56 protein-coding genes and 3 pseudogenes (1 of these 59 cut by a window edge) are annotated in these 56,172 nt (G+C 55.1%); 42 read left to right on the forward strand and 17 right to left on the reverse strand.

What is annotated here, in order from left to right; translation table 11 throughout:
- Positions 1-1,238 carry the 5' portion of a protein adenylyltransferase SelO gene (locus QFZ34_RS01875; protein ID WP_307278824.1) on the reverse strand. The gene continues 265 nt to the left of window position 1, outside the view, so only the first 1,238 of its 1,503 coding nucleotides appear in the window; the start codon lies at positions 1,236-1,238; its stop codon lies off the left edge, out of view.
- A 188-nt stretch (positions 1,239-1,426) separates the two neighbouring features.
- Here QFZ34_RS01875 and QFZ34_RS01880 point away from each other — a divergent pair.
- Positions 1,427-1,573, forward strand: a pseudogene (locus QFZ34_RS01880) (PAS domain S-box protein); the annotation flags it as partial.
- A gap of 269 nt (positions 1,574-1,842) precedes the next feature.
- On the opposite strand, the gene QFZ34_RS01885 reads toward QFZ34_RS01880, so the two are convergent.
- Positions 1,843-2,427, reverse strand: a complete 585-nt coding sequence (locus QFZ34_RS01885) for a DUF1349 domain-containing protein (RefSeq protein WP_307276157.1) — start codon at positions 2,425-2,427, stop codon at positions 1,843-1,845.
- A 98-nt stretch (positions 2,428-2,525) separates the two neighbouring features.
- Here QFZ34_RS01885 and QFZ34_RS01890 point away from each other — a divergent pair.
- The 3 genes and pseudogenes from QFZ34_RS01890 to QFZ34_RS01900 form a co-directional block, all read left to right on the forward strand.
- Positions 2,526-2,704 (forward strand): annotated as a pseudogene (locus QFZ34_RS01890) (alpha/beta fold hydrolase); the annotation flags it as partial.
- A 987-nt stretch (positions 2,705-3,691) separates the two neighbouring features.
- A complete protein-coding gene (locus tag QFZ34_RS01895; RefSeq protein ID WP_307276160.1) occupies positions 3,692-4,075 on the forward strand; it encodes a DMT family transporter in 384 nt (127 codons plus the stop codon).
- Positions 4,076-4,388: 313 nt separating this feature from the next.
- A pseudogene (locus QFZ34_RS01900) lies at positions 4,389-4,457 on the forward strand (type II toxin-antitoxin system ParD family antitoxin); the annotation flags it as partial.
- A gap of 278 nt (positions 4,458-4,735) precedes the next feature.
- Here the strand turns inward: QFZ34_RS01900 and QFZ34_RS01905 are convergent.
- On the reverse strand, positions 4,736-5,725 hold the full coding sequence (locus QFZ34_RS01905) for a substrate-binding domain-containing protein (protein WP_307276163.1): 990 nt from the start codon (positions 5,723-5,725) through the stop codon (positions 4,736-4,738).
- Positions 5,726-6,148: 423 nt separating this feature from the next.
- Here QFZ34_RS01905 and QFZ34_RS01910 point away from each other — a divergent pair, with 423 nt between their 5' ends.
- The 3 genes from QFZ34_RS01910 to QFZ34_RS01920 are packed head-to-tail and all read left to right on the forward strand — an operon-like array spanning position 6,149 to position 8,842.
- A complete protein-coding gene (locus tag QFZ34_RS01910) occupies positions 6,149-6,892 on the forward strand; it encodes an ATP-binding cassette domain-containing protein (protein ID WP_307276166.1) in 744 nt (247 codons plus the stop codon).
- A 36-nt stretch (positions 6,893-6,928) separates the two neighbouring features.
- Complete coding sequence (locus QFZ34_RS01915) at positions 6,929-7,927, forward strand: ABC transporter permease (RefSeq protein ID WP_307276169.1); 999 nt, start codon at positions 6,929-6,931, stop codon at positions 7,925-7,927.
- 12 nt (positions 7,928-7,939) lie between these two features.
- The gene (locus QFZ34_RS01920) at positions 7,940-8,842 is read left to right on the forward strand and encodes an NAD-dependent epimerase/dehydratase family protein (protein ID WP_307276172.1); all 903 of its coding nucleotides are present in this window, start codon (positions 7,940-7,942) and stop codon (positions 8,840-8,842) included.
- A gap of 375 nt (positions 8,843-9,217) precedes the next feature.
- Here the strand turns inward: QFZ34_RS01920 and QFZ34_RS01925 are convergent, their stop codons facing one another.
- Positions 9,218-9,739 carry a cupin domain-containing protein gene (locus tag QFZ34_RS01925; protein WP_307276175.1) on the reverse strand — a complete coding sequence of 174 codons (522 nt, stop codon included), beginning with the start codon at positions 9,737-9,739 and terminating at the stop codon, positions 9,218-9,220.
- A gap of 638 nt (positions 9,740-10,377) precedes the next feature.
- Between QFZ34_RS01925 and QFZ34_RS01930 the strand changes: the two genes are divergently transcribed.
- Complete coding sequence (locus QFZ34_RS01930) at positions 10,378-11,142, forward strand: SDR family oxidoreductase (RefSeq protein ID WP_307276178.1); 765 nt, start codon at positions 10,378-10,380, stop codon at positions 11,140-11,142.
- A 400-nt stretch (positions 11,143-11,542) separates the two neighbouring features.
- Here QFZ34_RS01930 and QFZ34_RS01935 read toward each other — a convergent pair whose 3' ends face one another.
- A complete protein-coding gene (locus QFZ34_RS01935) occupies positions 11,543-12,349 on the reverse strand; it encodes a GNAT family N-acetyltransferase (protein WP_307276182.1) in 807 nt (268 codons plus the stop codon).
- Positions 12,350-12,484: 135 nt separating this feature from the next.
- On the opposite strand from QFZ34_RS01935, the gene QFZ34_RS01940 reads away from it, so the two are divergent.
- Positions 12,485-15,397 (forward strand): ATP-binding protein, encoded by a 2,913-nt coding sequence (locus QFZ34_RS01940; RefSeq protein WP_307276185.1) that lies wholly within the window; start codon positions 12,485-12,487, stop codon positions 15,395-15,397.
- A 28-nt stretch (positions 15,398-15,425) separates the two neighbouring features.
- Here the strand turns inward: QFZ34_RS01940 and QFZ34_RS01945 are convergent, their stop codons facing one another.
- The 5 genes from QFZ34_RS01945 to QFZ34_RS01965 all read right to left on the reverse strand — a co-directional run bounded on the left by QFZ34_RS01945 (position 15,426) and on the right by QFZ34_RS01965 (position 19,464).
- Positions 15,426-16,055: a pyridoxamine 5'-phosphate oxidase family protein gene (locus QFZ34_RS01945; RefSeq protein WP_307276188.1), complete on the reverse strand. Its 630-nt coding sequence runs from the start codon at positions 16,053-16,055 to the stop codon at positions 15,426-15,428.
- 53 nt (positions 16,056-16,108) lie between these two features.
- On the reverse strand, positions 16,109-16,786 hold the full coding sequence (locus QFZ34_RS01950) for an isochorismatase family protein (RefSeq protein ID WP_307276191.1): 678 nt from the start codon (positions 16,784-16,786) through the stop codon (positions 16,109-16,111).
- A 26-nt stretch (positions 16,787-16,812) separates the two neighbouring features.
- Entirely contained in the window at positions 16,813-17,685 is an 873-nt protein-coding gene (locus QFZ34_RS01955; RefSeq protein WP_307276194.1) for an alpha/beta fold hydrolase, read from the reverse strand.
- Entirely contained in the window at positions 17,682-18,428 is a 747-nt protein-coding gene (locus tag QFZ34_RS01960; RefSeq protein WP_307276197.1) for an alpha/beta hydrolase, read from the reverse strand. Before QFZ34_RS01960 ends, QFZ34_RS01955 begins: the two co-directional genes overlap by 4 nt.
- A gap of 64 nt (positions 18,429-18,492) precedes the next feature.
- Positions 18,493-19,464: an alpha/beta fold hydrolase gene (locus tag QFZ34_RS01965; protein WP_307276201.1), complete on the reverse strand. Its 972-nt coding sequence runs from the start codon at positions 19,462-19,464 to the stop codon at positions 18,493-18,495.
- A 681-nt stretch (positions 19,465-20,145) separates the two neighbouring features.
- On the opposite strand from QFZ34_RS01965, the gene QFZ34_RS01970 reads away from it, so the two are divergent.
- On the forward strand, positions 20,146-20,562 hold the full coding sequence (locus QFZ34_RS01970; RefSeq protein ID WP_307276203.1) for a hypothetical protein: 417 nt from the start codon (positions 20,146-20,148) through the stop codon (positions 20,560-20,562).
- 118 nt (positions 20,563-20,680) lie between these two features.
- Here QFZ34_RS01970 and QFZ34_RS01975 read toward each other — a convergent pair whose 3' ends face one another.
- Complete coding sequence (locus QFZ34_RS01975) at positions 20,681-20,929, reverse strand: hypothetical protein (protein ID WP_307276206.1); 249 nt, start codon at positions 20,927-20,929, stop codon at positions 20,681-20,683.
- Positions 20,930-20,990: 61 nt separating this feature from the next.
- Positions 20,991-21,371, reverse strand: a complete 381-nt coding sequence (locus QFZ34_RS01980; RefSeq protein WP_307276209.1) for a LysR substrate-binding domain-containing protein — start codon at positions 21,369-21,371, stop codon at positions 20,991-20,993.
- Between the two features lie 386 nt (positions 21,372-21,757).
- Here QFZ34_RS01980 and QFZ34_RS01985 point away from each other — a divergent pair, with 386 nt between their 5' ends.
- The 3 genes from QFZ34_RS01985 (at position 21,758) to QFZ34_RS01995 (ending at position 23,367) form a co-directional block, all read left to right on the forward strand.
- Positions 21,758-22,816: a Fic family protein gene (locus QFZ34_RS01985; protein ID WP_307276212.1), complete on the forward strand. Its 1,059-nt coding sequence runs from the start codon at positions 21,758-21,760 to the stop codon at positions 22,814-22,816.
- 8 nt (positions 22,817-22,824) lie between these two features.
- The gene (locus tag QFZ34_RS01990; protein WP_307276214.1) at positions 22,825-23,064 is read left to right on the forward strand and encodes a hypothetical protein; all 240 of its coding nucleotides are present in this window, start codon (positions 22,825-22,827) and stop codon (positions 23,062-23,064) included.
- A gap of 168 nt (positions 23,065-23,232) precedes the next feature.
- Positions 23,233-23,367, forward strand: a complete 135-nt coding sequence (locus QFZ34_RS01995) for a hypothetical protein (protein WP_307276217.1) — start codon at positions 23,233-23,235, stop codon at positions 23,365-23,367.
- An 11-nt stretch (positions 23,368-23,378) separates the two neighbouring features.
- Here the strand turns inward: QFZ34_RS01995 and QFZ34_RS02000 are convergent, their stop codons facing one another.
- On the reverse strand, positions 23,379-24,275 hold the full coding sequence (locus tag QFZ34_RS02000; RefSeq protein WP_307276220.1) for a LysR family transcriptional regulator: 897 nt from the start codon (positions 24,273-24,275) through the stop codon (positions 23,379-23,381).
- 139 nt (positions 24,276-24,414) lie between these two features.
- Here QFZ34_RS02000 and QFZ34_RS02005 point away from each other — a divergent pair, with 139 nt between their 5' ends.
- Positions 24,415-24,744 (forward strand): nuclear transport factor 2 family protein, encoded by a 330-nt coding sequence (locus QFZ34_RS02005; protein WP_307276223.1) that lies wholly within the window; start codon positions 24,415-24,417, stop codon positions 24,742-24,744.
- On the forward strand, positions 24,741-25,520 hold the full coding sequence (locus QFZ34_RS02010) for an SDR family oxidoreductase (RefSeq protein ID WP_307276226.1): 780 nt from the start codon (positions 24,741-24,743) through the stop codon (positions 25,518-25,520). The genes QFZ34_RS02005 and QFZ34_RS02010 overlap by 4 nt, the downstream gene beginning before the upstream one ends.
- Positions 25,521-25,548: 28 nt before the next feature.
- Here QFZ34_RS02010 and QFZ34_RS02015 read toward each other — a convergent pair whose 3' ends face one another.
- The gene (locus QFZ34_RS02015; protein WP_307276228.1) at positions 25,549-26,016 is read right to left on the reverse strand and encodes a MarR family winged helix-turn-helix transcriptional regulator; all 468 of its coding nucleotides are present in this window, start codon (positions 26,014-26,016) and stop codon (positions 25,549-25,551) included.
- 144 nt (positions 26,017-26,160) lie between these two features.
- Between QFZ34_RS02015 and QFZ34_RS02020 the strand changes: the two genes are divergently transcribed.
- The 8 genes from QFZ34_RS02020 to QFZ34_RS02055 all read left to right on the forward strand — a co-directional run bounded on the left by QFZ34_RS02020 (position 26,161) and on the right by QFZ34_RS02055 (position 35,161).
- On the forward strand, positions 26,161-26,958 hold the full coding sequence (locus QFZ34_RS02020) for an alpha/beta fold hydrolase (protein ID WP_307276231.1): 798 nt from the start codon (positions 26,161-26,163) through the stop codon (positions 26,956-26,958).
- 191 nt (positions 26,959-27,149) lie between these two features.
- On the forward strand, positions 27,150-28,757 hold the full coding sequence (locus tag QFZ34_RS02025) for a GMC family oxidoreductase (RefSeq protein WP_307276234.1): 1,608 nt from the start codon (positions 27,150-27,152) through the stop codon (positions 28,755-28,757).
- A gap of 493 nt (positions 28,758-29,250) precedes the next feature.
- Entirely contained in the window at positions 29,251-30,606 is a 1,356-nt protein-coding gene (locus tag QFZ34_RS02030; protein ID WP_307276236.1) for an LLM class flavin-dependent oxidoreductase, read from the forward strand.
- 18 nt (positions 30,607-30,624) lie between these two features.
- Entirely contained in the window at positions 30,625-31,515 is an 891-nt protein-coding gene (locus tag QFZ34_RS02035) for an ABC transporter ATP-binding protein (RefSeq protein WP_307276239.1), read from the forward strand.
- Position 31,516: 1 nt separating this feature from the next.
- Complete coding sequence (locus QFZ34_RS02040) at positions 31,517-32,593, forward strand: ABC transporter substrate-binding protein (protein ID WP_307276241.1); 1,077 nt, start codon at positions 31,517-31,519, stop codon at positions 32,591-32,593.
- Between the two features lie 27 nt (positions 32,594-32,620).
- The gene (locus tag QFZ34_RS02045; protein ID WP_307276244.1) at positions 32,621-33,469 is read left to right on the forward strand and encodes an ABC transporter permease; all 849 of its coding nucleotides are present in this window, start codon (positions 32,621-32,623) and stop codon (positions 33,467-33,469) included.
- Entirely contained in the window at positions 33,469-34,257 is a 789-nt protein-coding gene (locus QFZ34_RS02050) for an ABC transporter permease (RefSeq protein WP_307276247.1), read from the forward strand. The genes QFZ34_RS02045 and QFZ34_RS02050 overlap by 1 nt, the downstream gene beginning before the upstream one ends.
- Before the next feature lie 34 nt (positions 34,258-34,291).
- On the forward strand, positions 34,292-35,161 hold the full coding sequence (locus tag QFZ34_RS02055; RefSeq protein ID WP_307276249.1) for an NADPH-dependent oxidoreductase: 870 nt from the start codon (positions 34,292-34,294) through the stop codon (positions 35,159-35,161).
- A 375-nt stretch (positions 35,162-35,536) separates the two neighbouring features.
- Here the strand turns inward: QFZ34_RS02055 and QFZ34_RS02060 are convergent, their stop codons facing one another.
- On the reverse strand, positions 35,537-36,493 hold the full coding sequence (locus QFZ34_RS02060; RefSeq protein WP_307276252.1) for a LysR family transcriptional regulator: 957 nt from the start codon (positions 36,491-36,493) through the stop codon (positions 35,537-35,539).
- 114 nt (positions 36,494-36,607) lie between these two features.
- Here QFZ34_RS02060 and QFZ34_RS02065 point away from each other — a divergent pair, with 114 nt between their 5' ends.
- Genes QFZ34_RS02065 through QFZ34_RS02105 form a run of 9 tightly spaced genes read left to right on the forward strand, consistent with a single transcriptional unit; the run spans position 36,608 to position 45,762 of the window.
- The gene (locus QFZ34_RS02065; RefSeq protein ID WP_307278827.1) at positions 36,608-37,657 is read left to right on the forward strand and encodes a class 1 fructose-bisphosphatase; all 1,050 of its coding nucleotides are present in this window, start codon (positions 36,608-36,610) and stop codon (positions 37,655-37,657) included.
- Between the two features lie 9 nt (positions 37,658-37,666).
- The gene (locus QFZ34_RS02070) at positions 37,667-38,539 is read left to right on the forward strand and encodes a phosphoribulokinase (protein ID WP_307276253.1); all 873 of its coding nucleotides are present in this window, start codon (positions 37,667-37,669) and stop codon (positions 38,537-38,539) included.
- Positions 38,540-38,550: 11 nt separating this feature from the next.
- Positions 38,551-40,563, forward strand: coding sequence for a transketolase (gene tkt, locus QFZ34_RS02075; RefSeq protein ID WP_307276255.1), 2,013 nt, complete (start codon positions 38,551-38,553; stop codon positions 40,561-40,563).
- 14 nt (positions 40,564-40,577) lie between these two features.
- On the forward strand, positions 40,578-41,657 hold the full coding sequence (gene fba / locus QFZ34_RS02080; protein WP_307276257.1) for a class II fructose-bisphosphate aldolase: 1,080 nt from the start codon (positions 40,578-40,580) through the stop codon (positions 41,655-41,657).
- A gap of 30 nt (positions 41,658-41,687) precedes the next feature.
- Positions 41,688-43,148 carry a form I ribulose bisphosphate carboxylase large subunit gene (locus QFZ34_RS02085; RefSeq protein WP_115053923.1) on the forward strand — a complete coding sequence of 487 codons (1,461 nt, stop codon included), beginning with the start codon at positions 41,688-41,690 and terminating at the stop codon, positions 43,146-43,148.
- 10 nt (positions 43,149-43,158) lie between these two features.
- On the forward strand, positions 43,159-43,578 hold the full coding sequence (locus tag QFZ34_RS02090; RefSeq protein WP_115053922.1) for a ribulose bisphosphate carboxylase small subunit: 420 nt from the start codon (positions 43,159-43,161) through the stop codon (positions 43,576-43,578).
- On the forward strand, positions 43,571-44,509 hold the full coding sequence (cbbX, locus tag QFZ34_RS02095) for a CbbX protein (RefSeq protein ID WP_307276267.1): 939 nt from the start codon (positions 43,571-43,573) through the stop codon (positions 44,507-44,509). Before QFZ34_RS02090 ends, cbbX begins: the two co-directional genes overlap by 8 nt.
- Complete coding sequence (gene rpe / locus QFZ34_RS02100) at positions 44,506-45,195, forward strand: ribulose-phosphate 3-epimerase (protein WP_307276271.1); 690 nt, start codon at positions 44,506-44,508, stop codon at positions 45,193-45,195. Before cbbX ends, rpe begins: the two co-directional genes overlap by 4 nt.
- 12 nt (positions 45,196-45,207) lie before the next feature.
- On the forward strand, positions 45,208-45,762 hold the full coding sequence (locus QFZ34_RS02105; RefSeq protein WP_307276274.1) for a thioredoxin family protein: 555 nt from the start codon (positions 45,208-45,210) through the stop codon (positions 45,760-45,762).
- 81 nt (positions 45,763-45,843) lie between these two features.
- Here the strand turns inward: QFZ34_RS02105 and QFZ34_RS02110 are convergent, their stop codons facing one another.
- Complete coding sequence (locus QFZ34_RS02110) at positions 45,844-46,230, reverse strand: c-type cytochrome (RefSeq protein ID WP_307276276.1); 387 nt, start codon at positions 46,228-46,230, stop codon at positions 45,844-45,846.
- Positions 46,231-46,916: 686 nt separating this feature from the next.
- On the opposite strand from QFZ34_RS02110, the gene QFZ34_RS02115 reads away from it, so the two are divergent.
- From QFZ34_RS02115 to QFZ34_RS02135, 5 genes are all read left to right on the forward strand, one after another.
- Positions 46,917-47,798: an ABC transporter substrate-binding protein gene (locus QFZ34_RS02115; RefSeq protein WP_307276281.1), complete on the forward strand. Its 882-nt coding sequence runs from the start codon at positions 46,917-46,919 to the stop codon at positions 47,796-47,798.
- A 75-nt stretch (positions 47,799-47,873) separates the two neighbouring features.
- Positions 47,874-48,608, forward strand: coding sequence for an ABC transporter permease (locus tag QFZ34_RS02120; protein WP_307276283.1), 735 nt, complete (start codon positions 47,874-47,876; stop codon positions 48,606-48,608).
- Positions 48,568-49,320 carry an ABC transporter ATP-binding protein gene (locus tag QFZ34_RS02125; protein WP_307276285.1) on the forward strand — a complete coding sequence of 251 codons (753 nt, stop codon included), beginning with the start codon at positions 48,568-48,570 and terminating at the stop codon, positions 49,318-49,320. The genes QFZ34_RS02120 and QFZ34_RS02125 overlap by 41 nt, the downstream gene beginning before the upstream one ends.
- A 1-nt stretch (position 49,321) precedes the next feature.
- Positions 49,322-50,281, forward strand: a complete 960-nt coding sequence (locus tag QFZ34_RS02130) for a quinoprotein relay system zinc metallohydrolase 2 (protein ID WP_307276287.1) — start codon at positions 49,322-49,324, stop codon at positions 50,279-50,281.
- Positions 50,282-50,369: 88 nt separating this feature from the next.
- Complete coding sequence (locus tag QFZ34_RS02135) at positions 50,370-51,221, forward strand: quinoprotein dehydrogenase-associated SoxYZ-like carrier (RefSeq protein ID WP_307276289.1); 852 nt, start codon at positions 50,370-50,372, stop codon at positions 51,219-51,221.
- Between the two features lie 9 nt (positions 51,222-51,230).
- Here the strand turns inward: QFZ34_RS02135 and QFZ34_RS02140 are convergent, their stop codons facing one another.
- Positions 51,231-51,587 (reverse strand): hypothetical protein, encoded by a 357-nt coding sequence (locus QFZ34_RS02140; protein ID WP_370878672.1) that lies wholly within the window; start codon positions 51,585-51,587, stop codon positions 51,231-51,233.
- Between the two features lie 495 nt (positions 51,588-52,082).
- Here QFZ34_RS02140 and xoxF5 point away from each other — a divergent pair, with 495 nt between their 5' ends.
- The 5 genes from xoxF5 to QFZ34_RS02165 all read left to right on the forward strand — a co-directional run bounded on the left by xoxF5 (position 52,083) and on the right by QFZ34_RS02165 (position 56,159).
- Positions 52,083-53,864, forward strand: a complete 1,782-nt coding sequence (gene xoxF5 / locus QFZ34_RS02145) for a lanthanide-dependent methanol dehydrogenase XoxF5 (protein ID WP_307278834.1) — start codon at positions 52,083-52,085, stop codon at positions 53,862-53,864.
- 162 nt (positions 53,865-54,026) lie between these two features.
- The gene (locus tag QFZ34_RS02150; RefSeq protein WP_307276292.1) at positions 54,027-54,551 is read left to right on the forward strand and encodes a c-type cytochrome, methanol metabolism-related; all 525 of its coding nucleotides are present in this window, start codon (positions 54,027-54,029) and stop codon (positions 54,549-54,551) included.
- Positions 54,552-54,558: 7 nt separating this feature from the next.
- A complete protein-coding gene (locus tag QFZ34_RS02155) occupies positions 54,559-55,416 on the forward strand; it encodes a substrate-binding domain-containing protein (protein WP_370878707.1) in 858 nt (285 codons plus the stop codon).
- The gene (locus tag QFZ34_RS02160) at positions 55,388-55,987 is read left to right on the forward strand and encodes a PQQ-dependent catabolism-associated CXXCW motif protein (RefSeq protein ID WP_307276295.1); all 600 of its coding nucleotides are present in this window, start codon (positions 55,388-55,390) and stop codon (positions 55,985-55,987) included. The genes QFZ34_RS02155 and QFZ34_RS02160 overlap by 29 nt, the downstream gene beginning before the upstream one ends.
- Before the next feature lie 76 nt (positions 55,988-56,063).
- Positions 56,064-56,159 carry a pyrroloquinoline quinone precursor peptide PqqA gene (locus tag QFZ34_RS02165; RefSeq protein WP_115053909.1) on the forward strand — a complete coding sequence of 32 codons (96 nt, stop codon included), beginning with the start codon at positions 56,064-56,066 and terminating at the stop codon, positions 56,157-56,159.
- Positions 56,160-56,172 lie beyond the last annotated feature (13 nt).

A 56,172-nucleotide genomic window follows, 5' to 3' on the forward strand; every position in this document is an offset into this window, starting at 1 on the left:
GCAAGCCAGGTGCCGCAGGCGTCCAGCTCGCGGAAACCCGCGGCAAATTCGGGCTCTGAAGCGTTATCGCCGGCAAGATCCGATAACCGCCGGAAGGTCAGGGTGAAATCGGCACCCTGCGTCTGCATCAGCGTCAGCAGCGCCTGCACCAGATCGAGATCGCCGTCCTCTTCGCCGGTAAGGCCGATCTTTTCGCGCATGCCGGACAGCCAATGCGCCTGGAACCGTTCACCGTAACTCTTGATCACTGCATTCGCCTTGTCGACCGCGCCGTCCGGCTCGGCGTCGATCAGCGGCAACAGCGTTTCGCCGAGCCTTGCGAGGTTCCATTGGCCGATGGCAGGCTGGTTGGCATAGGCGTAACGCCCTTGCTGGTCGATCGACGAGAAGACGGTCGCCGGATCGTAAGCGTCCATAAAGGCACAGGGGCCGAAATCGATCGTCTCGCCGGAGACGGTCATATTGTCGGTGTTCATCACGCCATGGATGAAGCCGACATGCAGCCAGCGGGCAATCAGCGCCGCCTGCCGTTCGCAGATCGCTTCGAATAGCGCGAGATAGGGGTTCTCGGCCTCTTTCAGCGCGAGATAATGCCGGCCGATCACATAGTCGGCCAGAGCCCGCACGCCGTCGGTGTCGCCCCTGGCTGCGAAGTATTGGAAGGTGCCGACGCGGATGTGACTTGCCGCGACGCGGGTGAAGACCGCGCCCGGCAGCACCTTTTCGCGATAGACCGGCTCGCCTGTCTTCACCGCCGCCAGCGCCCGCGTCGCCGGAATGCCGAGCGCAAACATCGCCTCGCTGATGATATATTCCCTGAGCACCGGGCCAAGTGGCGCCCGGCCATCGCCGCGACGCGAAAACGGGGTCGGCCCGGCGCCCTTCAGCTGAATATCGTAGCGTTTACCACTGCGGTCGACGATTTCGCCGAGCAGGATCGCCCGGCCGTCGCCGAGCTGCGGCGAGAAACCGCCGAACTGATGCCCCGCATAGGCCATCGCCAGCGGTGCGGCACCTTCGGGAACGAGATTGCCGGAGAAGATCGCCTCGCCGTCGCGGCGCAATGTCTCGACGTCGAGCCCGAGTTCGGCGGCGAGCGCTTCGTTGAGCTTGATCAGCCAGGGCTCAGCCACCGCGGTCGGCGCTTGCGCCACAAAAAAGCGTGGGGGCAAACCGACATAACTGTTGTCAAACGGAAAGGCCGCACCGGGCCGGTTTTTCTGCAGGGCGGAGCTCATAGTACATAGGGTAGGGCCGGGTTTGCCCCGGCGCAAGCCAGACCTTTCTCGGATGATGTAAATAATCACCGAGTATTGATTGTTTACACGGTGATTGACTTCACGAAATAACAGGCGGATCGGTTGATCATTCTCTTTTGCAGCTGTGATATCGCGGGCGATCTTATGATTACTGGCGAAGATCTCTTCTGGCCACTTCCCGTTTAGCAGCAATAGCCGATAGCTCATTTGATGCCATTATAAGCAAAGATTTGGATGGCAATATAGTGAGCTGGAATCGGGCTGCCGAACGGTTCTTCGGATATTCCGCCGAGGAAATCGTCTCAACAGAGATACAGCTATGCGATTGCTGCAAATGTCCAACGGCCTTGGAAAGCGGGATTGCGTCGCGGTTGGAGACCCTTTGAAACGTAGACGAAACAGGCATTTAATAGGAATTGTCGACATCTGCGCTACAACCGAAATCGGCGAAAATCCATGCGAGCCAGTCGCTTTGCGACTTCCCGAGCGGAAACTCCTGCTAGCGATGACAATCTCGTCACCACAGCCGATGGCCGCAAGATAAAGAGAATATCGGCGTTCAGAGTCGGATCGCCGGAAAACCTCAGCTCAGATTGTGGAGATCGGTAGTTATCGCCGGACCGATCGAAAACTCGGAGAAGTTGACGGTCAGACCGCTACGCTCCGGTGTGCAGGCTGTCGGTCCCACCTGATATTGTGTCGCGATCGGGAATGGTGCCAGCCGCAGCAGCGGCCAGAATTTGCTGTCTCGCGAGGCCTGGATGCGCATTGCGCCATTGATGACGGTGACGCGGATGTGGAAATCCTCAAGTTCCTTGAACGGCTCCGATACGGACCAGTCCGATTTGCCGTCGGTGATGACTGTCGAAAGGAAAGGCTCTCCGTCAGTAAACTCGACACCACTTTTGACCCACTTCGTGTCGTCGATCCGAACCATCAGACCGGCCTGATCGTAAAGCGTGTGATATTCACCGCGAATACGGATCGTGGCGGTGAAGCTGTCGCCAGCGGTAAAGCCGAGGAAATGACCGCTGTCGCGTGTGAAACCGTAATAGGTCTCGCGCCAGAAATCTGTCTTGGCGTCCGTCGTTATGGTCAAGCCACTTTCGTCGGCTTTCCAGGATCGCGGTTCGTTCAGCCAGATACCACTATTGAAATCGATGCTCATCAGTGTATTCCCGTTTTCCGGCCGCCCAATCTATAGGCGGCGATGGCGTTGAGGTGATAGAAGCGCTCAGCAATACGAGGATTGGTCTCGGCTAGCCTCCAGTGCTTGTGATGCACGGCGACGATGATCAGATCGTACCCTACGCCGATTCAGCGCCGTTGTCGGCACAGCTTTTGCAGAACGGGACACTGAAAACCTACGAAGGCTTCCACACGGGATGCCAACGACTCATGCTGAGATCATCAACTCGGACCTTCTTGCTTTTTTCCGGACGTGAGCGGGACTGGACGGCGGCAAGGACGGAATTGGCAAAGGAAAGTAAGTTATCGACGCTTTGGTGTTGGTAAAGGCGATTGAGTCCGGCGATCAGTTGTCCCGCCAATTTTTGAGCCCCGTTGTCCCTTGGCACGGGAGTTGGGATCACCTCTTTCAGGAACGCTTTCTTGCGCGACCTTTAAGTCATGCCGGGAAATGACCTCGCGAAGGTGATGGGCAAGGCGCCTGTAATGATCGGCCGTTCGTAGCGAAATATCTTCCTTGTCACCGGTACGCGACTTCCGGAACGCTTTTCAGTCCCTGTTTCCAGTCGGAGTATGCGTTCTTCGTGCTCCTGCACAGACCGGCGTAGCCTTTCGATAAACTCGCTGTAAAGCGTTCCCATTCGTCGACGCCTTCTTTAAACAAGCGGGCACGATAAAGAATGTTTAAAACACCTTCAACACTATGTCCGGCAATAGACTGCGCGTTTTCAAACAGAACTTCAAAGCATTGCGAGACCTGTGGATGGATTCATCGCATAACAGTGCTGAAAAATCTTGGCCATAGCTGCTCATTGCCGCTAGACGATTGCAATCCCTGCGAGTGACATCCGCCTGTGCTGCGGTTCGCTTGCATGTCTTCCAGAAAGGCGGATGGGGCATTTCCCGCGGCGCGAGGGCGAAAGATCCCGCAGTGACGACTCGTAAATCGAGCATACTAGCTGCAACCGAGGCGCCTTCAGCCGCGTCGTTCGGGTTCCAATATCGCGATAGACGAGCAATCGGGCTAGGGGAGGTCTCCTCGCATTGCCCATCCCGAATGGAACGGCGCTGCCGGGTAGGTCAACCGGATGGGCTGGTGTCATCGGTAGAATTCATCTCTGACCGGATCAAGTCAGTCGAGGTAGCTTAGTGTTTTAGCTGAGCGTTTGTGAAAAACAAAAAAGGTGAGCCTCGGCTCACCAGTTTGGCTCGATATACCGCAGGAAACGGGGAACCTGCAGCGAGTGAATGAGAAAAAACAGTGCCCAACGCTCTTAGAGGGGGAAGCCGATGTGATTGCTGTCAGTTTCCTCATCAACATCCATAATCTGCAATATTACATCCGATTCATCAATCCAGGGCTGACAGGCTCGTGGTTCGCGACGTGGTGTTGGGTGGTTGCGTCCCGTCGCTTGCCGCTTGCACTCTGCGCTCAACTCATCGTTGCCGAAACAATTTTCGGCCTCGGCTACAGATTCATGTTTGAGGGCCGATTTCCATCTCTGGCCGAAGCAATGGGGGCGACTTTGCAATTCGCCGGCGTCTGCTCCGCCATCGCAGTTTTCGGTAGGCCACCCGCTCTCCCTGTCTTGCAACACAAGCAATCACGAGCCGAAGGACTTGAATGACCGAAAGGGGGGGCAGCCGACCGACTGCTTTCATACTCTGATCAGGGAAGTACTATTGAAAAAAGCGAGCCACAACAGGGTTTAAACGGATTGTAGGCCTCTACGCTACAATCGAAAATGCCTTAAATTCGTCTATTGTCGGCATTTTCAAAGGAAGGTTTCCTGACAGGTTTTGTAACTGTACAAATGCCGAATCCTCAGTAAGGATAGTCAAGTTCTACCTGTTGGGAGGTGGGTTCGATCCCGTTTGGGCCTATCACCTGGTTTACCGTTTTAATAATGGAGACCGGCGGGGCGTAAGGGTGCAGAATGAATGGCTACTATGAATGTGTCGCTACCGGACCCAACGAAAGATTGGGTCGAAGCCCGGGCAAAGACCGGGCACGCTAACCGCGACAACCGCCTGTTCTGAATTATTAGACGATTGATTTGCCACGTCCGTACTTTCCGCAGGAACAGGTGCCGAACCAGCGGTGATTATAAAGACTATCGGAAGTTCAATTTTCTATAGATCGGTGAATGCAAAGACCGAAAGCTCCCTCTTCAGACTGGAACCACTTGGTTCTGACGTGCGTCAGCTATAACGGTCGGAATAAGGGGGGCACTCCAGGAGCACCTCCCTCGTTCATTCAGCAACGATAAAGACTAGGAATTAAACCGTCATTTTTGAATACATGTTGAGACGGTGTCTTTTGTACACTCGTCGAGGCCCGTGAAGACCGGATCTTCAACGGGTTTTCCTTCTATAAGATCAATCATTACGGATGGTGCTTTGTAGCCCATCTCGAATGGACGCTGACCAACCAAAGCGGTTACCAAGCCCTCACCCGCAATAGCAACCTCATCTCCGATAGTATCTGCAGCCGATATGACGAAGTCGTTACTCGCAATCCTGTCTTTCAATGGCCGAACCAGGTCCCGGTAAGGTTGCGGCGCGCCGAACAACGGCCAGCCACCTTCAATCGCAAAAGCATCCAGATCCGGATTTGCGGCAAGGATGTCCGTCATTGCCTGAACACCTTTAGCTCCATCATCGTTGGTAAATACCGGGCAGCCAGCGACTTCAGTCCAGCCGCCTTGCCCCTTCAACTCTTTCGCGCCTTTTTCCCCGGTTAGAGCATCGCGGGTACCCTGGGCACGGCGCAAAATGTTGTCAGCGCCAGGATTACCCTCGATCAGGCATATTTTTCCCCCGTTTGGCTTCGCCTTCTTTATGTACTCACCGATCTTAAATCCCATAAGGTAGTTGTCTGTACCAAGATATGTCTTTCTCAAAGCGGAGTCTTCAGCAGCAAGATCTGCATCCAGGGTCATTATGGGTATTGTGGGGCTTGCCGTTTTCAGAGTCTGTGCGATCAGCTTGGCATTTGAAGGCGAAATTGCCATCGCCACGGTGTCAGATTTGCCAAGCATATCCTGTACAATCTGGGCTTCCCCCGCCTCATCAGAGGTAGACGCTGGCCCCGTGTAAAAACACTCGTATTCTGAATTGGCATTTTCACTATTCCATTTCTGGCAGCCCTGGTTGATTGCCTCGAAAAATGGGTTGTCCAAACCTTTTACGACGATCACCAGTTGTTTTTTTGCCAAAGCGGGCACGACGTTAAGGGCCAGTGCAGCCGCAGCAATAAGTAATAGCGATTTTTTCATTAGTTCCTCCCTTTAGTACGTTGAATGATCCACGATACTCTGTGTCGGAGTGGGCGAGCGGGCATGTGTTCGCACGATATTTTCTGGACTCGATCAAACCAGATACGTCTGTGTCAGAAGATAAAGCAGAGTGTTTTTTATATGCGAGAAATTGCCTGCGCTTGTCCAAGGCCGGCGCGAACTCCCACTCGGCCTGCCAAATTCTCCTCCCTCAGCCAGCTAATAACGATCTGAGTGAGCCGTCAATCTTTATTTATCGTATAAAATGACTTTTGAGCCATTCGTAGATTGACGCTTATCTCGTGGTTTGCATAGATGTCGTTGTTGGCTGTTCTCGGGAGGAGACCAGGCGGAACACCTGCGACTTGCGAAAACGATCCGTTTAATCGGGCCAGCGGTCGATAGGAAAGGGGAGGTGGAGCAGTGGCAGTTCTCGAACTTGCAAACGTCTCACGACATTTCGGTGCTATTCAAGCCGTCAACGATATATCTCTTACCATTGAACCGGGTGAGGTCGTCGGTCTCATGGGCGACAATGGGGCCGGCAAGTCGACTTTGGTGAAAATGATTGCGGGCAATTTTCGACCGAGCGAAGGAGTGATGCGGATGGATGGGCAGGAGCTCATTCTGAACCGCCCGGTAGACGCGCGTCGGCATGGTATTGAAATTGTCCATCAGGATCTGGCGCTTTGTGACAACCTTACAGCTGCTGCCAATGTATTCCTTGGTCGCGAGTTGCGCCGGGGCGTATGGCCTTTGCGTATACTGGACTATGCCGCGATGTACCGGCGTGCCGGACAAATATTTGCTGAACTGAAGTCGGAAACGCGGCCGCGGGATCTGGTCAAACAGATGTCCGGAGGACAAAGGCAGGCGGTAGCAATTGCTCGAACACGACTATCCGATGCCAGGCTCGTTCTCATGGATGAGCCAACGGCCGCGATTTCAGTTCGACAGGTCGCTGAAGTACTCAACTTGATCAGGCATTTACGAGATCAGGGCATAGCCGTGGTTCTCATCAGCCATCGCATGCCCGATGTATTCACCGTTGCCGACCGCGTAATCGTTATGCGGCGTGGTCGAAAAGTTGCGGACAAAGCAATAAAGGCGAGTTCGCCTGAAGAAGTAACGGGGCTCATCACCGGGGCAATTGAACAAGCTGCGTAAAGCGATGTTCATGTAGCTGAAGGAACGGACGTCATCATGGCTACCACGCTTGACCAAACGATTGAACAAAAACAGGAAAGTTGGCTTTCCGCGAAACTGGGCAGCCAGACCTTCTGGGTTCTCGCAGCAGTAGTGTTAGCCTGCATTTTTCTTTCATTTGCTACAGATTCCTTTGCAACATCAAAGAACCTCTACAATATCACGCGAAACGTGACGTTTGTGGCAATCATCGCACTCGGGATGACGCTCGTTATTATCACAGGCGGCATTGATCTATCTGTTGGATCTGTCCTTTGCCTTTGCAGCATGGTGCTGGGCGTGGTTATGCATGCTGGCTATAGCATTGAAGTGGGCATCATTGCGTCAATTGCAACCGCGCTCGTCATTGGTGCTTTCCATGGTGTTCTGATTGCGTACCTAGGGATGCCGCCGTTTGTTGTTACGCTTGGCATGCTATCGATCGCCCGCAGTCTGGCAATGGTCGCTTCAGGCAATACGGTGGTATTTGAATTCGGACCGGATCAGGCAAAACTCCTTTCCCTTGGCGGTGGGGCATGGTTTTTCGGCATTGCAAATCCGGTCTTGTACATGATTGTACTGGCATTGCTGACTGGTTTTATTTTGCGATGGACCCGGTTCGGCCGGCATATCTATGCCATTGGTGGAAATGAGCATGCCGCTACATTGACTGGCGTTCCCGTCCGCCCGATCAAGGTTGCGGTTTACATGATATCATCACTGTCAGCCGGCATTGCAGGTATTATTCAAACTGGATGGCTCGGCGCGATAACGACAAACATTGGTTCAGGCCTGGAGTTGCAGGTTATTGCAGCGGCAGTGATCGGTGGTGCAGCCCTGGCCGGAGGCGTTGGCACTGCCTTCGGCGCATTGGTGGGGGCAGCTTTGATTGAAATCATTCGCAACAGTCTCGGCTTGCTCGGTATCAACGCTTTTTGGCAGGGTTGTTTTATAGGGGGGGCAATCTTGGTGGCAGTGCTGTTCGACCGGCTGCGTAAGTTCCGGCAAAATCAATAAGGAAGTCAAAGTATGAGTAAACGGATTGTTTTCACAGGCGGTACAGGAAAGGCCGGTCGTCACGTCGTACAATATTTGGCTGACAAGGGCTACGACATCTTGAACGTGGATCTGACGCCGTTAGATCATCCCGGCGTGAACACACTGGTGGCGAACATCACTGACAGCGGGCAAATGTTCAATGCCTTGTCCAGCCATTTCGGATTCGATGGCTTTGAAAGTGGCAAAGGTCCGGCACCAGTCGATGCTGTGGTTCACTTTGCCGCTGTGCCACGGGTCCTGATCAGACCCGATAACGAGACCTTTCAGATCAACACTATGGGAACCTATAACGTTATCGAAGCAGCTGTTAAGCTTGGCATACGAAAGATCGTTATTGCGTCGAGCGAGACGACCTATGGTGTATGCTTCGCCGAAGGTGACAAGGATTTTCATCATTTTCCACTTGAGGAAGATTACGACGTTGATCCCATGGACAGTTATGGCCTGTCAAAACTCGTTAATGAAAACACGGCACGAGCATTCGCCGCACGATACGGTGCCGATATTTATGCACTCCGGATAGGCAACGTTATCGAACCTCACGAGTATAAATTGTTCCCGGATTTCTTGGCCAGGCCAATGTCGCGCAAACGAAACGCGTGGAGTTATATTGACGCTCGCGATCTTGGCCAGATTGTGGATTTGGCGATACGCAAAGACGGTTTGGGCTTTCAGGTTTTTAATGCCGTGAACGACACGATTACGGCTTTGCTTCCAACGCGTGAGTTTCTTCAGCGGTATTGCCCTGGCACAACGCTGCGCCGTGAACTGGGTGAGTTTGAGGCGCCTTTATCCAACCGGAAAACGCGGGAAGTCCTGGGTTTCAAAGAGAATTTTAACTGGCGAGACCTAGTGCCTGAATTGGAACTGTAGCTTGGGACGCCTGGTCGTCTTTTGTGCGATTAAGATTACCGCACGTTTTGTGCGGCCGGGTCGCATTGATTCACCCAAGCAATAAACTGGGTGGAGCGCCGCAGGGCAAAAAAATTACTGAGGGCCGTTGACACATTCAAAATTATTTCGAACTGTCGAACCCTTATTTTTTTTCCGACCCTTGCCTCATACAATAACCCGTAGCGGCGACGGTTCTTTCACGGCAACCGCTAACGGTTGCCGTGACAGTTTTAGGCCGGGATGGTCAGGATCGTTGATGCTGCTGGATCAAATCTTGAGGCGACCAACATGCTTGAGAGTGTCTGAATGTCTTTTGCACGGAATCGGCTGCGCCGCTCCGCACGAACGCCGTGCCTATCGATGAATGGGGTCCTTCCACAGGATGCCTTCCGGTTTTTCCACCGTTTCAATATCAAGATTGACGACAACGGGATCCTGGCCGGAGCGCACGAGCACGCATTCGAGTGTCTCGTCTTCACTCGCATTGATTTCCTGGTGCGGCACAAAGGGCGGAACATAGATGAAATCGCCAGGCCCGGCTTCCGCGGTAAACTCGAGATGGTTACCCCAGCGCATGCGAGCCTTGCCCTTGACGACATAAATGATGCTTTCAAGATCGCCGTGGTGATGGGCGCCGGTTTTGGCATTGGCATGGATTGTTACCGTTCCAGCCCAGATTTTCTCCGCACCAGCCCGCGCGTTGTTGATGGCCGTCGCGCGGTTCATGCCGGGCGTCTGGGCCGTATTGGGGTCCAACTGGTTGCCAGGAATGACCTTGACACCGTTGTCGCGCCAGTCAACCTCTTGATGGGGGTGTTTGTGACCGTGCGCATGGTCATGATGCTGGGAGTGATTGTGGTCCTTTGACAATGTCATTTTCTCGATCAAGATGGTTTAAGCGGCAGCAGATACGCAAAGTAGGTCCACGGTTTTGATGTCTTCAGGCTAGTCCGGACAAGCCAGACTTGACCGAAACTGGCAAGGCGGACCGAACCTGCCCGGTAGCTTATATTAGCATGAAATTCTAACGCAGGGGGTTCACCTTTCGCAACCGCAATTTCTGACCGCCGTAAAACCGGTTCGCTTGCCTGGACATGCGTGAGATCAGATCTCGCGTTGCAAGCCATCTGGGACTGACTGTGTTCGACGATGTATGGCTTCTGACGATATAGTGCGAAACCAAAACAGATTTCCGCAATCTACGTGTCGATCGCATTGAGAAAGCCGAGCCTATCGGACGGCGTTTTCGGCCGGAAGCAGGTATGCGTTTTGAGGGCTATCTAAAAATATTACCCTGACTCCAATCGAGTTTCATCATCGCACGCATCACAGTCATCTACCGTAGATCTGTGCCCCTTTGATGTTAAGGGGCCATCCTCTGTTCTTCGAGCATGAATCGGACTTCTTGAGACAGGGCACCTTAGATCACCGACACGACTTTTTTCCATGTAGGTTATAGTTATTTTCAGGCGAGCTATCGCCGAAGGCGGGATTCTGATGAAGGGAAGAGATCGATGGAATTGTTTGACCTTAAAGGACAAGTTGCGATGGTGACGGGTTCGGGCAGCGGCATCGGCCAGGCTATCGCGATTGGTTTGGCCGAGGCTGGGGCCGACATAGCATGCTTTGGCCATCTCTCAAACGGCGGTTTGGATGGAACGGCGGATAAAATTCGCGCTTTTGGCCGCCGAGCGTTAACGCTCGAAGGCACCGTAACCTCTGCCGCGGACCTGGAGGGGGCGGTCGATCTGATAGAGAACGAACTTGGCTGTTTGACGGTTGCCGTCAACAATGCGGGTATTGGTGCTGGCGGAGATGCCGAGACGCTTCCACTGGAGAACTGGCAACGGGTCTATGATGTAAATGTAACGGGTGTTTTTTTGTGCTGCCAGGCGCAAGCTCGCGTAATGCTTCCCCGAAAGAGGGGCTCCATCATTAACATTGCTTCAATGTCAGGCTCGATAGTCAATCGTGACTTGAAACAAGCCGACTACAACTCATCCAAGGCTGCGGTTATCCACCTGTCAAAGAGCTTGGCAATGGAATGGATTGACCGAGGTGTCCGGGTCAATTCGATTAGCCCTGGCTACACGCTGACACCGATGAATCGGCGGGCTGAAGTCGCTGATCAGATGAAAATATTCGAACGGGACACTCCCATGGGCCGCCTGGCAGCTCCCGAGGAAATGGTCGGTCCTGCCGTATTCCTTTCAAGCCGGGCTTCTTCATTCGTAACTGGCATCGATCTCGTCGTGGATGGCGGTTTTATGTGTTGGTAGCCGCGCGCAGAGCGACCGTCCGGTGGCCACACGAACTGTTCGTGCTAAGTCGAACGTTAGGTCTTGGGAACATGCCCGCACCAAAGTATCGTTCCGATATTGCGAACCAGTCAGCGTGATCTGACCCCGTAACGATCTGCTTAAGAGGCGCAGGACGTCCGAGATAATAGCCCTGCGCTTCGTCGCAGCCCTCGGTGTTCAGGAGTGTGAACAGACACCCTAAGCTTTAAAAGCATTAAACAGTTGAATACGGCATTAGAAGTTCGATTCCGCTCAAGACCAAGGCGTAACCTTACAGTGTACTGGCCCCATAAATATCCTTACAGTCAGTCACACTAAGCTGCCGAACCAAATCATATTGCTAATGCAGGACCTTGGCTCTCACTTGACAGAAAATCCGTCATAAAATGAAGTTGCTGCGATTATAGATATGCACGAAACCCATTTTCGCTAAATTGGCGTTCGAGATGTTGGCCTTTTCGGCCGATGGCACTTCGGTCTCGACCACGAAAGTCGACACGCCACGGTCTGCGCCTTCTTCTAGGCGAGCTTGAATCAAGGCTTTCTGCGCACCCCGGTTTCGAAAGCTCGGCACGGTCGTTCCACCGCCGAGCCACGCAAAGGATCCTGAAGCGAACATTGCTCCTGTTCCCACGGGCGTGTCTCCATCCAACGCGTAGAAACAAGACCATCCGTCGCGCCCAACGATCGCTGCCCATAGAGCGGTGAGGCTTTCCGGAAAGCCAAAACCGGCACACATCATGGCGCCGAATACCTCGGCTTCGTCGGGCTGAACTTTTCGTGTGTTCACGGCGCCTGACGATGGAAGAGAGACCGCGTCCGTGGATCGCCGCAGCTTCGCCCACCCAGGACCATAGGCAACCAACCCTTTCGTCTCGATCCACCGTGTCAGCTTGTCCGATGCAGTGTCGGTATTGACCTGTAAGAACCGGTTCCCCGTCCTTTCCCTCATCCAGTTGTAGGCTCCGTCGAAATCTTCATGTTTGGTGAGGTCAAGGATACGGTTGAGGCCGATCGCAGGCGCGCTCGGTAGTGAGATCGTACATCCGCCATTCATGGAAACGCATGCGAATCGCTCCTCGTCCGCCAATCGGCCGCGGGCGGCCTTATGCAGATCAATGAAAGCCTTGGCCTCAATGGCGTCCTCCTGCGTAAGGCAGGGCTGATCAGAAGAACAAGAATCCAAGAGAGTACTCCAAAGGCAGACACTTCGTCGAAAGCAGATAACAGAACTGTCGGATTAAAAATAGAACAATTCCATCGGCGAATCCTGCACGCCCGTCTGGGCGAGAAATGCCGTTGACGAGGATTTGCGCCGGCTTTGGCGTTGAGTGATTTTAAGCGAGCTAGACGATCTTCCAATACCATCGAAGATCTGCGAAGAAGCCTGGCAACCTTCATCTTGAGCCAGCCCGCGGTGCAACATGTCTCCATATGCCTTGAAAACTGGCCAGTGCGGTATATCGTTCAATTTATTATGAATTGTGAGAGCAGGATGTCACACCATCTCGGGTTCCAGACATTGTCGAAACAGACCGCTTTCCAGTTTGGAGATTTCCGTTTTCTCCCAGAAGCTCAATCCCTCCTGTACAAGGGGCAACCCGTCGGCCTCGGTGGGCGAGGTTTCGACATTCTGACCCTGCTCGTGGCGCGGGCGGGCGAGGTTGTCAGCAAAGCTGATCTGTTTGCGCATGTATGGCCAGATTATATCGTCCACGACCATAACCTGAAGGTCAATGTCGGCAACCTTCGACGCTCGCTGGCCGAACTTGATCCTTCCATGGAGTACATCGTAACCATTGCTGGGCGAGGTTACAAGTTCGTCGCCGCCTTGGAAAGCGATCGCCCGGCGCTAGCCCGGCAAGTGGTTGCCAGTGCAAGCCATCATATCGCGGCACCCCAGGTTAGGCCGCTCCTCGGCCGCGACGACGCGACCCGGCAGATCTCGGAAAAGCTCGATCAAGCGGGTTACGTCACCATCGTCGGGCCAGGCGGCGCGGGAAAAACCTCTCTTGCGGTCACGGTTGCTGAGCAATCCTGCGGGGCAAACGAAGCCATCGCCTTTGCGGATCTCTCGACGCTGAGCGACCCGCGATTTGTGGTGCCAGCGATCGCGTCTGCCCTCGGCGTGTCGCTGGGGTTTGACGATCCCATCGCAGGCGTGATCGACGTCCTTCGCCACAACCGGCTGCTTCTCATCATCGACAATTGCGAGCACGTTATCGCGATGGCCGCGACGATCGTTGAGCGGATATCCGCGGACGTTCCTTCGGCGCGGATCATTGCGACCAGCCGCGAGCCGTTACGGACGCGGCACGAGCAGATCCATTTTCTCTCAGGATTGGCTTATCCGCACCAGACGACGACACTGTCCATCAGCGACGCGCTACAGTTTCCGGCAATCCAGCTGTTCATTTCAAAGGCGTACGGTTCAGGCGATACAAAGCCTACTGATGAATATGTCCGCAGTGTTGTTTCGATCTGCTCACGGCTGGACGGCTTGGCACTCGCCATCGAACTGGCCGCCGGTACGGCCAGCGTTCTTGCACCCTCGGCGCTCGATGACCTCTTCAGGGATGGCTTTCATACGATGAACCGGGGAGCAAGGGATGCACCCTTGCGCCACCAATCCTTAGAAGCGACGCTCGACTGGAGCTATCGACTTCTTCCTGACCGTGAGGCGGTCTTGCTCGGTCTGCTCTCGGTATTTTCCGGCCGTTTCAACGCCGACGACGTGGAGGCGATGTATTCCGCCGGCGCCCTGGAGCCGATTACCGGGCGGGACGCACTGTCGCAGCTCGTGGCAAAGTCGCTGGTATCAGCGGAATACGACGGCGGGACTGTGCATTACAGACTTGCCGAAAGTACGGGTGCCTATGCCGCGCGTCGTCTGTCAGGTTCCCTCTACAGAGAGAAGGCAAGACGGCATTTCGCCGTTCGAACAAAGGACAAGCTGCAGATCGCCGAACGGGAATGGTCGTCGCAGACGTCTCGCGAATGGCTCGGCAAATATCGGAGGCAGATCGACGACGTTCGCGCGGCCATCGGCTGGGCGTTTGATCCCGCAGGCGATGCGGCTTTGGGTGTCGAACTGGTGGTCGCTGCCTTGCCGCTGTGGCAAGAACTATCGGCATTTAGGGAAATGCTGGAGGCCATCGACCTTGCCGGGTCAAACAGTGCTGCCCTCATGGCGCTCGCGCCACTGGGCCGAGCCAAGCTCTCGACGGCGCGGGCCTGGGCCATGACACTGGCGCGCCACATGCACCCGCAAACCGATGATGTTTGGCGCGAAAGCATCTTTCATGCGAACGGGTCGCGCGACGCGGAATTTCAAATACGATCGGTGTGCGGACAGGCCGTTTTTCTGGCCTATTCCGGCCGGCCCCGCACGGCATTGCGCAGCATGAACGAGTTTGCGGCAGCAAAGGCTCTGGACTGGACGACGGCGCCCGACGGCAAACGATTATTAGCGCATATCAAGATCTATGCAGGCGAGTTCAATTCGGCATCGACCCACCTGGAGGCGCTGATGGATGATTGGGGGCACCTGGAGGAGGGGCATGGCTTGTCCAGGTTCCAGGTCGATTTGCCTGCCGGTATTCGTTTCTCTCAGGCATTTCTGTCTTGGCTGCAGGGTGATTCTGATCGTGCCTCCCGGCTGGCCGGTCAGGCGATCGATCGTGCCGCCGATCTCGATCACATGATCTCCTTGGGCAATGCGATCTCGCTTGCGGCCCTTCCGATCGCTTTCGTGGAGGGTGATCTCGAAACTGCTTCGCGGCTTCAGCATCAACTGGCCGACGTCAGCCGGCGAGAAAGCGTCGGCATTTACGAGGGGACAGCCAAGTTTTTTGCGGGTGCTATCCAGTCCTCTCGAGGTGAGCAGGCAGGTTTTACCCTGATGCAAGACAGTATCAGCGGATTGCTTCGGGGGAACTGGCGTGCTCGCGTGCCCTTCTACCGGAGCCTGTTGGCGGAGGCATATCTTGCCGCAAGCGAACTGCAGCTTGCTGAGGATAGTCTGCGCGCCGTGCTTGCAGAAACTGGCATACGAGAAGAGCGTTGGTGGCATCCGGATCTTTGGCGCGTTGCGGGAATGATTGCAGCCGGAAACAGGCGGACCGACAAGGCGATGCGCTATTTCCAGACGTCATTGGATTGCGCCCGCGCAATGGGTGCAGGTGCCGCTACCAAACGGACCCAGCTTGCCATCGATGCCACGGACTTTGGTTGACCTTGCTGCATTCATCCTGGGTTCGTGCTCAATCTTTTCGTCGCAAATCGAGGCGCTCCCGCAGTGACGCATTTTCCTGCTCAAGCTGAGCGACCTTGTCCAGAAGATGTCGCGAGGCTGCCAAAAACTCGGCTTCGGTGTAACGCGGCACGATATGCTGCGGACAGTTCCAGTCGAACGCCTCGAGCTTCAACCTGAAAATACGTTCAGCCTTGGCTCCATAAGCACTATCGGTGATGGCCTCGGTAAGTACCGGATCGGCGTCAAGGGCCAGCTTCTCGGCACGGGCATAGATCTTCAGGCGGGCGCGCGCGGGGTAGTCGATCAGAAACAGGCATGTCCGATCGTTCTCTGCCAGATTGCCGGTGGTGATATATTGACGATTGCCGCGGTAATCGACGAAGGCGAGAGTGCGATCGTCGAGGACCTTGAGAAAGCCGGCAGGCCCGCCGCGATGCTGAACGTAAGGCCAGCCGGTTTCCGAAACGGAGGCCATGTAGAAGCTGTCGCGCTTTGCGATGAACGCGGTCTCCTGTGCCGTGAACCGGTCGAATTCGCGGTGTCCCTTGAAGTCGGACCAGAAATGATCCGCTCCCATTTCCGCTTGCGCCCTGCGAACTGAAGGCGTGATCGCGATATCCATAAAACCGTAACTCATATCGTATCTCCCTAAAGTGTGGTCAGTTCGCAGGGCGTTGGATGCACAAGGTACTAGATTGCCTCTCTAGCGGCCTGCTGCGCGCGGGCATAGCTCTCAGCCACGGCGGCATAGTTTGGTGCGGCAAGTCCGTAGAGCTTGCCAAGCTCGGCAGCCTCGGGACGCGCCCAGGTGCGGTGAAGTTCAGACAGCAATGCATTGGTCGATGTCGGCTTGACGCCGCCCTGCACGAAGCGGGCGAGTGAAATCCGCGAGGCCATTTCGCTCGGATCCCCCGAGGCATCGAGCACCGCATAGACGTCGTAGCCGGCAGCGCGGGCGTCGAGTGCCGGAAACATCACGCAGACACTGGTCCAGACGCCTGCCATGATGAGAGTTTTGCGGCCGGTTGCCCGAACTGTTGCGACGAAATCGTCATTGTCCCACGCGTTTACTTCCCCCTTGCGTGGCACATAGACGGCGTGCGGAGCCAATTCATGGATTTCGGGCATCAGCGGACCATTGGTGCCGGCAGGTTCCGAAGCGGTGGTGATCACCGGGATGTTCAGGAGAGTGGTGAGCCTGGCGATCATCTCCACATTCCGGCGCAGATCAGACACGGATATGTCCTTGACCGTCTGGAACAATCCCGACTGATGATCGAGAAGCAGGATCAGCGCGTCGGAGGGATCGATGAGGGCTGCGCCGCCGCCGGTCGGAAGGACGCTCGGCTTGGATTTGCTGTTGTACATGGTCATTATCCTCTTTTGGGTTTCAGTTAGCGGGTCAGGTTTCGGGCGAGGAAGTCGCGCATGACCGGGATCATTTCGTCCGCCTTGTCCTCAAGGGCGAAATGTCCGGTATCGAAAAAATAAAGCTCGGCTTTGGGCAGGTCCCGGAGGAAGGCGCGTGCGCCTTCCGGCAGGAAGATGGGATCATTTTCGCCCCACAGGATCAGGGCCGGCGGCCTATGCGCGCGGAAATAGGCGTGGAAGTCGGGGTAGAGCGCGACATTGGTCCTATAGTCGTACATGATGCCCAGCTGGATGTCCGTGCTGCCCGGGCGGTCGAGGAAGAGCTGATCGTATAACCATGCTGCCGGATCGATCCGCGTCTCATCTTTCGTGCCGGCGAGATATTGGAAACGTGTCCCGTCAAGCGATAGAAAAGGCCGCAGCGCGTCGCGGTTTACCGGGCCGTTGTCGGCCCAATAGGCCCGCGTCGACCCCCAGAAATCCCCCATGCCGTCTTCATAGGCATTGCCGTTCTGGACGATCAGGGCGGTCACTCGATCCGGATGCGCGACCGCCAGACGAAACCCGGTTGGCGCGCCATAATCCATGACATAGAGCGCGTAGCGTTCGGCGCCCAGCTGTTCGAGGAGACCGGCGATGACATCCGAGAAAGTGGCAAAGCTGTATTCGAATTCGCTGGAAGACGGCATTGCCGACAGACCGAACCCCGGAAGGTCGGGCGCGATCACATGATAGTGGTCGGAAAGCGCTGGGATGAGGTTGCGGTACATGTGCGAAGAGCTTGGAAAACCGTGCAGCAACACCACGACAGGGGCGCCTTTCTCTCCAGCCTCGCGGTAGAAAATTTCCACGCCTTCAACGCTGGTGGTTCGGTGATGGGTGACGGGCCGGGTCATTGTCCGGCACCTTCGGTCGGCGTTGCGGCCGAGGCGGCGGCTGCGATGAATGCCGCGACGTCCTGCGGGTGCGACAGCATCGCGGCGTGACTGCTGTCGATCTCGGTGATCGCAGCACTCGCACGTTTGGCCATCCGGCGCTGCGCGCTGGGCGGCACCATCCTGTCGGCGGACGCCACGAGATAGGAGCTGGGTTTGGTCTTCCAGGCTGCATGGGTGAGGGGTGCTATGACCGCTGCAAGGCCCCAGGGCAGTTGCGCCGCCGCCATGAAGCGTGTGGTCGCAAGGTCGACATCGGCGGCAAATGCTTCCGGAAAGCGGGCCGGGTCGACAACGAGGTAGCCGTCCTGCGGCGGCAGCAACGGTGCCTTCGTTTCGCCGGGCTCTTCAGGAGCTTCGTTCAGGGCCGCGACGGATTCGCCGGCATCCGGCACAAAAGCCGCGATGTAGGCCAAAGCCTGGACTTTTGGGTTGACGCCAGCCTCGGTGATGACGGCTCCACCGTAGCTGTGGCCCACCAGGAGAACCGGGTGGCGAGCCGCGGCAATAAGGCTCTCGGTCACGGCAACGTCGCCTTCAAGCGAGGTCGTCGGGTGTTGAGCGACGAGAACTTCAAAGCCGCGGTCGACAAGTTCGCCATGGACCTGTTGCCATCCGGAGCCATCGACAAACGCGCCGTGCACGAGGACGATCGAGAGGAACGGGGCACCAGCTGTCTGGGTGCCCGAAACAGGATTGGTCATGATCTTTTCCTTTGATTGGGGGAGTTGCGGGGCCGCTGGCCCCGCAGAACGGTTTGGCTATCGATCAGTTGCAAACCTTGCGGTCGAGGAAATCCCGGATGAGCGGCGCCATCACATGGAGCTTGTCTTCGAGGGCGAAATGGCCGCTGTCGAGAATGTGCATCTCGGCATTCGGGAGATCGCGAAGATAGGGGTGCGCGCCAGGTTCTGGAAAGATCTTGTCGCTCTTGCCCCAGACGATCAGCGTTGGCGGTTGGTTGTCGCGGAAGAAGGCCTGGAATCGCGGGTAAAGCGGTACATTGCTGCCGTAGTCGCCCAGGAGATCGAGCTGGATGTCCTTGTTGCCCGGCCGATCGAGCAAGGCCTGATCGACGACCCAGTTGTCGGGGCTGATATGTGAGACATCGCCCATTCCGTCGGTATACTGGAATTTCGTGGTTTCGAGCGTGACCAGACCGGCGAGCGCTTCCCGGCGTTCCGGCGTTTTCTCGGCCCAATAGGCCTTAATCGGATCCCAGAACGCGGCGAGGCCTTCGGTATAGGCGTTGCCATTCTGCACGATCAGGGTTTCAACCCGCTCGGGATGTTTGAGCGCGAGCCGGTATCCGATCGGTGCGCCGTAATCCATCACATACATGCTGTAGCGATCGGCGCCGACCTTTTCGGTCAGTTTTTCTACGATGTTGGTCAGGTTCTCGAACGTGTAGGAAAACTGGGTGTGGTCGGGTGCGTCACTCTGGCCATAGCCGGGATAGTCAGGCGCGATCACGCGGTAACGGTCTGCAAGCAGTGGAATGAGGTTGCGGAACATATGGGACGAGGTCGGGAATCCGTGCAGAAGCAGTAGCACCGGTGCGTCCTTGGGGCCGGCTTCACGATAAAAGATTTTTACGCCATCGATCGTCGTGTTTTTGTACTGAATAACGGGAACGGCTTTCGCGGCTATGACTGGGGTGTTCGGTACGCAGCGGGCTTCAGCCGCAACGGGAGAGATGGCCATGAGAAGTGCGACAGTGGCGAGCAGATGCTTTTTCATGATGCTTTCCTTTTTCCAAATTGGGTGCCGATCCACATCAGCGCCTCTGGAAAAAGGACTAGCATCGCCGGTCTTCGGACCTGGGATAAATAAGGGTAAAAAGTTGAACAGTTGGCCGTCGAAGGACTCACAATAAGCAGCGTGAATAGCTCGATCCAAACGAAAGCCGATCCGTTGAAGCAGCCTCATGGGAAGCTCTCCACGTCTGCGGTTCTTTGAACGACCGATAGCTATGACGATCAGAGAGAGTGTTTTTGCGGTAGAATCGGCGTGTTAGGTTCTTCGGTTTGCCGGTGCTGGGTTCGATTCCTGTCAAGGCTCTCATTGGAAATCACTCCCGATATGCTCTAAAGCGGGATTGTAGATCTCAGGGCACCAATCGGATTTGGTGGAAAATCGTCTATTATCGGCATTTTCAAAGGAAGGGTTGCTGACAACTTCCCTGTTTGTACGCGGCAGTAGTCTGTAGAACGTGGCGAACCCCAACAGCTGGGTCTTAAGGAAGCTTATCTGGTCAGCAGCGACGATCTGCCGGACGTTGTCTCGGTAGAAGTAGAAATGCGTGTTCAGGATACTGTTCGTACGGACTTTCGGTAAGCTAGTTGATGTATAGCCAAGCTAAGATGGCTATCGTAGGCTGCGAGCGAACCTTGCAGAAGATTGTTGGAGGTGTGTGAAGACATGAGCCTTAAGGCGAAATACGGGAACCTTACAATTGCAGCCTTCCTGATGTCATTCAGTCAGATCAATCAAAATTTTGCGGCAGATGCAAACGGATGCATACTTAAAACTGAAACAGAAAGTGATTGGCTTTTTGTAAACAACTGTAACCGCGACTTGGTTTTAGAGCTCTGCTTCGAGAAGACAATCGATTCAGCTGTTAACTGTTCGAGTGTCGCTCAAAATAATAGTGACCGACTGTATCCAGCGACGGTAGTCGAAGCGAATTCCATATTGCAGATTTTGAACATTGGCGATCGCTCTGAAATCAAGTGGGGAGCATGTTATCATAACGAAAAAGATGATCGGAATCCGGGGATACCAGAAGGCGAATGGAAGTTTACGTATCGCTGTAAAAATTCGAACGTCGACAATTAAGTCATACAAAGAAAACAACGCTCGACCCATAACGGTTCTGTCGCAAAAATTTCACTTCTGCTGAGCTATATCATCATCGGTGCGCATAATTGAGTGAGAGAAAGCAGTCACGATGCGTTCACATGACAGCAGCTTTTGACGATTTCCAGCGGGAACTCATTGTCGAAAATACCAGGGCTGGACTCGCCGCAGCAACAAACGCAGTCTCAGGGGCGGTTGACCGCGTGCACAGGATGACAAGAAAATCAAAAATGCCGAGGCGATGCTCAAAGACGCTGAAAATTATCCGTTCATTGGTGACATCATTGACCAGCTTCAGATAGGACGGACCGCCTTCTACCGATATTTTCCACCAGACCGTATCCATTAGCTCAGGAACGGAAAGGGTTAGAATCTCACGATCTTAAACCAAATATCGGCGTCAAGCTTTAGGTAGTGCACTCCCTCGCCACAAACCTGCGGAAGACTTTGGCCTTGCGTGGAAGATCCACCGCGCTTGAGTAATTCAAGTAGTAATCATAGCCGACATGGATGGAAGCCGGAAATGGCTGGACCGATCGCCCACAATTGAGATCGTCCGCAATGAGTGAGGAAAAGAAAAGGGCCGCGCCATGCCCGTCGAGCGCCATTCGGCGCAGCGCATGGGAGTCGCTTAACCGCAGGCTCCTTGCATCCGCAGGCATGGAAAGTCCGAACTTGTCAAACCAAAGTCTCCAGTGATTGAGATCGAACTCATAAAGCAAGGGAGAGTGCAACAGCCAGTCTGGGCCGCCGCCTTTTCCCATAGCCTTGAAGAAAGCAGGGCTCATGACAGGGGTAATCCTCCATAGATGGAGTGTATTGTCTTGCGTCGATTAGTCATGAACGATGAAAAATCTTGTTCGGGAAAGCACCCAAAGGTGTCAATCACGAAATCGGCGGGAAGGCGCGGCCGGATGTCCGACGACATGCCATGTCAGGCATCGGTCCAGAAAAGCGGTGACCGCTGAGACAAGGACCTCTCAAACAGATCGGCCGCCTATGTCATTCTTATAGCAGGAATGATCCCCGAAAACTGGGCATTGTGCGGGCCGCCAACGCTGCGCGAGTGATACTGCCACTCTTTCTGATCAGAATTGCAAAAATGCCTTTATTGGATGGGAATGGATGGATTAATGGATGCTGCCGTGCCATATCTGTTTTTGGATGGAAACGGATGGGTTATTGGATGCCAGCGCACGATCTCTCGAAATTGCGGATCACCCCCGAGGTTCTCTCGCTGATCGCCCAGATTGACGAATTCAAGGGAGCGTGGCGTGCCTTGGGTCGCATCGCTCCTGACCGTCTCTCCAGTTTGCGGCGGGTCGCCACGATCGAGAGCATCGGTTCGTCAACCCGTATCGAAGGCGCAAGACTGACCGACCGGGAAGTCGAAAGACTCCTTTCGAACCTGCGCATTAGTTCATTTACAAGCCGCGATGAGCAGGAGGTTGCAGGCTATGCGGAGGTGATGGAGACCATCTTTTCGGCCTTCGACACAATCCCGCTTGATGAAAATCACATCCGCCAGCTCCATCGAGACCTTCTGGCTCACTCGACCAAGGATGAGCGTCATCGGGGCAGCTGGAAGGCACTCTCCAACAATGTGGAGGCTTTCGATGAAGACGGTCGGAGCCTGGGCATCGTTTTTGAAACCTTCGAAACACCCGGCCGAATGGCCGATCTCGTAGCCTGGCATCAGGCTCAGGAGAAGGACGGTATTTTTCATCCTCTTCTCGTCATCGCGGTTTTCATCGTTGTTTTTCTGGAAATCCACCCATTTCAGGATGGCAATGGTCGCCTTTCACGGGCCCTGACCACGTTGCTGCTCCTGCGGGCGGGCTATGCTTATGTGCCCTACAGCTCTCTCGAAAGCGTCATCGAGCAGAACAAGGAGGTCTACTACCTGGCACTGCGCCGTACGCAAGGGACGATCCGCACCGATCAGCAGGATTGGAACCCCTGGGTTGAGTTCTTCCTGAGAAGCCTGCAGAAACAGAAACAACGGCTGGAGCGCAAGATCGAGCGCGAACGCATCCTGCTGGGCGACTTGCCGGAGCTTTCCGTTGCGATCCTCGAACTTGCACGTGAGCGTGGTCGTGTGACCGTGTTGGAGGCGGCCAATGCCACGGGCGCAAGCCGGAATACGGTGAAGGATCATCTGCGGGCGTTGACCGAGCAAGGAAGCCTGACCCTGCATGGCGCTGGTCGAGGTACCTGGTACGGCCTGAGCTGAACGGCAAAATGACCGGCGGATATCCGCTAACTATATCGGTGCAGACGGTAAATGCGTCACGAGGATGGGAGAAAAACTCCCAAGTGGACAGCCATGAGTCCGATTCCGCCGCGGTGGTCAATGGAGTCACCAATCCAGATATGCTCAAAAGAGTGATTGTAGAATTTAAAGAACCAATCGGATTCGCCGGAAAGTCGCCTATTATCGGCATTTTCAAAGGAAGGGTTTCCGGTACGTTCGGTAATTGAACAAAAGCCTAATCTTGAATCAGGATCTATTGGTTCAATTTTCTTCAAGGCAAAAGGGCTGGCGGCGCCGTCGATTGGCGGATGACAAGCGAGTAGTCTACCTCATAGGGGTTGGGCACGCGGTCGCCGTCGAGGAGTGCGAGTATACCCGATCAGGTAAAGCCAAACATGAGCGGTGTTTCTGGTTTGATCGTCGTCCCTGTCCGGATAACAGTCATTTTCCGGGCTGTTCTTCCCAGCAAGACGGATGACGTGAAAGTATGTTGGGTGCGTATTTTCGATGTCGAGAAGACATTGATTTAAGCACCGGTCGATTACCCCTTCGCAAAATCGCGGGCAGCTTGAATGAATGCGCTGAACGCAGCCGGCGGATTCTTCCTGCCCGGATAGTATAGGGCTAATGGCGCCAGTGGGGGAGTCCAGTCCTCGAGAACGCGCACTAGTCGCCCGGCCGCAATGTCATCGCGCACATCTGCCTCCATAACGTATCCCAGGCCCACTCCATTTTGCGCCGCTATCCTGACAAGGCTTGACTCGTCGAGAGTTATTGAGCCTTGCACATCGATCTGGACAGCGTTCCCATCCTTTTCAAATTTCCACCGAAACAAGGCGTTGTTGGGCAAGCGCGCGCGTATGCACTGAAACCGATATAGGTCGGCTGGCACCGTTGGACTGCCATGAGTGCGCAGGAAGTCTGGTGATGCGACAACGGCATTACTGCGCTTGGTACCGAGTGGCACAGCGATCATGTCGGTCGGCACCAGATCGGCCGGCCTCAAGCCCAGGTCGAACCCCGCCGCAACAATGTCAACGATCCGTCCCTCCGTGACCAGATCGATATGCACCTTAGGGTAGCGCTGCATGAACGACAATATGAGCGGTTCCATCACCTCGCGTGCTGCTGTCGCGAAGGCATTAATGCGCAATGTGCCCGTCGGAGTTTCCTGGAGCGATTGGACCGTGAGCATAGCATCGTGGATCTCAATCATTGCCGGTCCAACCCGCTCGGCAAAGGTTTTCCCCGCGTCGGTGAGCGAGACGCTACGCGTTGTACGGTTGAACAGGCGAACGCCGAGACGCTGCTCAAGCTTCGCAACGGCATTGCTTAATGCTGTGGTGGACATGCCGAGCTCGAGCGCGGCAGCCCTGAACGAGCCGAGGCGCGCGATGCTGAGAACGGCATCCAGGTCGGTAAGAACAGATCGCGCCATTGTCCCTCTTTTCGAAATTCCTCATCCTGCTTTGTCCCAGTTATCGTGTCAACCAGCTCATCCTAGATTACACCTATCGACCTCCTAGGGGGGCGGCGCCCTCAGCTGGCAGAGGCTGGAGTTAAAATTGGAGGAACCAATGACAATCAAACTTCCCAAGGCCATCGAAGCATATTTCGAGGCCGACCGGACAGGCAGCCCGCATGTGATCGCTTCTACATTCACCGAGAACGGCATCGTGAAAGATAAAGGCCTCACGTATCGAGGCCGGGATGCCATCCGCGCATGGATGGCTGATGAAGCTCAGCAATACAGCTATACGGTGGAACCGTTTTTCATTGCCACCGAAAACGGGAAAATCCAGGTGACGGCCCATGCCGTCGGCGACTTCCCGGGCAGCCCAATCGATCTGCGCTTCTTCTTCGTCCTCGCGAACGACAAGGTCACCGAACTGGAGATCACCGTATGACACAGTTTCTAACCTTGCAGGGCCGTCGTGCCCTGATCACCGGCGGGACCTCGGGCGCCGGCGCTGCAACCGTGGCGCTATTCAAGGAGCTCGGCGCCAACGTACTGACCACAGCTCGCAAGAAGCCCGCTGACTTCTCCGGAGCGGCGTTTGTCGAAGCCGATCTGACCACCAAGTCGGGGGTTAAAGCCGTCGTCGACGCGGTGCAGCGAGAACTCGGCGGCCTCGACATCCTCGTGAACGTGCTGGGCGGCTCTTCGGCCCCGTCAGGCGGCTTTGCCGTGCTCACCGACGTCGAATGGGATCAAGAGTTCAACCTCAACTTCTTCCCGGCAGTCAGACTGGATCGCGCTCTCATTCCCGGGATGATCGCTCAGGGAAGCGGTGTCGTCATCCACGTCACCTCGATCCAGAGAAGCCTTCCGCTACCCGAGGCGACGACCGCCTATGCTTCGGCCAAGGGGGCACTCAACACCTACAGCAAAAGCCTTTCCAAGGAAGTTTCTCCGAAGGGTGTACGGGTGGTGCGGGTTTCTCCCGGCTGGATCGCAAGCCCGGGATCCAATGGCCTGGCTCTGCGCATAGCCGAGCAAGCCGGTATCAGCTACGACGACGCGGTGCAGGTCATCATGAACTCGCTCGGTGGCATACCGCTCGGACGACCAGCCGCGCCGGAAGAGGTCGCCGATCTGATTGCATTCCTTGCATCGGATCGAGCAGCGTCGATTACCGGAACCGAGCACGTGATTGACGGCGGGACCGTGCCGACCGCTTGAGCATTTGGCCACCTCACGCTATTTCAGGTCAGGCGGGTGCGTCCCACCCGCCGATCTGGGAGTAGATCGCGTCACGCAAATGCCGCACGTCGCGGTTCAACGCAGCGAGTTCCGGTGGTGTCTGCGTCGAGGCTGCAAGCAAGGTATCGCTGAGGCAGCCTGCCTTATGCTGCAAGGCACGACCCTGATCTGTCAGCGCCACCAGAACCTGACGCTCGTTGCTAGCGTTGCGCGTCCGACGCACGAGCCCGGCGGCTTCCAGGCGTTTCAGAAGCGGTGTCAACGTGCTGGACTCAAGAGCTAGTCTATCGGCGATAGAAACCACGGTTTGTTCGTCTTCCGCCCAGAGAACGTTCAGGACGAGATACTGCGGATATGTCAGCCCAAGCTCGTCGAGAAGCGGCTTGTAAGCGCGCTGAACGGCGATGCCGGCGGTGTAGATCGCATAGCAAAGTTGGTCGCGCAGAGGCGGGGGATCGTTATGGCGTTTGGTCATTTTGAACTCCTGAAGACGTCCATATAATCGAACTTATCACGAAAACCAATATTGCGATAAGAATTATGTTGACGTGCAGATCAAGATGTGAAATCTAATAGATATCGCGATAAGAGTTATCGTAATTACCAAGAGGAGAAAGCCATGACACGCAAGTCCATCACCACCATTTCGGCAATCGCAACGGCAGCTTCACTGTCGGTTGCGATACCGCCAGCGAATGCTTCCGACATCATTCCAAAAGATCAATCCGTAAGAAACGTCGTTCTGGTTCACGGCGCGTTTGCGGACGGTTCCGGCTGGAAGGGTGTTTACGACAACCTGACCAAACGCGGCTATCGCGTCACCATCGTGCAGAACCCGTTGACGTCCCTTGCAGACGATGTCGCTGCAACCAAGCGGGCGCTCGAGCGACAAGATGGTCCGGTCATTCTCGTTGGTCATTCTTGGGGAGGCACGGTCATCACGGAAACTGGCATTGGTGAGAAGGTTGCGGGCCTCGTCTACGTCTCCGCTCTCTCCCCCGATGCCGGCGAGACGACGGCTCAGCAATACGAAGGATTTGCGCCCGCTTCTGAATTCGTCATCGAGACTACAAAGGATGGTTTTGGCTATGTCAGCCCAGAAAAGTTCAAAGCGGGGTTCGCACATGACGTTAGCGACGCCGATGTCGCCTTCATGAGAGACGCGCAGGTTCCGATCAACATGTCGGCGTTCGGCACCAAGCTCGAAAATGCCGCTTGGCGTACCAAGCCCAGCTGGGCCGTCATTGCTACTGAAGACAAGGCCTTCGATCAGGCGATGCTGATCCACATGGCTGAGCGCATCAATGCCAAGATCACCAAGGTATCGGCAAGCCACGCCCTGTTCATGACGCAGCCTGCGGTCATCGCCGAGACCATTGACCAGGCGGCCAAGGCTGCCTCGGCGAAAAAGCAGTGATCGACTTCGCGCCCTCGGGACGGTCGAGACCCTCCCGATGGCGTCGAGACAACCCCGTTAAACAGAACGGCAGGCCCGATGCGAAATAACGGTAGGACGTCGGATCTCTGACCGAGATCCGTAAACATTTCCTTGTCTTAGCGTCCAGGACTCCACCAAATTTACCTGAATCAATTCACGGAGGATCTCACGTGAAACGGCATACCCATGACAAAAATGCACCCGATACCACGTTTCACCCACATGGCGCGGTCGGTGACGTCTACGACTTCATCGTCTGCGGCGCCGGCTCTAGCGGCTCGGTTGTCGCAGCGCGGCTGGCGGAGGATGGAGACGCGACCGTTCTGCTGATTGAAGCGGGCGGAGATAATGAATCCGAGACCGTATCGAACCCTGCGCAATGGCCACTCAATCTTGGATCAAACCGGGACTGGGGCTTTGTCGGACAGCCAGCGGCTGGCCTGGATGGCCGCCGACTCCCTCTGAGCATGGGCAAAGGGCTTGGCGGCGGTTCGAGTATCAACGTCATGGTATGGGCCAGGGGACACAAGGAAGACTGGAACCACTTTGCGGCCGAGGCCCGGGATGACGCCTGGGGTTATCAATCGATCCTTGGCTACTATCGCCGGATAGAAAATTGGCAAGGCGTGCCGGACCCATCTCGTCGCGGAACCGGCGGGCCCGCCCATGTATCGCAGCCTGCGTCGCCGCAGCCAGTGGCGCAAGCGCTTTTGAGCGCTGCGTCAGCGATCGGCATTCCGGTCTTCGGTTCAACAAACGGCGAAATGATGGAGGCCGCTGGCGGCGCATCGATTGCTGAACTGCGTATCAAGGAGGGCAAGCGGGAATCGGTGTTTGAATCATACGTTCGTCCGCTGCTGTCGCGTTCAAATTTGACGGTGATAACGGAGGCACTGGTTACGCGTCTCATCTTCGATGGTAAGCGGGTGAGAGGAGTTGAAGCTCTGATCGATGGTCGGCGACGCCAGTTCATGGCGCATTGCGAAACGGTATTGTCGCTTGGAGCGATCAACACGCCGAAAGTTCTTATGCAGTCCGGTATCGGCCCGGAAGACGAACTGCATTCCCACGGCATTCCAATCGTGCAACACCTGCCGGGGGTTGGCCGCAATCATCAGGATCATCTCGCCTTCGGCTGCACCTGGGCCTACCGAAAACCGGAAGCCATCGGCGGGAGCGGTTGCGAGGCAAATCTCTACTGGAAGAGTGACGCAGGTCTGTCCCAGCCTGATATCCTCCAGTGCCAGTTGGAGTTCGCCGTTCCGTCGCCTCTTGAGGCCGGTCTTGAAACACCGGAGCACGGCTGGACGATGTTCAATGGTCTCGCACAGCCGAAAAGCCGCGGCCGTTTGAGGCTCTCTGGCCCCGACATAAACGATCCCGTCCTGATCGAACCGAACTCACTCAGTGAGCCGGAAGACATGGTAGCAGCGTTGGCCGCAGTCGAGTTGTGCCGCCAACTCGGAAACAGCGATGGCTTCAGACCTTTGGTGACAGGCGAAACCGCTCCCGGTCAGCGAAACAGATCAGGCATGATCGATTTTATCCGTCGCTCGGCCGTCACCTATTGGCATCAATCCTGCACCGCCAAGATGGGACGCGACGCCATGTCGGTGGTCGACAACGAGCTCAAGGTCTACGGCATCGAAAGCCTTCGCATCGCGGACTCCTCGATCATGCCGCGGATTACCACCGGCAACACGATGGCGCCGTGCGTGGTTATTGGAGAGAGGGCATCCGATTTGATCCGAAAGATGCATTTCCTAGGAAATTACTAGGTTTGCTCAATCTATCTCGCATCACCGATCGAAAACTCGGTGGCCTGACTGCGTCGGCCACCGAGTGATCGCCGATCGGCAAAGCGATCGTTCAAATTGGATGAGAGCTCAAAGCCCATCGTATAAGGGTGATCCCAGCAGCTACGCCGCTTTCACGTCGTGCATGGCCTTTGCCAGATGGCTCCTATGGAATGCCATGAGGAACATTTGCCGGTGCTCGCAATAATGTACGTGGTTATGCTATCACGCTCGCCAACGGGATCGGGGCGAATGGTTCACCATTCCGGCTGTTAGAGTTCCTTGATGAGCGGAATGTCGGGCGGAATCTTGAAGACCGGCACATGAGATCCCCGCCGCACAGTTCAAGTTCCTATGTAGGCGCGGCCCGGCTTAAACAAGAAAACCTGAATCGATGGAATTTAAAGAATACCATTCCTGTCGAGATTAAAATTTGGCGCTTAGGCTTTCCGAAATAGCACTCGGGAACCTGATTATGAGCAAGCGCATCGGCCAGTTGAAACTAGGCGCATTTCTGTACCCCACGGGGCATCATATTGCGGCATGGCGCCATCCGCAGGCTCAAGCAGACGCAGGATCGAATTTTGCTCATTACGCTGAGCTGGCGCGCATTGCCGAAGCAGCGAAATTCGATCTGATCTTCATGGCCGATGGCGTTGGTACGCGTGGCACCGATACCGAAGCGCTTAGTCGCACTGCTATCCGTTACGTGGCGCAGTTTGAACCGCTGACGCTTCTTTCGGCCCTTTCTGCCCTGACCGAGCGCGTGGGCTTTGTCGCTACGGCGTCGACGACCTACAACGAACCCTATCATATCGCTCGCAAGTTCGCTTCGCTCGATCATATAAGCGGAGGGCGCGCCGGCTGGAACCTGGTGACGTCAGCCAGTGAAGACGAGGCGCATAATTTCAACCGTGATCATCACGTTGCCCATGCGGAGCGTTACGAACGTGCCGAAGAATTCGCCGATGTCGTTCGCGGACTATGGGACACCTGGGAAGACGATGCGTTCCTGCGCGATAAGCCCAGCGGCATCTACTATGATCCGTCCAAACAGCATCTTCTCAATCATCGCGGCAAGCATTTCAAGGTGAAAGGTCCGCTCAACGTATCGCGATCACCCCAAGGTCATCCGGTGATCGTACAAGCCGGCTCATCGGAGCCGGGCAAGGATCTCGCAGCGCGAACCGCCGAAGTCATTTTTACAGCGCACCAGAATATCGAGGACGCCCGTGCATTCTACCGCGACGTGAAGGGCAGGCTTGCCCGCTTTGGGCGTTCGCCGGAGGATCTGAAGATAATGCCCGGCATTTTCCCCGTTATTGGCAAGACCCTGTCGGAGGCCCAGGAAAAATTTGAGCAGATTCAGGAGCTCATTCATCCGTCCGTCGGACTGTCCCTGCTCAATGGCATAGGCGGCGATGTCGACCTGTCGAAATATCCTCTGGACGGACCTCTGCCTGACGTCACCGAAACCAATGGCAGCAAGAGCCGCCAGAAACTGATGGTCGATCTGGCCCGCCGCGAGAATCTGACGATCCGCCAGCTTTACCTGCGTGTCGCCGGTGCGCGAGGCCATTGGCAGATCGTGGGTACCCCGACCCAAATCGTCGATCAGATGGAAGACTGGTTCACAACCGGTGCTGCCGATGGCTTTAACATCATGCCGCCGCATCTGCCTGTCGGGCTTACAGATTTTGTCGAGCATATTGTGCCGGAACTCCGACGCCGCGGACTTTTTCGCACCGAATATGAGGGGCGCACATTACGCAGCCATCTAGGTTTGCGTGAGCCGCACCATCCGGCTCAATCAGCTGTTGCGGCCGAATAAACCAACAAAGGAGCAATTATGTCGAGCGTTGCGCGCGTGAAAATCAACAATGTCAGCCGGCGTTTCCAGGTCAATGGAAATACGATCACGGCACTTGATAATGTGAGCCTCGATATTGCGGCAGGCGAATTTGTCACCATTGTCGGAGCCAGCGGTTGCGGCAAGTCGACACTGCTGCGCCTTGGCGCGGGTCTCGATGTGCAACACGACGGCACTATCGAACACGATGGGGCACGAGTCATCGGTCCCAGCCTTGATCGCGGTATCGTGTTTCAGGAGCCGCGCTTGTTTCCATGGTTGACAGTCGAGCACAACGTTGCGCTTGGCCTCGAAAACGCAAACTTCTCGAAGGCGGAAAAACGCGAACTCGTTGCAAAACAGATCGCGTTGGTGGGCCTGACCGGCTTTGAGAAAGCCTACCCGCACCAACTATCAGGCGGCATGGCACAACGCGCCGGAATTGCGCGCGGTCTGGTCAATCGCCCTGATGTCCTCTTCCTCGACGAACCTTTCGGCGCTTTGGATGCCATCACCAAGGCTCGCCTTCAGGGGGAGTTGCAGGATATCTGGGCCCAGGAGCAGATTACAATGGTGCTCGTCACGCACGATGTCGATGAGGCTGTCTATCTTGGTGACCGCGTGGTGATCATGTCGCCGAGCCCGGGCCGGATCAGGGAAACCGTCACTGTGGATTTGCCGCATCCGCGCGAGCGAACCTCCGCGCAGCTCGCCAGTATTCGCAATCACGTACTCGATATTCTCAACAGCACGACGAGTGACGACAAGCCGAAGTTCCCGATCAAACAGCCTGCTGCAAAAGAACAGCCGGCTCCCAAGGCAAACCTGATCCATGCCGCCTTACGCCCAAAACCTGCCAGCCGGCCCCTCTATTCATCGACGGAGATTTGACATGAACCTATCCCACTTCACCCGAAGAGCGGTCATTGCCGCATTCGCCTTTTCTTCCTTTGTGTTTCCGGCTATTGCCGAGGAACCACTGACGATCAACGTCGGTTATGCCGCCATCGGCCTCGACAGCCGGCCTTATTCGGAAGGCACTTCCGCAGCAACAGCGAGAGCGGGCGAGTATCTTGAGAAAGAATTCGCCGGCGATCCGAATATCAAGATCGAATGGTTCTTCTTCAAGGGCGCCGGTCCGGCCGTCAACGAAGCCTTTGCCAACAACCAGCTCGACTTTGCTTACCAAGGCGATCTACCCTCCCTGATCGGCCGCGCCAATGGATTGAAGACCAAATATCTTCTGGCCAGCGGTGCACGCAAGCCCCTGTATCTGGCAGTCGCCAAGGATGCCGCGATAAAATCGGTCGCGGATCTGAAAGGCAAGAAAGTCGCCTATCAGCGTGGCACCAATGGACATCTTGCGGCGATCAAGATCCTAGAGGCCAATGGCCTCACCGAGAAAGATCTGCAAGTCATCAATCTCGATAGCGCAGGGACAGTTGCAGCGCTCACAAGCCAGGACATCGATGCGGCATTTGGCGATACAGCACTGATCAATCTCGCCGAAAAGGGCAATGCCAAGGTGATCTACACCACAAAAGGAGACGATCCCCGCTATGGCCGCAATGCTGGTATCGTTGCGCGCGAAGAGTTCATCGAAAAGCACCCGAAAATCACCCAGCGCATCGTTGACGCCTTTGTCAAAGCGGCGCAGTGGTCCTCCGACGAGCCAAATCGGGCGGCCCTATTCGACCTGTGGCACAAATCTGGCACGTCCATCCCGATCCTCGAAGAATATTTCAAGAACGACAAACTGGCCTATCGCAACTCGCCTCTCATTGATGATCTGCTCGTCTCGCAGTATCGGGAGCAGGGCGTCAAGGCCAAGGAATTCGGTTTGATCCGTCGCGAGGTCAGCACCGACGGCTGGTTTGAACCTAAATATCTCAATACTTCGCTGCAGAAGCTTGGGCTGCAGAATTTCTGGCAGGCCTATGGGGCAAACGGCAAGCCGCTAGGCTCCTAGTACCAAACAAACCTGGCAGACCATCACATGAGTATCGGATCTAACAGCATCACCATCAAAGTTGCCTCTGCGCAACAGGTGGACAAGGCACAAACACAGACGTTTGGAAGAAGATGGGGACTGCACCGTTTTGCGATCGCGCTAGTCCTGCCGGTTGGTTTGCTTATTGCGTGGTGGATTGCCTCGGGGAGGGGCTGGCTGCCGGAGCAGATATTGCCGTCTCCGGCCTATGTCTACTCTACCGCAGTAGACATGATCAACTCCGGTGAAATCTTCTATCATGCAGGCGTCAGCCTGGGCCGCGTGGCGATCGGATTTCTGTTCGGTGCAGTTGCCGGTTTGGCACTCGGCATGGCAATGGGCCTGTCACAACGGGCCGATGACTATGTCAGGCCGCTGTTTCTCGCCTTTGCGCAGATACCGACGCTTGGCTGGATTCCCTTGCTCATGCTGATCTTCGGCATTGGCGAAACCTTGAAGATCATCGTCATCGCCAAGGGAGCACTCGTTCCTATGGCAATAAATACCGCTGCTGGCATCCGTTCGGTTCCCGCCAATTTGGTTGAAGTCGGCCATGCCCTGCGTTTCGGCCGTTGGCAGACCTTGCGTCTCATTGTGCTACCCGGAGCGGCACCCTCTATTTTTACCGGTATCCGCTATGGTCTCACGCACTCCTGGACCGCGCTCGTCGGCGTCGAGTTGCTCGCGTCCTCGGAGGGACTTGGCTATCTGTTGGTTTGGGGCAGACAGATGTTCTGGCTCGACGTTGTCATGGTGGCGATGATCGCTATCGGTATTCTTGGCTTCGTGATGGACAAGGCTCTCGATATCTCGGAGATCTCTGTCCAGCGCTGGAAGCACGAGGAGGGCAGTTGATGTCATTTATCGCGAACTTCCAAACAAGGCGAGCTGTCAAGATCCGGCGCGGTCTGACCATTCCCGTGCTGCTGTTGGTTGTCTGGGAAGTGTCGAGCCGCACCGGTCTGGTCGACTCTCGGTTTTTGCCGTCTCTGGAAGACGTGTTTTTGACCGCAAAGCGTGAGTTGATCGACAACGATCTCATTGGCGAACTCGGTGTCAGCCTCTTTCGCAATGTGGCCGGCTTTCTGATTGGCTCGGCAATCGGGATAGCCTTCGCAACGATGCTGGCGTTGTCGCGCGTAGCGGACGCGTTGGTCACTCCAACCTTCAACAGCCTCAAGCAGATATCATTGCTGGCCTGGATTCCTCTTATATCGATCTGGTTCGGTTTCGGCGAACAGGCGAAGATCGTTTTCGTTGCTCTCGCGGCGTTCATCCCGGTGGTGCTCAATACCTATGAGGGTATGCGCAACACACCGCGTGACCTTATCGAAGTCGGGCAGGCGTTGAGGTTCACACCGCTGCAACGCATCACCCGCATTTTTCTTCCCGCCGCCTTACCTTCGATTGCGACTGGGGTGCATCTCGGGCTGATCTATTCCTGGCTGGCAACCGTTGGGGCGGAATATTTTCTAGCCGTGGGCAGAGGCGTCGGTGGCTTGATCATTGCGGGCCGGGAGCATTTCGACATGGCGCTGGTCATGGTAGGGGTAATCATTCTTGGTCTGGTGGGCTTTACGCTCAACAGACTTGCTGCGGCTGCCGAAGCTCATCTTCTTCGCTGGCGCGTCAGTGCGCATTAACAGCCGGCTTGGCCGCAAACAGGAAATTCGATTGATGTCTACACTCGCCAACGACGGCACCGACACGCCACAACCACCAAATGCTGACCGGATCAGTACGTTGTTGCAGCAACGTTATGGGACGCAACAGGATTTGGCCGGCCAGCTCTCGGTGACAACGGTCATTGAAACACTCCTCGCACACCGGAGCATACGGTTTTATCTGCCGCAATCGGTTCCGGCGACAGCGGTGGAGCTTGCGATCTCTGCGGCACAGTCCGCGCCGAGCTCGTCCAATCTGCAGGCGTGGAGCGTATTGGCAGTTGAAGACGACGACCGCAAAGCGCGGATCAACGCTGTTGCGGGAAATCAAAAGCAAATTGATCAGGCTCCGTTGCTTCTGGTCTGGTTGGCTGACCTATCTCGCTTAAGAAATATAACCAAGACGCAAGGGTCCCCGGCCGAAGGACTGGACTATTTGGAGAGCTTTCTTCTCGCCATTATCGATGCCACACTTGCCGCGCAAAATGCAGTCATGGCCTTTGAATCCCTTGGGCTGGGAACTTGCTATATAGGTGCACTGCGAAACAACCCGGAGGCTATTGCAAGGGAGCTGGCGCTTCCAAAGGAGGTCTTTCCGGTTTTTGGTTTGACTGTCGGGTATCCGAACCCAGGAATCAGGACGGACATCAAACCGCGCCTGCCACGATCAACGGTCTTCCACCGCGAACAATACGGAGCCAACGCAGATAGTGCGGATTTCGGCGACTATAATAAGATACTGCGTGCCTTTCAAAAATTGCAACTTATGCCGGCAATCGATTGGACTGAGCAAATGAGCAGGCGAATTGGCACGAAAGAAGCGCTGAAAAACCGCGATGTACTGTCAAGTGCAGTCAAATTGCTCGGGTTTCGGATCAAATAGGATTGTCCGCTTTTTTTGAGATGTTCGATTTGGCGGGGATGCTTCAAGCACGAGAGCGGAATTTTTTGGGGCGTTTGCCCGCCAGAATGACCTGATTGAAAGCGGCACTACAGGCTTTCAATAGGGATTGTAGACCCTCAGGCTACAATTAAAAACTCCCGAAAATCGCTTGTTATCGGCATTTTCAAAGGAACGTTTCCTGACAACTTCCGAATGAGACCTGCTTCCCTGCACGTACCTTGCCTGGATTGCTATTTTTAGACCAAACGAGTCTTGCAAAACTTTGATACCAGGATAAGCCGGGGCACCATCGCAGGACGCAGACACCTTGCTGAACACGTTCCACCATCCGTTACGGCAGCTAGGACTGCAAAGTCATTCTAAGGATGGTCTAAGAGCACTCGAAGCAGGATAAAGCCGGTCGATCGATGGGAGAAATTGAGCGCCTTTGCGGGTCAGAAAGTCTTGAAAAGCTTTCATGGCGGGCGACAATGTACGGTCCGTTCTTACAACTGAAAACCATTGGCGGCGTATGGGCATGCCAATGACGTCAAGGATTGCCAGCTTGCCGAATTCCAGTTCGAGTGCAATCGTGTGCGCCGAGATGAAGCCTATACCCAATCCCGCCATTGCAGCCTGCTTGATTGTTTCATTGGATGACATCTCAGTGCCGAGATCATCCAGCCGACCGGGCAGTTCACTTAAGAAAATTTCCAAAGATATCCGTGTTCCGGATCCCGGTTCACGTACGAGAAAGTGCTCCTGGGCGATACGCTCCTTGGTGATATCGCGAAATTTGGCAAGCGGATGATCCGGTGCGGCGATCATAACGAGCGGATGATCCCCGAACACGGTTGAGCGAAGCGGAATATCCTTGGGCGGGCGCCCCATCAGGGCCATGTCGACCGCATGGCTTTTAAGGGCAGCAATCGTCTCGGCGCGATTTCCGATGGCCAGTTTTATGGCGATATCCGGATGCTGTTTGCGAAAAATCGCCATCAGCTGTGGTGCGAAATATTTTGCAGTTGAAACCACACCCAGTATCAGGCTGCCAACGCGCAGGCCCTTGATTGCATCGATTTCGTCCTCAAGCAGTCGTAGACGCTCTTCGAGCATCTGCGCTGCGTCAAGAAAGGCTAGACCGGCCAGCGTCGGACGAAGCCCGTCATTGGTCCGGTCAAACAAAATAAGTGCCGCTTCTTCCTCAACAAGCTTGAGCTGAATCGTGACCGCAGGAGGCGTCAGGCCAAGTGCGTTCGCGGCACCGACAATTGTGCCGTGTCGTCTGATTGCCTGGATGGCCCGCAGTTGCTTCAAGGTCAGGTTGCGCATCCCTATACTTAATTTATTTTACTGAGATAGTAAATATAATAAATTTTACTTAGCGAGGGTTCCCTGTTTCGATAGCCCAAGCCTGACAACACGATGATCAGGCCGGGGAGGAATATCATGACAGCGACACTGGAGGCCTTTCTCGCGACCTTTGCCGGTGGAGACGACACCGTTCACATTGCGGTTTCTAAAGTGGTTCGCCGTTTGTCGATAACTGCTGTGGAAATAAGAAATACGATCAATCAAGGCGTGCTTGGCAAGGCGTTTTCACACAATAGTGGCAGCAAGAATGCCGATGGCGATGCTCAAAGCGCGCTCGATATTCTGGCCGATGACATGTTTTTGGAGTCCATGCGGCAGGCGCCGGTTGCCCTTTATGGTTCGGAAGAGCTGGCCCATCCGGCACTGCTCGATCCCGACGCGCCTCTGGCACTTGCCATTGATCCGCTCGACGGGTCTTCCAATATCGATACCAATATCTCGATAGGGACTATCTTTTCCATCCTCCCGGTGGTTGGCCAGCCCGACAGCGAGCCTGGCGCTTCGTTCTTCCAGAAAGGCGAACGTCAGCTCGCTGCCGGTTTCTTCATTTACGGGCCGCAACTCGCACTGGTTCTGACACTGGGAAGCGGGACGCACATCTTCGTATTCTCCTCGCGCCTGGGTACTTTTGTCCAGGCTTATGACAGTGTTGTCATTGCCGACAGGTCGCATGAATTTGCGATCAACGCCGCCAACTATCGTTATTGGAATGAAGCTGTGCGGCTCTATATTGACGATTGTCTCAAGGGAACGGAAGGTCCGCGCGAAAGAGATTTCAACATGCGCTGGATTGCATCGCTGGTCGCTGAAACCTATCGCATTCTCATGCGCAGCGGCGTCTTCCTTTATCCCGGCGACAATCGCAAAGGCTACGGGGAAGGTCGCATCAGGCTGATTTATGAGGCCAATCCCATCGCCTTTCTGGTTGAGCAAGCCGGTGGATCAGCAACCGATACGGCGACACGCATTCTCGATCTGGTCCCCAAATTCATGCATCAACGCGTCCCCTTTGTCTTCGGCTCATCCAGAGAAGTGGCTCGCATCAGTCGATATCATTCGGAACCCAGCAATATTGGCGAACGCGCGCCGCTGTTCAGCAAGCGCGGCCTTTTCCGGGTCTGAGGAGGAAACATGTCTGCAAAGCATCCCATCATCTCAATTACCGGATCGTCAGGCGCCGGAACCACCTCCGTCAAGCGGATTTTCGAGCAGATATTCCGCCGTGAGAACATTGAGGCCGCTTTCATCGAAGGCGATGCCTTCCACAAGTACGACCGCAACGCGATGAAGGCCAAGGTCGCGGAAGAGGAAATGAAGGGCAATCCAAACTTCACGCATTTCAATGCCGATGCCAATGAACTGCAAAAACTCGATGAGACATTCGAAGAATATGCTCGCAAGGGAACCGGCAAAACCCGCACCTACATCCATGACGATGCGGAAGCAGAGCTCTATAGCACACCGGCAGGAACCTTTACCGAATGGCGCGGCTTCGATCCCAGCGATCTGCTTTTTTATGAAGGGCTGCACGGTTGCGCGGTAACCGAAGGCATTAATCTGGCCCGGCATGCGGATCTGAAGATTGGAGTCGTTCCCGTCATCAATCTTGAATGGATCCAGAAGATCCATCGGGACCGCGCCACCCGCGGTTATTCCACGGAAGCGGTCATGGATGTCATCCTGCGGCGCATGCCCGATTATGTCCGGTACATTACTCCACAGTTTACCCTGACTGACATCAATTTCCAGCGGGTGCCGATTGTCGATACCTCAAACCCGTTCATTGCGCGGTGGATACCCACGCCCGATGAATCGATGCTCGTTATCCGCTTTGCCAAACCGCGGGGTATCGATTTCCCCTATCTGCTTTCGATGATCAACAATTCTTTCATGTCGAGGGCCAATTCAATTGTCGTCCCCGGCAACAAACTTGATCTGGCCATGCAACTCATCCTGACACCGCTGATCATGCAATTGATCGAACGTAAAAACCGGGCATCGTGAGGGAGACACCGATGAGTACCTATACTTTGAGGCAAGAAAATCGTGAAGCTGCCAATGTCCGTGAACGGGATATGACCAACGCAATACGCGCTTTGGTCATGGACAGTGTGCAAAAAGCCAATTCTGGCCATCCTGGCATGCCGATGGGCATGGCCGATGTGGCCACGGTTCTGTTCAACCGCTTCATCAAACTCGACCCTCTGCATCCGCTATGGCCGGATCGTGATCGGTTTGTCCTGTCAGCTGGGCATGGCTCGATGCTGCAATACGCCTTGCATTATCTCATCGGATATCCGGATATGCCCATAGAGGAATTGCAGCGTTTTCGCCAACTCGGCGCAAAGACGGCAGGACACCCGGAGTATGGCCATGCGCAAGGTATCGAGCTAACAACAGGCCCGCTGGGTCAGGGTATTGCTACCGCCGTGGGGATGGCGCTGGCCGAGCGTATGCTCGCGGTACGTTTCGGTGAGGATATCGTTGATCACCATACCTATGTAATTGCCGGGGACGGGTGCCTGCAGGAAGGCATAAGTCACGAGGCAATAGATCTCGCCGGTCATCTGAAGCTGTCAAAGCTGATCGTGTTTTGGGACAACAACTCCATTTCAATCGACGGGCCGACATCATTATCGACATCTTTGGATCAACTTGCGCGGTTCAGGGCTGCAGGATTTTACGTACAAGACATAGACGGCCACGATCATGAAGCGATCGCGCAGGCGATTGCTCAGGCGAAGCTTTCCAAGCAGCCATCGCTGATTTCCTGCCGCACATTGATCGGCAAAGGGGCGCCGAATCTGCAGGGAACCGAAAAAACCCATGGTGCTCCTTTAGGAGAGGCGGAAATCGCAGCAGCACGCCAGGCCATGGGCTGGGCGCATGCGCCTTTCCATGTGCCTGAAGACATACTGGAAGCATGGCGCGAAGTCGCACGCAGGGGCGCAGATGAACGGCGTCAGTGGTGTGTGAAAACAGCGGCGTCGCCCTTTGGCGATGAGCTTAGGCAAGCGGTGAAGAAAGAAATACCTGAAACGGTTTTCAAGGATTTGCGGGCTTTTCGTCGCCTGCATCTGGAAAAAGCCACCAAAGTTGCCACCCGCAAAGCGTCTGAAATGGTTCTGGGCATCATCAATAATGCCACCGATCTGACCATAGGCGGTTCTGCTGACCTAACCCATTCGAATCTGACGATTACACCTGGCATGAAGCACATTTCGGCGAATGATTTTTCCGGACGCTATATTCATTACGGCATTCGCGAACATGGAATGGCAGCCGCCATGAATGGCTTGGCACTGCATGGCGGGTTTGTTCCCTATGGCGGTACGTTTCTCGCATTTGCAGACTATGCGCGCGGCGCTATACGCCTCTCGGCATTGATGGGTCAGCAGGTCATTTATGTCATGACGCACGACTCGATAGGTCTTGGTGAGGATGGACCGACCCATCAGCCGATCGAACATCTGGCGATGCTGAGGGCCACGCCGGGCCTGAATGTCTTCCGCCCGGCCGACATCATCGAAACGGCCGAGTGCTGGGAACTTGCACTTCGACACAAGGATCGTCCCAGTGTTATCGTCCTCTCCCGCCAGAACCTGTCGATGCTCCGCCAGGCCGACAGCACGGAAAACCGGTCAAGCCGCGGTGCCTATGTCCTGCGGGAGCCGGCGGAGCCGCGCGCCCTCACGCTTCTTGCAAGCGGCTCGGAAGTAGAGATTGCCTGCACCGCCGCCGACATGCTGTGGGGCCAGTACCAAATCCCTGCCGCAGTCGTTTCAATGCCTTCGTGGGAATTGTTTGAGATGCAGACCCTGGCCTATCGCCGGTCTGTCCTTGCCGCAGCTCCGCGCATCGCCATCGAAGCGGCAGCCAGATTGGGCTGGGACCGGTGGATCGGTGAAAAGGGTGCATTCATCGGCATGCAGGGCTTTGGAGCCAGCGCCCCTGCCTCCGATCTATACAGGCATTTCGGCATCACACCAGAGAGCATCGTTGCCACCACACGCAAGCTCATAAGCTAGGAGGAGTATCGACTATGGCCCGAATTACCTTGCGACAATTGCTTGATCATGCTGCCGAACATGGCTACGGCGTCCCTGCCTTCAACATAAACAATATGGAGCAGGGGCTTGCCGTTATGGAAGCCGCTGCGGCCTGCAAGGCACCTGTCATCCTTCAAGCATCTCGCGGCGCACGGTCCTATGCGAAGGACGTGATGCTGGCCCGGATGATCGACGCGCTTGTGGAGCTGTACCCCGACATTCCCATTTGCCTGCATCAGGATCACGGCAATGATGAAGCCACATGCATGACGGCAATCCGCCATGGTTTCACTTCCGTAATGATGGACGGGTCACTTGAAGCAGATGCTGCAACGCCTGCCTCCTATGAGTACAATGTGGGTATCACCCGACGCGTCACCTCAATCGCGCACTGGCTGGGGGTTTCCGTCGAGGGTGAACTTGGCGTGCTCGGCTCGCTGGAGAGCGGTGAAGCCGAAGCCGAGGATGGGCATGGTGCAACCGGTGTGCTCAGCCACAGCCAGCTTCTGACCGATCCGGATCAGGCCGTCGATTTCGTACTGCGCACCAAGGTTGATGCGCTGGCCATCGCCTGTGGCACGTCGCACGGCGCCTACAAGTTTACCCGGGCTCCGGATGGCGACATCCTGGCAATGGATGTTATCGAGCAGATCCACCGGAAACTCCCCAACACGCATCTTGTCATGCATGGCTCGTCCTCCGTGCCTCAATCCCTGCAGGACGTCATCAACCGCTTCGGCGGAGAAATGCCGCAAACCTATGGAGTACCCGTCGAGGAGATCGAACGGGGCATCAAGCACGGCGTGCGTAAGGTCAATATAGACACGGACTGCCGAATGGCAATGAGCGGGCAGTTCCGCAGGATCGCCACGGAAAGCCCATCCGAGTTCGATCCGCGCAAATTTCTCAAGCCCGCCATGGATGCCATGCGCGATCTTTGCCGCGACCGTTTCGAGCGGTTCGGAACGGCGGGCCACGCATCGAAAATCAAGGTGACTGAGCTTGACGAAATGGCCAGACGTTATGCAGCGGGCCTGCTCGATCCCCAAATCGCTTCCGCCAGAGCTGCATAAAGCAAAAATATTCAAGGAAAGGACCACATCATGTCGAGCAATTCGGAAACGGTCACCGGGAAAGAGCGCTACAGGTCGGGCGTTATGGAATACAAGAAGATGGGCTACTGGGAGCCCGATTATGAGCCGAAGGATACGGACATAATCGCACTCTTTCGCATTACCCCGCAGGACGGGGTCGATCCGATAGAAGCTGCGGCCGCTGTTGCTGGGGAATCTTCAACCGCCACCTGGACAGTGGTTTGGACGGACCGGCTGACGGCAACGGAAAAATACCGCGCCAAGGCTTATCGCGTCGATCCTGTCCCCAATGGAGAAGGTCAGTATTTCGCGTATATTGCCTATGATTTGGACCTGTTCGAACCGGGGTCGATTTCGAACCTGACAGCATCCATCATTGGCAATGTTTTCGGGTTTAAGCCACTCAAGGCGCTGCGCCTCGAAGACATGCGGCTGCCGGTCGCCTATGTCAAAACATTCCAGGGACCGCCAACGGGAATCGTCGTCGAGCGCGAACGTCTCGACAAGTTCGGACGTCCATTGCTTGGCGCAACGGTCAAGCCAAAGCTTGGTCTTTCCGGCCGCAATTATGGCCGCGTGGTCTACGAGGCGCTTAAAGGCGGGCTGGATTTCACCAAGGATGACGAGAACATCAATTCGCAGCCATTCATGCATTGGCGCGAGCGCTTCCTCTATTGCATGGAAGCGGTCAACAAGGCTCAGGCTACAACGGGCGAGATCAAGGGCAGCTACCTCAATGTCACCGCTGCAACCATGGAGGATATGTATGAGCGGGCTGATTTTGCCAAGGAACTGGGCTCAAATATCGTCATGATTGATCTCGTGATCGGCTACACGGCCATCCAGTCCATGGCGAAATGGGCACGGCGCAATGATATGATCCTGCATTTGCACCGCGCTGGCCATTCGACCTATACAAGGCAAAAGTCGCACGGCGTTTCCTTCCGCGTGATTGCCAAGTGGATGCGGCTAGCGGGTGTCGATCACATCCATGCCGGAACAGTCGTCGGCAAGCTTGAAGGCGACCCGGCAACCACACGCGGATACTACGATATCTGCCGCGAGGACTTCAATCCTATGCAATTGGAGAACGGTGTCTTCTTCGACCAGCACTGGGCTTCACTCAACAAGATGATGCCCGTGGCTTCGGGCGGGATACATGCGGGCCAGATGCACCAACTCCTCGATCTTCTGGGCGAGGATGTCGTCCTGCAGTTCGGCGGAGGCACCATCGGTCATCCGCTCGGCATCGCTGCCGGGGCAACTGCCAATCGGGTCGCGCTCGAATGCATGGTGCTCGCCCGCAATGAAGGACGCGATATCCTGCGCGAAGGTCCTGATATTTTGCGGATGGCGGCGCGCAACTGCCAGCCGCTGCAGCAGGCGCTCGAGGTCTGGAAGGACGTGTCCTTCAATTACACCTCGACCGATTCCCCGGACTTCGTTCCAACCGCAACAGCAGCCGAATAGGAGAACACAGATGCGGATCACTCAAGGAGCATTTTCATTCCTGCCCGATCTCACGGACGATCAGATTACCAGGCAGGTGCAGTATTGCATCGACAATGGCTGGGCGGTCAGTCTCGAATTTACGGACGACCCACATCCCCGCAATACCTATTGGGACATGTGGGCGCATCCCATGTTCGACAATCCGGACGCTGCAGCATTGATGATGGAATTGCGGGAATGCCGCAAGGTCTATGGCGACAGGTATATTCGGCTGGTGGCATTCGATAATTCCCATGGATGGGAATCGGTTAAGCTTTCATTCCTTGTCAACCGACCTGCCGAAGAACCAGGCTTCCACTTGGCCCGTCAGGAAGGAGAAGGCCGCGTGGTTCGCTACACGACCAGCGCCTATGCAACCGACAGACCGGCTGGGCAGCGCTATGGCTGATGCAACCATGACGCTGTCCGCCGACACCGCGAGCGGGGCCCCCGGAGCGGTCGACCTGCGCGCGCAATATGTTGAGTCCGGGGTCAAGGAAGTGCTTGACGAACTTGATCGCGAATTGATCGGCTTGAAACCGGTGAAGCAGCGCATACGGGAAACGGCGGCCTTGCTGTTGGTGGAACGCGCTCGCCGCAGCCTCGGACTTGCGCACGAGACGCCGACGCTGCACATGAGTTTCAGTGGCAATCCGGGCACTGGCAAGACGACTGTGGCGCTGCGTATGGCAAACCTCCTGCACCGTCTGGGATATATTCGCAAAGGGCATCTCGTGTCTGTCACCCGTGATGATTTGGTTGGCCAGTATATCGGTCATACCGCACCTAAAACCAAGGAGATACTCAAGAAAGCCATGGGCGGTGTCCTGTTCATAGACGAGGCCTATTATCTGCACAGGCAGGAGAACGAGCGGGATTACGGGCAGGAGGCCATCGAGATTCTGCTGCAAGTCATGGAAAACCAGCGTGACGATCTCGTCGTTATTCTCGCGGGCTATGGCGACCGCATGGATAAGTTTTTTGAGAGCAATCCGGGGTTCCGCTCGCGCATAGCCCATCACATCGACTTTCCCGACTACAGTTCCGATGAGCTGCTCAGGATTGCTGAAACCATGCTGGCCAGGCAGAACTATAATTTTGATGAGCCAGGCCGCACGATCATGGCCGATTATATCGAACACCGCCGACGGCAGCCACATTTTGCCAATGCCCGCTCGATCCGCAATGCACTAGACAGGGCGCGCCTAAGACATGCCAATCGGTTGTTCGAGGCTTCGAACGGTCCAACGGATTCAACGGCCCTGTCCACAATTACGGCAGAAGATATCAGGGGCAGCCGTGTTTTTGCTCGATCAACCGGGAAGGAAAAAGTGCCATGAGCCACGAGGTATTAATTGCACCATCTGTCCTGTCAGCGGATTTTTCCCGTCTTGGCGAAGAGGTGGAAGATGTGATGGCTGCCGGCGCGGACTGGGTGCATCTTGATGTCATGGACGGGCATTTCGTGCCGAACATCACCTTCGGTCCGCAGGTCATAAAATCCATCCGCAACAGGACCAAGGCCATATTCGACTGTCACCTCATGATTGCACCGGCCGACAACTATCTGGCAGCCTTTGCCGATGCCGGTTGCGATTTTATAACTGTCCATGCTGAGGCCGGGCCACACCTTGACCGTTCCCTGCAGGCCATTCGCGGCCTTGGGAAAAAGGCTGGTGTGTCTCTCAATCCCTCTACGCCCGAAAGCGCTATCGAGTATGTGCTGGACCGGCTGGACCTGGTGCTGCTGATGACGGTCAATCCCGGGTTTGGCGGACAGGCGTTTATTCCGGCGGTCGTTGAAAAGATCAAACGTTTGAAGGCGCTCATCGGCAAACGGCCGATCCGGATTGAAATCGACGGCGGTGTTACGCCGCTGACAGCGCCCCTTGTCACTGCTGCGGGCGCAAATGTCCTTGTAGCAGGTTCGGCAATCTTCACGGCCGGCGGAAAGCTTGCCTATGCGGGTAACATTTCCGCCATTCGCGAGGCTGCCAAACAGGCAATTCAACACCGTGCCGCCTGAACGGAGAAAAATATGGCTGCAATAGCACCTCTATGCGATTTTGGCTGGCAGGGCGTGGATGCAACACTCCTTGGTGTGGACGGAAGGCGGTATTCGATCCTGTCACAGGCGGGAAACCGCGGTCTGGTCGTTGCATTCATCTGCAATCATTGTCCTTATGTAAGGGCGGTCATTCAGCGCATTGTCCGCGATGCCCGCGATCTGAAACAGCTTGGCATCGGGTTCGTTGCCATCAACGCCAATGACCCCATCGCCTACCCATCCGACTCCTATGATGGAATGTGCACATTCAGTCGCAAGAATGGCCTGCCTTTTCCTTATTTGCATGATGCGGATCAAAGTATTGCGCGTCTCTATAATGCCGTCTGCACGCCCGATTTTTTTGGATTCAACGCGGCAGGAAAACTGCAATATCGCGGGCGCCTGGATGGATCGCGTAAACAGGAGGCCAGTGCCGATCTGCGCCGTGACCTGTTTGAGGCAATGGTGGAAATTGCCGAAACGGGGTCCGGGCCGCGCGAACAATTCGCCTCGGTTGGCTGCTCCATCAAATGGCGTGATAAATAAAATACACCCGAGCCTTCACGTCCATTGGAGCATGTAAGGCTCGGGTGGTGGAAATGCCGCCGGTATCGAGGACCGGCGGGCTTATTTGGAATATTGTTTGAGATATGCCTCAAGATTTGTAATGTCGGTTTCATCCTTGAGACCCGCAAAGGCCATTTTGGTGCCTTTGACCTTCGCCTTGGGATCATGCAGATATTCGCGTAAGCTGGCACTATCCCATACCAGACCCGCAGCGCCTGCAGCCTTCATCGCTGGCGAATAATTAAAGCCAGGATGTGTGCCTGCTGTCCTTCCAAACAGGCCGTTCAGCGAAGGTCCGACCTTGTTCTTGTCGCTGTCGGCTACGTGACAGGCCGTACATTTTTTGAAAACCGTTGCTCCGGCCGTTGCATCCCCCTCCTGAGCCGTGGCTCCTCCAGCATAAACAATAGTAACTGACATAGCTGTCAGCATAACAAGATATCGCATGGCATTTCCTCATATTCGCCAAGGGTGCCCTTAGACGAGTACTGGTGCCAGTTTCCATGCACTGTCACCACCATTTTCAGCTGGTCCAATTGACCCCAGCCATTCCAAAACGTTACCTGTGGCTTGGCATAAGTCAATCGCCTCGGGCAGGTAATAACGCCGCAATCTCACATTCCAGGTTTTATGTGGCTGCATGATTGACGCCGGCTCACAGGAACCGTAACTTGACCTAGATATTTCTCATCGGGCACCTTGAGAATTCCGGCTGTCATCTTGTTTTGCATTGCCCCTTATTGGGACGTTTGCGGGCAAGGGTAGGATTGAGGGTGCTGAATGGACGTTATCGACCTCGTTTTAACCATTTGCCTCGTGTCGGACCCGTCAAGCTGCCGGGAAGAGCGACTGCATTTTGAAGACAGGGGCGGGATTACCAATTGCCTGTTTTTGGCACCTACCGAAATTGCTAAATGGAGTGAGGAGCATCCCAAGCTTCGTGTTGTCCGATGGAAATGCGTATATCCCACCGGCGAGACGACACTATAGGATTGTAGACGGCGGGACGGCAAATCGGTCTGGGAGGACATTGTGAGATCATATCGAGACGACTGGGCCGTGCCACCTTCCTGCTGGCGTTGCTGCTTGGCCTGTTCTTCAGTCAAATAGCCGGAGCCGTTGAGAAGGTTCGCGTGGGCGTATTGCGGTTCGGGACTGTGAACTGGGAGCTGGACACCATCAGGCACCATGGGATCGACAACAAGTACAATATTGATCTTGATGTGCGTTTTTTTGCCAGCGAAGATGCTACCAATGTGGCAATGATGGCCGGTGATGTCGATATCATCGTTGCCGATTGGCTGTGGGTGTCACGTCAACGCACATCCGGCGAGGACATAAGCTTTGCAGCCTATTCCAGCTCTGTTGGAGCTTTGATGGTACGCGATGGCTCGCCTATAAAAAAACTTGCCGATCTGAACGGCAAGAAGATTGGTGTTGCCGGCGGTCCGCTCGATAAGAGCTGGCTGCTCATACAAGCGCTTGCAAAAAAACAAGCGCTTGATCTGCCTGCACAAAACGAGATTGTTTTCGGCGCACCACCACTGCTTGCGGAAAAGGCGGAACAGGGCGAACTGGATGCCATTTTAAATTTCTGGAACTTTTGTGCACGGCTCGAAGCGCGGGGCTTTCATCGCCTGATCAGCACGAGCGATGCTGCAAGAGATCTGGGCGCCACAGGTGCCGTCTCGGCGATCGGATTTATATTCCGCGAGAAATGGGCCCGTGACCACCCTGAGCTTATTGAAGCTTTTCTCAAAGCCAGCCGTGATGCGAAGAAACTGCTCGCCAGTTCCGATGAAGAATGGCAGCGGCTCTCTCCAGTCATCAAGGCGGAGAGGCGCGAGCTGCAGGTGCTGCGAGACCGCTATCGCGAAGGCATTCCCCGCCGTTCCGTCGAAGAAGAAGAGGAGGATGCCGCAAAACTCTATGCAATTCTTGCCGAACTTGGAGGTGAGCGACTGGTGGGACCTGGCAAAACATTGGCTCCCGGAACGTTTTGGAGGACGCAGTGACGGACCCGGCCCTGATCTCCAACTTCCAGATGGGGGAAAGGCGGAGGTTCACGACAATATTGGTCGTCGGTCACGATGGGATGCATTTCCTTTGCAGTTTTGCTCGTCGCCTGGCACATCGGAGCTTCGCTTTGGCCAAGCCGGTCCTTTCCCGCGCCTCTTCTCGTCTTGCAGGCTTTCCTGCGGGAGACAGCCAGCGGCGACATGGGCTATCATCTGGGCATGACGCTTTGGCGGGTCGCAGCCTCGTTCTTTCTGGCGATGCTGATTGGCTCTGCTATCGGCGTTGCGCTTGGAAGACACAGAGGTGCTGATCGGTTTTTCAATCCTTGGGTTATACTGTTCCTGAACATACCCGCTCTGGTGATCATTGTGCTCGCCTATATCTGGTTTGGCCTCAACGAGGCAGCGGCTATCGGAGCAGTTGCGCTTAACAAGATTCCCAATGTTGTTGTCACAATGCGCGAGGGCGCACGGGCTTTGGATGAGCGCTATGGCGAGATGGCGAAAATTTACCGCTTTGGCCGAATGGACCGGCTGCGTCATATCCTGCTGCCGCAATTGCAGCCCTTCATAGCCGCGGCGTCCAGATCCGGCATTTCCCTCATCTGGAAAATAGTGCTTGTCGTGGAGCTGCTGGGCAGAGCCAACGGTGTCGGCTTCCAGATCAATCTGTTTTTCCAGCTTTTCGATGTCGCTGCAATCCTTGCCTACACTTTGGCATTCGTTGCGGTGATGCTATTGATTGAACTTGTATTGGTGCAGCCTCTTGAACAAACATCCACACGTTGGCGCCGCCACGGAGCTTAAGATCGACATAAAAGAGAAGTCGTTCCGGTCATCGAATGGCGAAGCTATCACCGTGCTTCAGAATTTGCATTTTGAGGTGGCGCAGAACGAGTTTGCGTGCATTGTGGGGCCGTCCGGATGCGGCAAGACGACGACACTGCGTATATTGCTGGGGCTCGACACCGATTATCGCGGTACAATGCAGCTCTCCGGGCTGGCGCATCCCCGCATCGGAGTGGTGTTTCAGGAGCCGCTCCTGCTTCCATGGCGCTCCGTTGAGCAAAATGTCCGTCTCGCGCTGCCAGATCACCTCAAGGACACGAATCTCGATGCGCTTTTCAGCACATTGGGTTTGTCCCGGATGAGAACGTTCTACCCGGGGGAGCTTTCGCTCGGGCTGGCACGCAGAGCGGCAATTGCGCGGGCTCTGGCGATTGAACCTGATATTCTGGTGCTCGATGAGCCTTTTGTTTCTCTAGATGAACCCACGGCCCAGCAGCTTCGTCACCTGCTGATGGGCGTATGGGCGGAGCGACCGACAACGGCACTCATGGTCACGCACAATATCAGGGAAGCCATCCTGTTGTCCGATCGGATTATCGTTCTGTCGGATCGTCCTGCACATGTTATCGGAACCTTCGACATCAAATTGCCCCGCCAGAGCAGAACCGAACAGGCAAAGCGGGATATTCTCAGGTCATTCCTCGACAGATATCCGGGTGGAGGAGCCTGACATGGCCGGACCTTCGCGACGTATCGTTCTAGGCACCGGATTGCTGCTTGCCGGCTGCTGTATGTCCCATGCACGATTTGCCAGCGCCGAGGTGGCCGGAAATGAGGCGCTTCCCGTCAAGGAAATAGCGAAAGGCATTTTCGCATTCACCGGAGCGCCGGAGATGATGAGTGCCGCCAATGAAGGCGAAATATGCAACATTGGCTTCATCATCGGCAATGAGGGCGTTGCCGCCATCGACAGTGGCGGCAGCGCGGCAGAGGGCAGAAGGCTCGTAGCGGCAATTCGAGCCAAAACGGACAAGCCGATTCGGTATCTCATCAACACTCATATGCATCCCGACCACATTTTTGGAAACTCGGCTTTTGAAGGCACCGGAGCCGTTATAGTAGGTCACCACAATCTGGGACGGGCATTGGCCAATCGCGGCGATTATTATGTGGAAAGTTATCGTGCGATCCTCGGTCCCGAACTCATGTCCAGCATCAGGATAATTCCGCCTGCGATAACCGTTACCGGCGAGCAGGAGCTGGACCTGGGCAACCGCAAGGTGACATTGAAAGCTTGGAAACCGGCACATACCGACAATGATCTGTCTGTGTTCGATCAACGGACACGGATTCTGTTCACTGGTGACCTGTGCTTTACGCAGCATATCCCCACAATCGACGGGTCGCTGCTTGGCTGGATCAGGCAGCTGAAGGATTTAAGGGAGATTGATGCCGATATGGCCGTTCCCGGGCACGGACCTGTTCCGGCACCCTGGCCACGGGCACTCGACGATGAAAGTCGTTATTTCAACGCGCTCGCCAGGGACATTCGCATGGCGCTTGCCGATGGCCGCTCCATGACGGATGCAAACCGGACCGCGGCCCAAAGTGAACGCGACAAATGGCATCTTTTCAACCAGTATAATGAGCGCAATGCAACTACTGCCTATGCCGAACTTGAGTGGGAGTAGCTATTTGTTGGTGTTTGCCAGACCATCGTGCCAAGTGGTATGGTAACGACTGGCCGGGCACCGCCAACGAAATTTGGTGGAGGCGAACATGACTTGGAATATGAAGCGAACCAATGGTTGTGCTGCTTTGATCGCGGCGGGATTGCTTTGGGCCGTCAGTCCGGCGACAGCGGAAAGCCAGAACGTCAGCGCACCAGAGGCGGCAACATGGAAGAGCCTGAAGAGCGATGTTTTCGGGAGCCGGCCAATAGAACAGGGCGAGGGGATCGTCAGAATTGAAGCGCCCAAACGCGCCGAAGACGCGGCTGTCGTTCCTATCGATATGCACTTCAAGACAGACAGCAAGACGGGACGCATCAAGACCGTGACCTTGATCGTCGACGAGAATCCAGCGCCTGTCGCCGCGGTCTTTACATTCGGGCAGAACGCTGGCGTCACCCATCTGGCAACGCGCCTGCGGGTTAACGCCTATTCCTATGTGCGGGCTATTGCTGAAACGGAAGATGAGAAGCTGCACATGACGGAAGTCTTTGTGAAGGCTTCCGGGGGGTGCTCGGCACCTGCGATGAAGAATCAGGACGAAGCAATGGCATCGCTCGGCAAAATGAAGCTGCGGGTGTTTCCCTCCAAGGCGCCTGGCTCGGAGCCCTTGACTCGGGCCACGGAGATGCAGCTGATGATCCGCCATCCGAACAATTCCGGGTTACAGATGGATCAGTTGACGCGATATTATATCCCTGCCCATTTTATCCAGGGGCTCACCGTCTCCCAGGGCAATCAGCTGATCCTGTCGATGCAAGGTGGTATATCGATCGCAGAAGATCCCAATTTTCGGTTCGCGTTCGACGCGAGGACCGGAGAGGAGCTCAAAGTTGAAGCCCTGGATACCGAAGGCAAGAAATTCCAGGGTGAATGGCCGCTCGAATCTTCAAGCCTTTGAGCCGTAACTCTAAAAACAGCGGATGTCTGCCTCCGCCTGAGCCCGCTTGAGTTCGCCGATGGCAGCTTTTGCCGGTGCGCTTTCGCGAAAAAGAACACCGTTCTCCCCCGGAACCAGCCCCATTTGCTTATAGGTTTCTGCTGCTTCATAGCGCTCATAGGTCACAACCGAGGCGATAACATCAATAGAACAGGAGCAGCGCTGGAGGGTGTCACGATTTTCTCCATTCGCTTTCATGCAACCGTAAACATACTCTGCGACCGCCGGTGTCGGATAATCTGACGCAGCATGTGCCAGCATTGGAAATGCGATTGCTGCGCTTGCTAACAAAATCGGCTTGATGGTTTTCACTCCAGGCATTTTCATACTCCAGCATTCGGTAATGCTAAATATACATTTTCCAGGCTGTTAATAAAAGAGAATATATGGACGCAAATATAATTTAGATGAAAGTATCAAAGTTCGCCATGGATTAAATATTTAGAATAAATCAGAAATCTTTTGTTTTCTTATGCAATGCGGAAGAATTATATTGCAATGCAGCAAATATAAATTCGATAATCATGCTTGCCTAATGAAATTCTTTCTCCTATCGTCATCTTGTTTCCGGCTTCAAGGACGTTGCCGTCAAGGGAGTGGTGACAGTCTTCGTAGGCCAAGCGAGGTGGGCAGTAACGGTGCCCTCTGCGCGCCTGGCTTTGTCGTGACACGCTGCCGGAAATACTTCCCCATTTGCCTGAGCTAGTGGTGCGGACCCGTATGTTTACTCGGTTTTCGCCGATAGTTCATAAATGTGAACTTTGGGAGGACTAAATGCGTGTACACAGAAATTTAATAGGAATTGCATTGGCTACGACAGCCATGACGTTCTCGTTGGCGGGTGGAGCTCTGGCCAATGACGATCTTCAAGGCTTGATCTCGGATTCCAAGAACTGGGCTATCCAGACTGGCGACTATGCCAATACTCGTTACTCAAAACTCAACCAGATTACCAAGGATAATGTCAAGAACCTCCAGGTTGCCTGGACATTTTCAACGGGCGTGCTGCGTGGCCATGAAGGTGGTCCGCTCATTATCGGCGACGTGATGTATGTGCACGCGCCTTACCCGAACACGGTCTTTGCACTTGATTTAAACAATGATGGTAAGATCCTTTGGAAATATGAGCCCAAACAGGATTCCAATGTTATTCCGATCATGTGCTGCGATACGGTCAATCGCGGCGTCGCATACGGCGATGGCAAGATATTCCTGTATCAGGCCGATACAACGCTCGTTGCACTTGATGCCAAGACAGGTGAAGTCGCCTGGTCGGTGAAAAATGGTGAAGCGGCGGACGGTAGCAAAGGCGAGTCCGGCACGTCCGCACCAATGGTGGTGAAAGACAAAGTGATTGTTGGCATATCCGGTGGCGAATTCGGGGTGCGTGGTGCGCTCACTGCCTACAACATTAAGGATGGCAAGCAGGCTTGGCGGGCCTGGTCAATGGGATCGGACAAAGAAACACTGATCGATCCCGAAAAGACGACCCAACTTGGCAAACCTGTGGGTGCCGATTCTGGTACGAACACCTGGGAAGGCGATCAGTGGAAAGTCGGTGGCGGTACAACTTGGGGTTGGTATTCATACGATCCCAAGCTGAATCTCATTTATTATGGTACCGGCAATCCGTCGACGTGGAATCCAAGTCAGCGGCCAGGCGACAATCGGTGGTCAATGACAATCATGGCTCGTGATGCCGACACCGGCATGGCCAAATGGCTTTATCAGATGACCCCACATGACGAGTGGGATTATGATGGCGTCAATGAAATGATCCTTGCTGACGGCATCGAGGTAGACGGAAAGCCACGTGACGTCCTCGTACATTTTGACAGAAATGGCTTTGCTTACACGATGGATCGTGCCAACGGCGAGCTTCTCGTCGCTAAAAAATACGACCCCGCGGTCAACTGGGCTACTGAAGTCGACATGAACAAGGACAGCAAGACCTATGGCCGTCCGAAGGTTGTCGACAAGTATTCGACACAGGCCCAGGGTGAAGATGTCAATACAACTGGCATCTGTCCTGCGGCTCTTGGCACAAAGGATCAGCAGCCAGCATCGTATTCGCCAAAGACCAAACTCTTCTACGTGCCGACAAATCATGTCTGCATGGACTATGAGCCCTACAAGGTCAGTTACACTGCCGGTCAACCTTATATTGGTGCGACGCTTTCCATGTACCCGGCTCCCAACAGCCATGGTGGCATGGGTAACTTTATTGCCTGGGATGCTGCGAAGGGCGAGATCGTCTGGTCTAAATCCGAACAATTCTCGGTTTGGTCCGGTGCACTAGCAACTGATGGTGACGTGGTCTTTTACGGAACGCTCGAAGGCTACCTCAAGGCGGTCGATAAGGACGGCAAAGAACTCTACAAGTTCAAAACACCCTCCGGCATTATCGGCAATGTCACCACCTACGAACATAAGGGCAAACAATATGTTGCCGTTCTGTCAGGCGTTGGCGGTTGGGCAGGTATCGGCCTTGCTGCCGGTCTGACCAAGGGCACGGATGGTCTGGGCGCTGTCGGTGGATATGCCGGCCTCTCGGACTATACGGCTCTTGGTGGCCAATTGACGGTCTTTGCCGTTCCTGAGTGACAAGGACGGACTTGTATACCGTTAGCCACGTTGAGGCGGTCGCTAAAGAAGAACCCGGCCATGCCGGCCGGGTTCTTTGCGGCTCCGACAAACAAATGATCAATCGCAACTGCTGACCGGGCTTCCCAGAGCGCTGGCGAGGTTGCAATGAGAGGTTTCTTGATGCCGACCCGATTAACGATTCTTGCCGTAACTGCCAGCTTTGCTCTCTTGGCAAGCTTGGTCAGTACCCATGCCGACGACAAAGCCGCCGCTGCGGTCGCCTCACAGGACAATGGTAAATATGCCGACAAGGAAGGAAACCCTACATTCAAGATACAGGAAGACGGAACGGTCGATTGGTACACCTATAGTGGATATCGTCGCTTCAATTCCGAATGCAACGTGTGCCATGGTGCAGATGGCGCAGGCTCCTCTTTCGCTCCCGCCCTGGCAAATTCTCTGAAAACAATGACCTATGCCGATTTTCTGTCGATCGTGGCGGAGGGCCGAAAGAACCTGAGCGCCGGGAACGAAAAAGTCATGCCCGCATTCGGCGAGAACAAGAACGTCTACTGCTATATGGATGATCTTTATGTCTATTTGCGCGCACGCGCAGTCGGCGATCTCCCGCGCGGCCGTCCGGCAAAGAAAGAAGATAAGCCGGAGGCCGCAAAAGAGGCCGAAACCTCCTGTATGGGTGGTTAGAATGCTGATGAACCGGGCACAACTTGCAAAAATCGTCATGGCTTTCGCTACATGTGCAGCGATCGGCCTGTCCTTCAATGCGTCTGCCCAAGAATCCGGCCTCGGTACGGCAGGTGAGCTGGTGGACCCCGATGTTTTGCGGGTTTGTTCTGATCCTTCAAACCTGCCCTTTTCCGACGATAAAGGCAAAGGTTTCGAGAACAAACTTGCTGAGCTCGTTGCAGCCAAGACCGGGCGGAAATCAGTTGCCTATACATGGTATCCAATGGCAACCGGTTTTGTCAGAAATACGCTGCGTGCCAATCGTTGCGACATCATCATCGGTTACGCTCAAGGTGATGAGCTGGTGCAGAACACCAATGCTTATTACCGATCGACTTATGTGCTGATCTACAAGAAAAATACCGGTCTTGATGGTGTGGAAACCATTGAAGACCAGAAGCTTGCCGGCAGGAGGATTGGCGTTGTTGCCGGCACACCCCCGGCGGCCAATCTTGCCAAGGCTGGTTACATGCGCAATGTGCACCCTTATCCGCTTATGGTCGATACGCGTCTGGCGCCGTCAATGGCAGAGACGATGATCAAGGACTTGAAAAAAGGCTCGATTGAGGCCGCAGTGCTGTGGGGTCCGATGGCGGGTTACTATGCAAAGGAAATTGATCCTGATCTGGTGGTGATCCCCTTGGTGAAGGAGAAATCACGGCATATGGCATATCGCATTACCATGGGCGTTCGTCCTTCCGATCAGGAGTGGAAACGCACCTTGAATAAGGTGATCAGGGAAAACCAGCAGGAGATCAACAAGATATTATTGGATTTCCAGGTGCCGCTGATCGATGAAAAAGACAGGCCAATTACGCAATAACCACTATTTGTCAGGAGGGCAAAATCCGGTGTGGACATGGTTCGGTTTTTGGGCGGTTTTGTTGGGGTTGTCTCCAACGGCTGCCCTTGCGGGCGATACCGTTTCCGAGCCCGCAGGCTACAGGCTGGAAAACTATAAGGCACCAGTGCCTGCAACATTGAAGGGTGCGCAGGTTGTCACAACTGAGGAGGCCATCGCATTGTGGAAGAGCAAAGCAGCTGTCTTTGTCGATGTACTGCCCCACGATCCAAAGCCGGCATCTCTGCCGCAGGGTACGGTGTGGAGGGAAAAGGTAAGGGAGGATATTCCCGGCAGCATCTGGCTCGCGAATGTGGGTTATGGCGTGATTAACAGCGAGACCGAAGCCTATTTCCGCAAAGGGCTGATGTCCCGGCTTGGAGACGACAAGCGGCGAAAGATCTTGTTTTACTGCATGGAGAATTGTTGGATGTCATGGAATGCAGCCAAGCGGGCGGTGGAGTGGGGATATGAGGCGGTTCTCTGGTATCCGTTGGGCACGGATGGCTGGGTTGCAGCAAAGCAGCCGACACGGAAAAATGAACCCTATTAATTTCAATCCTGCGCTAAGAAGGCGTATGGTAACGGAGAAAGATCAATCTTTGGTCTTTGTGTAGAAGGAGGAAAGCATGAAGAAGACATGGAAAAAACCTGAAATGTGCCAGGTTGCTGCCGGCATGGAATTGACACGCTATTTGCCCGCAGAATTAAAGGCAAAGAAGTAGCAACCGGCCGCCC

It is taken from the genome of Phyllobacterium ifriqiyense (genome assembly GCF_030817885.1).
Classification (GTDB): domain Bacteria; phylum Pseudomonadota; class Alphaproteobacteria; order Rhizobiales; family Rhizobiaceae; genus Phyllobacterium; species Phyllobacterium ifriqiyense.

What these genes read in the sequence shown, in the direction of transcription:
- QFZ34_RS02110 (WP_307276276.1), bottom strand. Translation starts at nt 46,230, where the DNA reads ATGCGATATCTTGTTATGCTGACAGCTATGTCAGTTACTATTGTTTAT.
- QFZ34_RS02130 (WP_307276287.1), top strand. Translation starts at nt 49,322, where the DNA reads ATGGCCGGACCTTCGCGACGTATCGTTCTAGGCACCGGATTGCTGCTT.
- QFZ34_RS02035 (WP_307276239.1), top strand. Translation starts at nt 30,625, where the DNA reads ATGTCGAGCGTTGCGCGCGTGAAAATCAACAATGTCAGCCGGCGTTTC.
- tkt (WP_307276255.1), top strand. Translation starts at nt 38,551, where the DNA reads ATGAGTACCTATACTTTGAGGCAAGAAAATCGTGAAGCTGCCAATGTC.
- QFZ34_RS01980 (WP_307276209.1), bottom strand. Translation starts at nt 21,371, where the DNA reads ATGAGCCCTGCTTTCTTCAAGGCTATGGGAAAAGGCGGCGGCCCAGAC.
- QFZ34_RS02105 (WP_307276274.1), top strand. Translation starts at nt 45,208, where the DNA reads ATGGCTGCAATAGCACCTCTATGCGATTTTGGCTGGCAGGGCGTGGAT.
- QFZ34_RS01950 (WP_307276191.1), bottom strand. Translation starts at nt 16,786, where the DNA reads ATGTACAACAGCAAATCCAAGCCGAGCGTCCTTCCGACCGGCGGCGGC.
- QFZ34_RS02045 (WP_307276244.1), top strand. Translation starts at nt 32,621, where the DNA reads ATGAGTATCGGATCTAACAGCATCACCATCAAAGTTGCCTCTGCGCAA.
- QFZ34_RS01965 (WP_307276201.1), bottom strand. Translation starts at nt 19,464, where the DNA reads ATGAAAAAGCATCTGCTCGCCACTGTCGCACTTCTCATGGCCATCTCT.
- QFZ34_RS02050 (WP_307276247.1), top strand. Translation starts at nt 33,469, where the DNA reads ATGTCATTTATCGCGAACTTCCAAACAAGGCGAGCTGTCAAGATCCGG.
- QFZ34_RS01905 (WP_307276163.1), bottom strand. Translation starts at nt 5,725, where the DNA reads ATGAAAAAATCGCTATTACTTATTGCTGCGGCTGCACTGGCCCTTAAC.
- QFZ34_RS01885 (WP_307276157.1), bottom strand. Translation starts at nt 2,427, where the DNA reads ATGAGCATCGATTTCAATAGTGGTATCTGGCTGAACGAACCGCGATCC.
- QFZ34_RS01985 (WP_307276212.1), top strand. Translation starts at nt 21,758, where the DNA reads ATGGGTTATTGGATGCCAGCGCACGATCTCTCGAAATTGCGGATCACC.
- QFZ34_RS01975 (WP_307276206.1), bottom strand. Translation starts at nt 20,929, where the DNA reads ATGGATACGGTCTGGTGGAAAATATCGGTAGAAGGCGGTCCGTCCTAT.
- QFZ34_RS02015 (WP_307276228.1), bottom strand. Translation starts at nt 26,016, where the DNA reads ATGACCAAACGCCATAACGATCCCCCGCCTCTGCGCGACCAACTTTGC.
- QFZ34_RS02160 (WP_307276295.1), top strand. Translation starts at nt 55,388, where the DNA reads ATGAAAAAGACAGGCCAATTACGCAATAACCACTATTTGTCAGGAGGG.
- QFZ34_RS01995 (WP_307276217.1), top strand. Translation starts at nt 23,233, where the DNA reads ATGAGCGGTGTTTCTGGTTTGATCGTCGTCCCTGTCCGGATAACAGTC.
- QFZ34_RS02070 (WP_307276253.1), top strand. Translation starts at nt 37,667, where the DNA reads ATGTCTGCAAAGCATCCCATCATCTCAATTACCGGATCGTCAGGCGCC.
- QFZ34_RS02085 (WP_115053923.1), top strand. Translation starts at nt 41,688, where the DNA reads ATGTCGAGCAATTCGGAAACGGTCACCGGGAAAGAGCGCTACAGGTCG.
- QFZ34_RS02165 (WP_115053909.1), top strand. Translation starts at nt 56,064, where the DNA reads ATGAAGAAGACATGGAAAAAACCTGAAATGTGCCAGGTTGCTGCCGGC.
- rpe (WP_307276271.1), top strand. Translation starts at nt 44,506, where the DNA reads ATGAGCCACGAGGTATTAATTGCACCATCTGTCCTGTCAGCGGATTTT.
- QFZ34_RS02005 (WP_307276223.1), top strand. Translation starts at nt 24,415, where the DNA reads ATGACAATCAAACTTCCCAAGGCCATCGAAGCATATTTCGAGGCCGAC.
- QFZ34_RS01930 (WP_307276178.1), top strand. Translation starts at nt 10,378, where the DNA reads ATGGAATTGTTTGACCTTAAAGGACAAGTTGCGATGGTGACGGGTTCG.
- QFZ34_RS02135 (WP_307276289.1), top strand. Translation starts at nt 50,370, where the DNA reads ATGACTTGGAATATGAAGCGAACCAATGGTTGTGCTGCTTTGATCGCG.
- QFZ34_RS01960 (WP_307276197.1), bottom strand. Translation starts at nt 18,428, where the DNA reads ATGACCAATCCTGTTTCGGGCACCCAGACAGCTGGTGCCCCGTTCCTC.
- QFZ34_RS02155 (WP_370878707.1), top strand. Translation starts at nt 54,559, where the DNA reads ATGAACCGGGCACAACTTGCAAAAATCGTCATGGCTTTCGCTACATGT.
- QFZ34_RS01945 (WP_307276188.1), bottom strand. Translation starts at nt 16,055, where the DNA reads ATGAGTTACGGTTTTATGGATATCGCGATCACGCCTTCAGTTCGCAGG.
- QFZ34_RS02090 (WP_115053922.1), top strand. Translation starts at nt 43,159, where the DNA reads ATGCGGATCACTCAAGGAGCATTTTCATTCCTGCCCGATCTCACGGAC.
- QFZ34_RS01925 (WP_307276175.1), bottom strand. Translation starts at nt 9,739, where the DNA reads ATGACATTGTCAAAGGACCACAATCACTCCCAGCATCATGACCATGCG.
- QFZ34_RS02040 (WP_307276241.1), top strand. Translation starts at nt 31,517, where the DNA reads ATGAACCTATCCCACTTCACCCGAAGAGCGGTCATTGCCGCATTCGCC.
- QFZ34_RS01920 (WP_307276172.1), top strand. Translation starts at nt 7,940, where the DNA reads ATGAGTAAACGGATTGTTTTCACAGGCGGTACAGGAAAGGCCGGTCGT.
- QFZ34_RS01915 (WP_307276169.1), top strand. Translation starts at nt 6,929, where the DNA reads ATGGCTACCACGCTTGACCAAACGATTGAACAAAAACAGGAAAGTTGG.
- cbbX (WP_307276267.1), top strand. Translation starts at nt 43,571, where the DNA reads ATGGCTGATGCAACCATGACGCTGTCCGCCGACACCGCGAGCGGGGCC.
- QFZ34_RS01970 (WP_307276203.1), top strand. Translation starts at nt 20,146, where the DNA reads ATGAGCCTTAAGGCGAAATACGGGAACCTTACAATTGCAGCCTTCCTG.
- QFZ34_RS02055 (WP_307276249.1), top strand. Translation starts at nt 34,292, where the DNA reads ATGTCTACACTCGCCAACGACGGCACCGACACGCCACAACCACCAAAT.
- QFZ34_RS02000 (WP_307276220.1), bottom strand. Translation starts at nt 24,275, where the DNA reads ATGGCGCGATCTGTTCTTACCGACCTGGATGCCGTTCTCAGCATCGCG.
- QFZ34_RS02140 (WP_370878672.1), bottom strand. Translation starts at nt 51,587, where the DNA reads ATGAAAATGCCTGGAGTGAAAACCATCAAGCCGATTTTGTTAGCAAGC.
- QFZ34_RS02020 (WP_307276231.1), top strand. Translation starts at nt 26,161, where the DNA reads ATGACACGCAAGTCCATCACCACCATTTCGGCAATCGCAACGGCAGCT.
- QFZ34_RS02060 (WP_307276252.1), bottom strand. Translation starts at nt 36,493, where the DNA reads ATGCGCAACCTGACCTTGAAGCAACTGCGGGCCATCCAGGCAATCAGA.
- QFZ34_RS02120 (WP_307276283.1), top strand. Translation starts at nt 47,874, where the DNA reads ATGGGATGCATTTCCTTTGCAGTTTTGCTCGTCGCCTGGCACATCGGA.
- xoxF5 (WP_307278834.1), top strand. Translation starts at nt 52,083, where the DNA reads ATGACGTTCTCGTTGGCGGGTGGAGCTCTGGCCAATGACGATCTTCAA.
- QFZ34_RS02030 (WP_307276236.1), top strand. Translation starts at nt 29,251, where the DNA reads ATGAGCAAGCGCATCGGCCAGTTGAAACTAGGCGCATTTCTGTACCCC.
- QFZ34_RS01955 (WP_307276194.1), bottom strand. Translation starts at nt 17,685, where the DNA reads ATGACCCGGCCCGTCACCCATCACCGAACCACCAGCGTTGAAGGCGTG.
- QFZ34_RS02010 (WP_307276226.1), top strand. Translation starts at nt 24,741, where the DNA reads ATGACACAGTTTCTAACCTTGCAGGGCCGTCGTGCCCTGATCACCGGC.
- QFZ34_RS01990 (WP_307276214.1), top strand. Translation starts at nt 22,825, where the DNA reads ATGACCGGCGGATATCCGCTAACTATATCGGTGCAGACGGTAAATGCG.
- QFZ34_RS02150 (WP_307276292.1), top strand. Translation starts at nt 54,027, where the DNA reads ATGCCGACCCGATTAACGATTCTTGCCGTAACTGCCAGCTTTGCTCTC.
- fba (WP_307276257.1), top strand. Translation starts at nt 40,578, where the DNA reads ATGGCCCGAATTACCTTGCGACAATTGCTTGATCATGCTGCCGAACAT.